We start from the raw sequence: 56324 nt of genomic DNA on the forward strand, positions 1-56324 counted from the left end.
GTCACCGCTAGGGTGGCCACGAGGTCTCCGGTGTTGTTCTTCTTGGTCGATGAACGCTCTACCGGAGACCTCACCGCGTCCGGCGCACGACACGCCGCCACTCATCTCACTTCGAAACAGGCCCTAGGCGGGTAGCGCGTAGGAGACGCCCGTGAGGGTCTCGGAGACGTCCCAGAGGCGCTCGCCGTGCCGGTTCGCCTGCGGGGGCGCGGGCACCTTGGCGGGGGCGCCGCGGTACTGGAGGAGGCGGGGGCCGTAGCAGGCGCCGCCCTCGACGTCCGCGGTGGCGGCGTACAGGGACGGCAGCGCGCCCGCGGCGGCGGACTGGGCGATCACCGCGTTGCCGATGCCGGTGGCCTTCTCCATGAACGCGTTGCCCTGCATCTTCGGGCCGGTCTGCTGGAGGTTCGTCGCGGCGTAGCCGGGGTGGGCGGCGACGCTGGTCAGCTCGGGGACGCGCCGGTCCAGCTCCTTGGCGAAGACCAGGTTCGCGAGCTTGGCCCGGCTGTAGGCGGCCCACTTGCGGTAGCGGCGCTCGCCCTGCAGGTCGCCGAAGTCGAGGCGGCCCGTCCACGCGAAGCCCGACGTCACCGTGACGACGCGGGCGGACGCGGCGCGCAGCGCCGGCAGCAGCAGGCCGGTGAGCGCGAAGTGGCCGAGGTGGTTGGTGCCGAACTGCATCTCGAAGCCGTCGGCGGTGGAGCGGTGCGGGATGGCCATGACGCCCGCGTTGTTGACCAGGATGTCGAGCGGGTCGCCGCCGTACCGGGCCGCGAACGCCCGGACGGACGACAGGTCGGCGAGGTCCAGCGAGCCGAGCGCGATGTCAGCGCCCGGCGCGGCGGCGCTCATCCGGTCGAAGGCGGCCTGGCCGCGTTCGGCGCTGCGGCAGGCCAGCACGACGGACGCGCCGTGCCGGGCCAGCTGGAGGGCGGTGTGGTAGCCGATGCCGCTGTTGGCCCCGGTGACGACCGCGCGCCGGCCGGAAAGGTCCGGGATGTCGTTCGCCGTCCAGCCCCGCATGGGCACCTCCACGTCCGGTCGGACCTCACAAGCTAGACGGGCCATCGAATAGCCCGCAACGCGCCCCGCTGTGACGCGATTCACAACCGCGCCGCAGCGGAGGGCGGCCGCTTCCGGGCAGGCGGGGTCAGGCGGGCAGGTTCTTCTCGATGGCGCCGACGACCTCGGCGGACTCCGGTTCGGTCTGCGGCGCGAACCGGGCCGTGACCGCGCCGTCGGGGGCGATGAGGAACTTCTCGAAGTTCCACCGGATGTCACCGGTGTGGCCCTCGGCGTCCGGGACGCCGACGAGGCCCTGGTAGAGCGGATGCCGGCCGGGCCCGTTGACCTCGACCTTCTCCGTCATCGGGAAGGTGACGCCGTACGTCGCCGAGCAGAACTCGGCGATCTCGTCGCCGGTGCCGGGCTCCTGGCCCATGAACTGGTTGCAGGGGACGCCGAGGACGGTGAAGCCGCGTTCCGCGAACCGCTCCTGCAGCCGCTCCAGGCCGGAGTACTGCGGGGTGAGGCCGCACTTGGAGGCGACGTTGACGACGAGCACGGCCTTGCCCCGGTACTGCGCGAGGTCCGCGGAACCGCCCCGCAGACCCTCGATCTCTACGTCGAAGACAGACATGAGGCCGATCCTAGGAGATCACCCCCCGCGATCGGCCCCGGCCGGTCACTTGCCCAAGGCGTTCACGAAGGCGGCGAGCTGGTTGCCCGCGTTGCCGAGCTGGTCGAAGGCGTTGTTGACCACTCCGGCCGCGTCCGTCGGTGAACTCAGCAGGTAGAAGATGACGAAGGCGATCGCCACATAGCGAATGTTCTTTTTCATCCGTACGCCCGTCCCTGGTTGTAGCGCGCGACACAGTTGACCCGATCCAATTGTGCCCAGCGGCGTCTGCCCGCAAAGCGGGATTTTACTGTGACGCGCGCGCCACCGCTTGGTGCCCCGGGCGCGTAGAAGCCCCGTACCGCAGGGGGTACGGGGCCGGCGGCCGTCCGTCAGCTCGGGATGGCGCTCATGAACTGCGACAACGACTCCGCCGCGGTGCCGAGCCCGCTCAGGGCGTTGTTGACCAGATGCGCCGCCCCGTCGGGCTTGCTGATGACGTACCACGCCACGAAGGCGATGGCGGCGATCTTGATCTGCTTCTTGTTCACTCAAACCACCCTCTGCGGTCGCTTGCCTACGCAGAGTGATTCCCAGGGGCGGTCGGACGGAGATCAAGACCGGGTAAAGAGACCGTCAGGTCCGCTTGGCGTGCTCGGTGAGGTACTCGATGTACATCGGCCTGAGCGCGTCGCCGACCTCGCCCTCGCCCGCGTGGGTGAACTCCTCCAGCAGCGACAGGCCGTGGAAGAGGTCGAACTCGGCGCGGTCGACCTCGCCCGCGGCCGCCGCGGCGGCCGGGATGGCGCGCAGCAGCTCCCAAAGGAAGCCGACGTCCCGCCGCTCCCTGGCGAGGTCCATCGCCCGCCGGTGCAGTTCGGTCGAGGGCAGCTCGTCCAGCTTCACGCCGTCCGGCGTCACATCGGACATGATCCGACTGTAACCGGACCGGTCACTTGGTGATGGCGTCCGGCGGGATCGGCTGGTCCTGCTTGAGGGCGTCGAAGAGCCTGGACGCCTTGGCCTTGTCCCAGGTGATGTAGGACCCGGCCGCCACCGAGCTGCCGCCGCCGCCGATCGGCACGGTCGTCGTCACGCCGTTGTCGCCGCTCACGCCCTTCATCGCCCACATCATGCGGACGAGGTCGTACAGGTGGTCGTTCTCGTCCACCAGGAAGTTGCTGGTGGCGTTCATCGCCAGGGGCACGCTGCGGAACGGGTTGAGCATCGTGCCGGGGCTCGTCGACTTCTTCATCAGCGCGGCGAAGAACTGGCGCTGGTGCTCCACGCGCTCGAGGTCGGCGCGGGCGAACGCGCGGGTCCGCACGTAGCCGAGCGCCTGGCCGCCGTCCAGCGTCTGGCAGCCCGCCTTGAGGTTCAGCCCCGCCTTGGGGTCCTTGATGTTCTCCTTGACGCAGATGTCCACGCCGCCGACCGCGTCCACGACGCCCACGAAGCCGCCGAAGCCGATCTCGGCGTAGTGGTCGATGTGGATGCCGGTCGTCTTCTCCACGGTCTCCACGAGCAGCTTGGGGCCGCCGAAGGAGAACGCCGCGTTCAGCTTGTTCGACCCGTGCCCCCGGATCGGGACGTAGGAGTCGCGCGGCAGGCTGATGAGGGACGTCCCGCCGGAGCCGTAGTGCAGCAGCATCATCGAGTCGGTGCGGCGGCCGGGCGCGAACCCGGTGCGGAGCCGCTTCTGGTCGGCCTTCGACAGGCCCTCGCGGCTGTCGGACCCGACGATCAGCCAGTTCGTGCCGGGCGTGTCGGCGACGCGGCCGGGGTAGTCCACGAGGACCGACTCCCGCTTCAGCCGCGAGTCGAGGTAGAAGTAGCCGCCCACGACGACCAGCAGCAGCACGACGAAGACCGCGCCGAGCACCCGCGGCCAGCGGCGCCGCCGGCGGCGCCGGACCGGCGCCCCGCCGCGCGGGCCGCCCTCGCCGAAGCGCGCCCCGGCGAGCTGGTCGCCCGCGTACGGGTCGTCGTAGGGGTCCCCGTACGGATCGCGTCCGTAGCTGGCGTGCTGGTGCGCCCGGCCGTCGTTCATGCGTCGACCTTAGACAACCCGGAGGGGGTCGCGCGTCCATCCGCCGCATGATTCTCCACTGGAACAAATCACCGCGCTATGTGACACATGAAGCGGACACCGTCCCCCGTACGGCGCACACTGCCCCCTGGCGGGGTGTACGCAGGGAGGGTGGCGCATGGCTGGACGACGGCGTCGTTCGAGGTGGATCCGCCGCCGCGGCGGCGGCCGGCGGGCGGAGACCGGCACCGGGCCGGAGCTTCCGGAGCTGTCGGCGCACCGGTGGCACGAGAAGGACAGGGAACTCGCCGAGACGGGGCTCGGCACCGTCGCGCGGCGGCTGCCGGCGGTGATCGCGCAGGCCGCCGGGCTGGCCTGGCGGGCGAGCCGGGCCGACACGGTCGCGACGATCTCCCTCAACCTCGCGGCCGGGTTCTTCACGGCGTTCTGGCTGCTGGCGACGACCGGCGTGCTCACCGCGCTGTTCAGCGCGGCGCCGACGCCGTCCCGGGTCCGGGACGCGCTGCCCTCGCTGGCGCTGGTCGCGGGCGCGGTGGCGCTGCGGGCCGCGCTGCAGGCGTGCGCGGGCTGGTCCCAGTCGCGGCTGGACCCGCAGGTGCAGCGGCTCGCCGAGCTGCGGCTGTACGAGGCGGCGACCGCGGTGGACCTGACCGCGCTCGACGACTCCGACTTCCTGGACGAGCTGCAGCGCGCGCAGACCCGGGGCATGATGTCGGCCCCGCGGGTCGTCCAGCAGGCGGTGGACGTCCTCACCGGGCTGGTGGGGATGGTCGCGGCGGCGGGCACCCTCGGCGTGCTGCACCCGCTGCTGCTGCCGCTGCTCCTGCTGACCGCCGTCCCGGAGGGGTGGGCTGCCGTGCGCAGCGCCCGGATGCGGTACCTGACGATGCTCTCCCTGGTCGAGGTCGCGCGCCGCAAGTGGATCCTGTCCGACCTGATGGTCGAGCGGAAGCACGCGGCCGAGGTGCGCTCGTTCACCATGCGGCCGTTCCTGCTGGACCAGTACGACCGGTCGGCCGCCTACCAGCGGAGCGTCGAACTGGACCTGGCGCGCCGGCAGACCATCGCGCGCGTCACCGGCGACATGCTGAAGGGCCTCGCCACGGCGCTGGTCTACATCGCGCTCGGGGTCATGCTGTGGAAGGGCGCGGTGCCGCTGGCGGTGGCGGGCACCGCCGTGCTGGCGATCCGCTCCGGGCAGTCGTCCCTGGCCAACCTCGTGTTCGCGGTCAACCAGTGCTACGAGGAGGGCCTCTACTTCGGGGACTACCTCGGCTTCTGCGACGCCGCCGAGAAGCGCATCCCGCACCGCGCCCTGGCCCCGGCGGAGGACCGGCGGCGGCTGCCGGACGACTTCGCGCGCATCCGCGTCCGCGACGTCGTGTTCACCTACCCGGGGGCGGACGCGCCGTCCCTCAACGGCGTCTCGCTGGACCTGCGCAAGGGCGAGGTCGTCGCGCTCGTCGGCGAGAACGGCTCCGGCAAGACGACCCTCGCCAAGATCATGGCGGGCCTGTACGACCCGGACGCCGGCGAGGTCCGGTGGGACGAGGTGCCGCTCGCCGCCGTCCCGCCGCAGGACGTGTGGGAGCGCATCGCCGTCATCGCGCAGGAGTACACGCACTGGCCGATGACCGCCCGGCAGAACATCACGATGGGGCGCGGCGGCGACGGCCCCGGCGGCCTGGCCGCGGGCGGCGAGGAGGACCCGGCGATGCTCGCCGCCGCCCGCGCGGCCGGCGCCGACGAGGTCGTCGCGGAGCTCTCCCGCGGCTACGGGACGCTGCTGGACCGCCGGTTCAAGGGCGGCGCCGACCTGTCCGGCGGCCAGTGGCAGCGGCTCGCGGTGGCGCGCGGCTTCTTCCGGGACGCGCCGCTGCTGATCTGCGACGAGCCGACCGCCGCGCTGGACGCGCGGGCCGAGCACCAGCTGTTCGAGCGGATCCGCACGCACGCCGACGGCCGGACCGTGCTGCTGATCACGCACCGGCTCGCCAGCGTCCGCTACGCCGACCGGATCTACGTCCTGGAGCGCGGCGAGGTGATCGAGGAGGGCGACCACGCGGCGCTGATGGCCCGCGGCGGCCTCTACGCCGACCTGTACTCGCTGCAGGCCGCCGCGTACGCCGCCGACGGCCCGCAGGCACAGGCCGGCTAGCGGCGTGCGGGCTAGATGTAGAGGCCGTAGGCGCGGTCGTCCTCGCGGGCCGGGGCGTCCGGGACGTCCTCGGGCCGCAGCAGGCCCACCTCCGCCGCGCCGACCTCGCGGCCCGCGTCGTGCCCGGCGGTGATCCGCTGCGCCTGCCGGGAGATCGACGCCTCCAGCAGGTTGCGGACGAGCCGGGCGTTGCCGAACGAGGCGCCGCGCGGGTGCGCGGCGACGCGCTCGCGCAGCGCGTCCAGCACCCCGGGCGCGAGCGCGAACCCGGCCTCGGCCGCCATGTACTCGAAGATCGTGACCAGCTCGTCGTCGGTGTAGTCGGGGAACCGCAGCCGCTTCGGGAACCGGGACTTCAGCCCCGGGTTGGCGTCCAGGAACCGCTCCATCTCGGCGTCGTAGCCGGCGACGATGACGACCAGGTCGCCGCGGTGCTCCTCCATCAGCCGCAGCAGCTCGGCGATCGCCTCGTGGCCGAAGTCGCGCCGGTCGCCGCCGGAGGACGACAGCGCGTACGCCTCGTCGACGAACAGCACGCCGCCGAGGGCGCGCTCGACCGCGGCCCGCACCCGCGGCGCGGTCTGCCCGACGAACTCGGCGACGAGGTCGGCGCGGGTGACCTCCACCAGGTGCCCGGACGACAGCAGCCCCAGCCGGGCGAACACGGCCGCGATCAGCCGCGCGATCGTCGTCTTGGCGGTGCCCGGGTTGCCCATGAACACCATGTGCCGGGCCGGCGGCGCCGGGGACACCTTCGCGTCGCGCCGCAGCTGCTCGGCGCGGACCTCGGCGACCAGCGCGGCCACCTCGCGCTTGATGTCGGCCAGCCCGATCAGCCGGTCGACCTCGGCGAGCGGGTCGCCCGGCACGTCGTCGCGGCCGCGGGTGAGGGTGTCGGGGACGTCCTCCACGAGGATCACGTCGAGGGACTCGGTCTCGTCGACGATCCCGTCGGCGAGGACGCGGCGGCCCTGCATCGCGACCGCCCGGTCCAGCAGGTTCGCCATGATGCGGACGTTGCCGAGCCCGCGCTCGCGCGGCGCCGCCTCCACCAGCGCGCGGACCTCGTCCAGCACGCCGGGGGCCAGCTCGAACCCCGAGGCGGCGGCCTTGGCCGCGAACACCTGCACCAGCTCGTCGTCGGTGAGGTCGGCGAAGCGGATCGTCCGGGGGAAGAACTCGGCCAGGTCGGGGTGCGCCTTCAGCAGCCCGTTCATCTCCGCGTGCGGGCCGGTCAGCACGACGACGAGGTCCTCGGTGTGCGCCTGGACGCTGGTCAGCAGGACGTCCAGGACCTCGCGGCCGCGCGCGGCGTCCGCCGACACCGACACCAGGGCGTGCGCGTCCCGCACCATCAGGACGCCGCCGTGCGCCTCCTCGACCGCCCGCCGCACCCGCAGCACGCTCTCGCTGGCGTACTCGCCGAGCAGGTCGGCGCGCTCCACCTCGACGAGGTGGCCGGACGACAGCACGCCGAGGTCGGCGTAGACGCGGCCGAGGATGCGCGCGACCCGGCCCTTGCCCGTCCCGGGGTTGCCGGTGAAGACCAGGTGCCGGGGCCGCGGCCGCGCCGTCATGCCCGCCTCGCGGCGCAGCCGCGCGGCCCTGGCCTCGGCGATCAGGGCGTCGACCTCCCGCTTCACGGGCTCGATGCCGACGACGGCGGCCAGCTCGGCGAGCGGGTCGCCGTCGGCGGGGCGGCCCGCGATGAGGCGCTGCGGCAGGTCGGCGCCGGTGACCTCGGCGGCGCCGCCGGCGGCCGCGTCCCGGCGGGCGCGGGCGGCGGCGACGGCCTCGGCGGCCATGTGCTCGGCGAGCCGCGCGCCGCGCAGGTTCAGCAGCGGCGGGGTGCGGCGCAGCATCCCGCCCGCGGCCGCCGCGACGTCCGCCGCGACGTGCGCGCCGCGCCGCGCGACCGCGAGGGCGAACAGCTCGGCGAAGTCGTCCTCGGCGAAGTCGCGGGTGCGGGCGACGTCGAACGCCCGGACCAGCGCCGGGTTGGCGTCGAACAGCCGCCGGTCGCCGCCGGGCCGGCACAGCGCGACGACGCTCAGGGACGGCGCGCGGGCCATCAGCCGGCGCAGCTCCTCCGCGGCGGCGGCGCCGCAGCGCTCGTGGGCGGCGAGCTTCTCCAGGTCGTCGACGACGAGGAGCATCCGCCCCTCCAGGCATTCGCGGACGCGGGCCTGCAGCCACAGGACGGCGTCGCTCACGCCCAGCGACGCGAACACCTGGTCGGAGACCCACAGCGCCTCCCGGACGGCGCCGCCCTCGGCGAGCATCGCCTCGGCGAGCTCGGCGGCGGTGCCCTTGCCGGTGCCCTCCGGGCCGGCGATGAGCAGCCGGACGGCCCGCTCCCCCGCCAGCCGCGCCGCGACCGCGTCCCGCAGCGCGCGCGACAGCTCGGGCTGGCCGACGAGCCCCGGCTCCGGCACGGCCACCCGCCGCGGACGCGCCTCCTCCGCGGGCTCCTCCGCCGGCGCCCCGCTGCCGAACGCCAGGGTGTTGAAGACGCGCCGGACGGTGAACAGCCGCCGCAGATCGGCCTGGAACGCGCGCACCGGCACCCGGCATTTCGGGCTGACCGCCGCCTCGGGCAGCCCCTGCGCCGCGCCGGTGACGCGGACGGCCATGTCCAGCCAGGCGCGGGCGGCGTCGGCCTCCCCGGCGACCAGGCCCCGCGCCAGCCATGCGCGCACGTCCTGCTGCCACGCCTCGGCGGAGAAGCCCTCGCGCGCCGCGCGGAACCGCTCCTCCACGTTCTCGTACCGCACCGTGCCGAGCACGACCGCCAGCTCGGCCGGGACGACCGGCGCGCCGGCCGCCAGCAGCAGCCGGGCCAGCGCGGCGTCGGGCTCGTCCCCGTCGGCCACGGCGCCCGACAGCCGCCGGTGCGCGGCGTCCAGGCCCTCGCAGGCCCACCCGAGGTAGCCGACCGGGCCGGCGAGCTCCGGCAGGACGGCCAGCTCCTCCTCGGTCAGCGCGGAGGTCCAGGCGTCCTCCAGGCGCCCGTTCGGGACGGACATGTCCACCTCGCGGAGCGCCGGGTCCGCCGCCCGCCGGTCGAACAGCCCGATCAGCGCCCGCCGGCGGCGCTCCACCGGCTCCAGCCCCTCGAAGACGTCCAGCCCGGCCCGCGCCAGCTCGAACATCACCGCGCGCCGCTCCGGGTCGTCGCCCGCCGGCTCGGGCAGCCACAGGCCCGGCGGGCGCCACCGCCCGCCCTGGCTGAAGAACGCCGACGGGTCCCGCACCGCCGACTCCGGCGTCGCGAGGAAGTCCGACAGGAGCTCGTAGTCGACGTCGCCGCGCGACCCGCCGCGCACCGCCGACGCCCCCAGCAGGAACGTCAGCAGCGACCACTGCTCGGCGCCGGCCGCGCTGGTGCGGTCGCCGTAGAAGTCGCTGAGCCGGCGGGTCAGCACGACCGCGCGCTCGTCGGTGTTGTAGGCGACCGCCCGTTCGCGGATCTCCTCGTACAGGCCGTCGGGCACTCGCCAGGGGCCGTGCGCGTACACGTCCAGCACGGGCTCCTCGGTGAGGAGCACTTCGAGATGGTCCGGCAGCCGGGGGGCACTCACGGAGTCGGTCTCCTAGACAGGGAGGGGCACGTCCGACAGCACCCTACGACCCGGCACGATCCGGCACACCCCCGTCGCGCCGGGTTGGCAGGCGGCCCGTCGTCGGCGATAGTTGTCACATGGAAAGCATTTCCCGGACGGCCCTCCGGGAGGCGCTGTGCTCACAGGAGGGGAACCCCCCGTGCCACCTTTGGAAGTGACCACGCGGTCGGACGGCGGACGGACCGTCGTCCGGCTGCGCGGAGAACTCGATATCGCCTGCTCGGAAGACCTGCGCAGGTCCCTCGACGAGGCGCGCCGCGAACACGGCGAGCACCTCGTCCTCGACCTGGCCGACCTCGAGTTCATGGACTCGGGCGGCCTGTCGGTCATCGTCGCCTGCTACAAGGCGGCGACCGCCGCGGGCGGCAGCCTCACGCTCGCCGGCCCGCGCCCGATCGTCCGCCGCACCCTGGAGATCACCGGGCTCCACCGCCGCATCCCCGTGACCGCCACCCTCGCGGAGGCGCTGCCCTGACCCGGCTACAGCGGGAGGGGGGTGGGGCGCTTCGGGCTGCGGCCGTCGCCGGAGGAGCGTCCGGTGGCCCGGCGGCCGATCCACGGGACCAGGTACGTGCGGGCCCAGCGGACGTCCTCGCGGCGCAGCGTGAGCCAGTCGGCCCGGTCGAGGGGCGGCCACGGCTCGCGCCAGTCGCCCTCGGCGGGGACGCCGATGACGCCCGCGACGAGCAGGGCCATCCGGCGGTGCCCCTCCGGGGACAGGTGCAGGCGGTCCTCGTGCCAGGCGCGGGGGTCGTTGAAGGCGCGCAGCGGCCACAGGTCGACGACGTCGCAGCCGCGGCGGTCGGCGATGGCGCGCAGGTGCATGTTGTACGTCGCCGCCTTGCCGCGGATGCGCGAGCCGGAGCGCAGGCCGCGGGTGTCGAAGCCGGTGAAGACCACCACCCGGGCGCCGGTGCCGCGCAGCCTGCGGACGGCGTCGTCGAACACGACCGCGAGCGCGTCCGGGTCGGCGCCGGGGCGGATCATGTCGTTGCCGCCCGCGCAGAGCGTGACGAGGTCGGGCTCCAGCTCGACGGCGCGCGGCACCTGGTCGTCCACGATCTGGCGGACGAGCTTGCCGCGGACCGCGAGGTTGGCGTAGCGCAGGCCAGGGCTTCCGGCGGCGATGTGCTCGGCCAGCCGGTCCGCCCAGCCGCGGAACACGTCGTCCTCGCCCGGGTAGGGGTCGTTGAGGCCCTCGGTGAAGCTGTCGCCGATGGCCACGTACGTCCGGATCTGCTCCATTTCGCTCATCGCGACCCCCAACACTGATTCATGGTCAATCACGAGGATTAATCATGCATCGTGCACACGACTTACGCGACCGTAACCGCGGCCGTGCCCGCGACGGTGCCCCGAGACGGCGCCCGCGACCGGCCCCCCGGCCGGGCGCGTCTCAGGTCCAGCTCGGCGACGTGCTGCCGGGCTGCGCGGGCGCGGCGGCGGGCGACCCGCCCGAGTGCACCGACATCGCGTGCTTGACCAGCGTGATCAGCACCTGCTTGGTGGACTCGCGGCTGCGCGCGTCGCACTGGACGATCGGCACGTGCGAGCTGATCGACAGGGCGTCGCGGATGTCCTCGACCGCGTACTGGAACTCGCCGTGGAACCCGTTGACGCCCACCACGAACGGCAGGCCGAGCTCCTCGAAGTAGTCCACCGCGGCGAAGCAGTCCTCCAGCCGGCGGGTGTCGACCAGCACGACGGCGCCGATCGCGCCGCGCACCAGGTCGTCCCACATGAACCAGAACCGGTGCTGCCCGGGGGTGCCGAACAGGTACAGGATCAGCTCGCTGTCGAGCGACACGCGCCCGAAGTCCATCGCGACCGTGGTGGTCGTCTTGTCCGGAACGGCCGACAGGTCGTCCACGTCGGCGCTGGCGGCGGTCATCACCGCCTCCGTGGTGAGCGGCATGATCTCCGAGACCGAGCCGACGAAGGTGGTCTTCCCGACGCCGAAGCCGCCGCCGACGACGATCTTGACCGAGGTCAGCTCGGCCTCTCCGCCGTGCGGCCCCGGGGGCGGAACCTGGTCAGAGCTTCCGAAGGCCACTGAGCACCCTTTCTAGCAAGCGGAGGTCCGGCTGTCCGCCGGCGGTGGTGGAGGACTGCGACTGGTGCAGGCGCAGCAGTCCCTCGACGGCCATGTCGGCGACGAGCACGCGCGCCACGCCGAGCGGCAGGCGCAGCAGCGCCGACACCTCGGCCACCGAGCGGGCGGAGCGGCACAGGTCCATGATCGCCCGGTACTCCGGGGTCAGCACGGCCACGTCCCGCGGCGGATACGGCGCCGCGGTGACCAGTGCCTCGATGGCCAGGTCGTAGCGCGGCTTCGTGCGCCCGCCGGTCACCGCGTAGGGGCGCACCAGCGAGCTGGACTCGCTCTCCTCGCGTTCGGGGGGACGCCCCGGCGCCGGTACGCGGCCCTGGTCACCGGGCCAGCGTCCGGGGCCGCCAGGACCGCCCGGACCGCCTCCGTAGTGACTGCCTCGATCCATGTCGCCGACCTCCGTCAGAGTCAGTCACGGTCAATAGCGGGCGGGGCCGGCGCCCATCTCGGTGACGGGCGGCCCCGAGTACGGGGGCTGCTCCTGGGCGCGCAGCGCGGGGGTCAGCACCCGGCCCACCCGCTCCACCAGCAGCGTCATCTCGTAGGCGACGAGCCCGAGGTCGCAGTCGGGCGCCGCCAGCACCGCGAACACCGAGCCGTTCGTGATGGACATGACGAACAGCAGCCCGCGGTCCATCTCGACGACGGTCTGGTTCACCCCGCCCGCGTCGAAGATCTTCGCCGCGCCCTGCGTCAGGCTCATCAGCCCCGAGGCGATCGCCGAGAGCTGGTCCGCCCGCTCGGGCGGGAAGCCCGAGGAGTAGGCCATCGGCAGGCCGTCCGAGGAGACCACGACGGCGTGCGCGACCTTCGCGACACGGTCCGCGAAGTTCGTCACCAACCAGTTGAGATCCTGCCCGCTCACCGGGTGCCTCCTGTCTCGCCGTCACCCTGTGACGGCGCCTCACCTGACGTGCTTCCGCCGCGCGCCTCGTTGCGCCCCCTGTGGACGCCGCGCTGCAGGCTCGCGAAACGGTTGCGTACGAAGTCGGCCGACTGGCCGTATCCCTGCTGGCCCTGCACCTGCTGGCCGGGCGCCTGCCGGCCCTCGGGCTGCTGCCCCTGCACAGACTGCCCCTGACCGGGCCCGCCCGGCAACGGCCCGCCCGCGGGCGGCGCCGCCGGCGGCTGCGCCGGGGCGGCCGTCTGGGCGCGGCCGACCGCGCCGGGAACGCGGTTCTTGCCCGGCACCCGCTTGGGCAGCCCCACGCTCGTGCGGGACGCCGCCACCGGCTTGCGAGCGGCCTCGGCGGCGCGGAAACCCGCGTCGGCGGGCGACTCCCAACCCTTCACCGGATCCTCCCCGGATGTGCTTCCGGACCTGCGCTGGAACCATTCGGACTGCATCGCGTCGAAGATGGGCGACCGCTCCGGGCCCCGCGGCGGCACCTTCGGCTCGGGCCGCGCGGGCGGCGGGGCCGCGGCCCGCATGGCCGGCTCGGGCGCGGGCGGTTCCGGAGCGTACTCCTCCGCGCGGGCGGGCGGCGCGCCGTCGGTGTAGCCGTCGGTGTAGGCGCCTGCCTGCCCCGGACCGGAGTCGCCGACCGGGATCGGCCCGGTCTCCCACGGGATCTGCCGCGCCGCGCCGGGCTCGGGCACCATCGGCTGCGCCTCCGGCACGACCGACTGCGGTCCGGTGCGGCCGCTCGGCCGGTAGACGCCGTTGCTCCCGGAGCCGTGCTCGGCGGGCTCCTGCGCGCGCTCGGCGCGCGGCTGGAAGAGCCCGTTCGGCGCGCCGTCGTCGGACGGGCGGCCCGGCAGGTGCGCGCCCGGCTCGCGGACGGGCAGCTCGCCCGGCCGGCGCGGCGGCTGCCGGTCGCCGGGCTGGTAGGGGTCCTCGGCCTGGCGGCGGCGCTCGCGCGGCGGGCGCCGCTCGATGGGCGGCACCGCCGACTGCGGGCCGGTGCCGGAGAACCCGCCGCCGACCGGGATCGGGCCCGTCTCGCCGATGACCGGCTGGGCGTCGGTGCCGCCGCGCACGGGCCGCAGCGGGCCGGTGCCGCCGACCCCGCCGACCATGGGGTGCCCGCCGGTGCCGGCGCCCGCCGGGGCGCCCATCGGCTGCCCGGCGGGGCCGTAGCCGTCCTGGCGGAACGCGCCGCCGGGCGCGGCCGGCGGCTCGGCGGCCGTCGTGGTGAGCGCGGCGAGCTGGCCGGCCGAGCCGGACTCGCGGGGCCCGAGGCCGCGGGCGGCGAGGCCGCCGGAGTCGCCGGGCGTGACGGCCGCGTCCGGCAGCACCACGAACGCGGTGAGCCCGCCGCCCTGCGCGGCGCGCAGCTCCACCCGGATGCCGTGCCGGACGGCCAGGCGGCCGACCACGAACAGGCCCATGCGGCGCGCCGCGGAGAAGTCGATCACGGGCGGGTTCGCGAGCCGCCAGTTGGCCTGCTCCAGCTCCTCGGTCGACATGCCCACGCCGTTGTCGGTGATCTGCAGCATGCAGCCGCCGCCGCTCAGCATCTGACCGGACACGGTGACCTTGGTGTGCTCGGAGGAGAACGCGGTGGCGTTCTCCACCAGCTCGGCCAGCAGGTGGACGAGGTCGTTGACGACGGGGCCGGCGACCGCCATGTCGCCTTGAACCCGCAGCGCGACGCGCTCGTACTGCTCAACCTCGGACAGCGACGCGCGGACCACGTCGATGAGCGGGACCGGCTTGTTCCAGCGCCGCACCTGCTCCTGGCCGCCGAGGACGAGGAGGTTCTCCGAGTTGCGCCGCATACGGGTCGCCAGGTGGTCCAGCCGGAACAGGTTGGCGAGCTGCTCCTCGTCGCGCTCGCTCTGCTCCAGCTCCTCGATCAGCCGCAGCTGGCGCTCGATGAGCGACTGGCTGCGCCGGGAGAGGTTGACGAACATCGCGTTGATGTTGCCGCGCAGGACCGCCTCGTCGGCCGCCAGCCGGACCGCCTCGCGGTGGACCTCGTCGAAGGCCCGCGCGACCTGGCCGATCTCGTCGGTGGAGTCGATCTCGATCGGCTCCACCTCGATGCCGCCGGCCGCGGCCTCCGGGTCGCGCAGCCGGTCGACCAGGCCGGGCAGCCGGGTGCTGGCGACGTCGAGCGCGCCGGACTGCAGCCGGCGCAGCGGCCGCACCAGCGAGCGGGCCACGACGATGACGGTCGCCAGCACGATCGCGAGGACGAGGAACAGCAGGATCCCGTCCCGGATGGCGGCGGTCTGCGCGTCGGACTCGGCGTCGTGCGCGGACACCGACAGGTCGGCGGCGATGCTCTGCTCCACCGCGCGGAGCTTGTCGACGCGCGACCCGGAGTCGGAGGTCCAGCCGCGCGCGACCTTCGCGCCGAGCTTGGCCTGCAGCTGCGGCGACTTGTCGGCGATGGTGAGGGCGCGCAGCCGGGTGAACTCCGCGCGGTCCAGCTCGGGGCCGGTGACGGTGTCCTCGAACAGCTGCAGCTGGGCCGCCGTGGCGGAGCTGCGGAACGCGGCGATGCTCGTGTTCATGTCCGCGCGGGCGTCGTCGACGGAGTCGCGTTCGAGCGGCTCGAACCGGCCCTGCCAGAGCGCGGCGGAGATCAGCGCGCGCTCGCGGGACGCCGCGTCCTTGGCGTTGGCGAGGTCGGCGAGGGCCAGCGCGGTCTGCGCCAGCTCGGGCGTCGGCGCGTCCTGCGAGACCAGCAGGTGGAAGCTCGTGAAGTCGTCGATGAACTCGCTGTACTTGTCGATGATCGGGCCGGGCGCGAGGCGCGCGGCCAGCTGGCGCAGCGAGGGGAGCTCGGTGACGCGGTTCACGACGTTGCCGAGCACCAGCTTCATCGCGGGCGAGTCGGCCTGGACGTCCGCGGCGGCGTCGCGCACCTTCCGCGCGGCGGAGTCCACCGATTCCTGGCGCGACTTCAGCGCCTCCGGGCTGACGGCGCGGGAGCCGCCGGCGGCCCTTTCCGCCATCGCGTCGCGCTCGTTCTCGACCTCGTGCGCGAGAGCGGTCAACTGATTACCGAGCGTGGCCAGTTGACCCGTCCGCGCATAGGCGTCGGCGTTGTCCATCGACACCGATACGCGGTAGCCCGCGAGCAGCGCGGCCACGATCGTGGGCACCGCGATGAGGGCGAACAGGCGCGTGCGCACGCGCCAGTTGCGCAGCTTGAACCGACCTGCCAGCGAGCCCCGCTTCGGGGCGTCCTCGCTGGCAGGCGGGGCTGGCTGAGGGGACTGCGGGGCCGACTCGGCCCCTTCGGCTTTGCGCACTGCCCTCCGCTACCTCTCCATGGATCGACCGCTCGCGGCGCGCGGTTCCCGGTCACGGACCTGAACGGGATTCGGGTCGCGGCACCTGTCCGCACCACTGCGGGCAAGCGCCGAACATTGCAACACAGAGCCACCAACATGGCCAACCCGAATGATCACACAGGTCTGGACTTGTGATGCAGAGGATACGAATGTCACTGCCTGTTGACGTCTGTTCACATTTATGCATGTAAAGCTCGCATCTCGCCCATGACGCCCCCACGGTGCGCTACGCTCCCCGCTCGTTGAAAGATCAGCTTTCAGCCAGCTTCCCCCGCAAAATGGAGCGTTGCTCATGTCTGCTTCCCACCGCCGCGCAACCGTCAGTGGCGCGCTCGCCATCGCGGTAGCGCTCACGGCGGTCGCCTGTGGCGACTCCGATGACAAGAAATCGGCGAACGGGCTGGAGAAGTCCAACATCACCCTGGGCACCATGACCGTGGCCGACACCGCGCCGGTCCAGCTCGCGATCAGCAAGGGCTACTTCAAGGCCGAGGGCCTGAGCGTGAAGACGCAGGTCATCCCGGGTGGCGCCGCCGGCATCCCGCTCCTGAAGAGCGGCCGCCTCGACTTCAGCTTCGGCAACTACGTCTCGCTGCTCACCGCCGCGACCAAGGACCCCGGCTTCAAGCCGATGATCGTCGCCGAGGGCTTCCAGAGCGCGTCCAAGACCCACACGCTGATGGTGCGCAAGGACTCCCCGTACCACACGGTCAAGGACCTGGCCGGCAAGAAGATCGGCGTCAACACGAAGCGGAACATCAGCACGCTGCTGGTCCGCGCCGCCGCCCAGCCCGAGGGCGTGGAGTTCGACGAGGACAAGAACTTCGTCGAGGTCGCCCCGCCCGCCATGGAGCAGGCCCTGAAGTCCAAGAGCGTCGAGGCCGTCCAGGCCATCGAGCCGTTCGGCACCCAGATGCAGGAGTCCATGGGCGCCCGCATGGTCGCCGACCTGTCCAGCGGCCCCACCGCCGACTTCCCGATCGCGGGCTACGCCTCCACGGAGAAGTTCGCCAAGGAGAACCCGAAGACGGTCGCCGCCTTCCAGCGCGCGCTGACCAAGGCGCAGGGCGAGTGCGCCGACCGCAAGGTCGTCCAGGACATCCTGCCCACCTACGCCAAGGGCATCGACGCCAAGGTCGCGTCCACGATGAGCTACGGCACCTACCCGACCTCGCTGAACGCCACCCGCCTGCAGCGCGTCGCGGACTTCATGCAGCAGTTCGGCTACGTTGACAAGCGCATCGACGTCAAGCAGTACATCGCAACGCCGTCGTCTTCATGAACCTTCGCCGTATCGCTTTCGGTGCCGCCGGGGCTGCCGGGGTGGTCGCCGTCCTCGAGGTCATCAGCCGTACCGGCCTCGTGGACGCGGCCGCCCTGCCCCCGGCGTCGGTCGTTCTCCGGGCGGCCGCCGAACTCGCCGTCGACCAGGAGTTCCTCGTCGACGTCGGGGCCACGCTCAAGGCCTGGTTCGGCGGACTCGCACTGTCGGTCCTCGTGGCCGTCCCACTGGGCGTCCTGCTCGGCTCGGTGCCGTTCCTCGGCACCGCCGCGCGCGCCCTGGTCGAGCTGCTGCGCCCCATCCCCTCGGTCGCGCTGATCCCGCTCGCCATCATCCTGTTCGCCAGCCCCACGCAGATGAAGATGTCCTTGATCTTCTACGCCTGCCTGTGGCCGATCCTCATCAACACCCTGTACGCGCTCCGGGACGTCGACCCGGTCGCCAAGGAGAGCCTGCGCAGCTTCGGGTTCGGGACGCCGGCCGTGCTGTGGCGGGTGTCGCTGCCGAGCGCCGCGCCGTTCATCGCCACCGGCATCCGCATCGCCGCCTCCGTCGCCCTCATCGTCGTGATCAGCACCGAGCTGATCGCCGGCGGGTTCGACGGCGTGGGCATCTACCTCGCCGACACCCAGTCGGGCGGCGGCCAGACCGACCTCATGCTGGCGGGAGCCGTGTGGGCCGGGGCCCTCGGCCTGCTGGCCAACGTCGCGCTGCTCGGCGTCGAGCGGGTCGCGTTCCGCTGGCAGTCCGCCCGCGTGGAGGGGGTCGCATGAGCGCCGTGCACGAGGGGACGCCGGTCACCGCGGCACCCGGGCGGGGAGCCGGTGTGAAGGTCCTGAAGGGGGTGCGCGGCCTCGCCGAGCGGGTGTGGCTGGTCGCCGTCTTCCTGGTCCTGTGGGAGGTCATCACCCGCGCGGTGAACGAGACCTACTTCCCGCCGCCGACCACGATCGTCAAGACGCTGCACGAACTCTGGTTCTCCGGGCCCGCGTCCCACCTGTTCCTCACCGAGGACGCGGTGGACGACTTCTCCACCAGCCTGGCGCACCTGTTCATCGGCTGGGCCGCCGCCGGCGCGGTCGGCGTCGTGATCGGCGCGGCCATCGGCCGGTCGCGGACGATGAACGACCTGTTCGACCCGGTGCTGCAGTTCCTGCGCGCCGTGCCGCCGCCGACCCTGGTGCCGTTCTTCATCATGGTGTTCCAGCTCGGCGCGACCATGCAGATCGTCACGATCGCGTTCGGCGTGGTGTGGCCGGTCCTGCTCAACACCGCCGACGGCGTCCGCACCGCGGACCCGCTGCAGTTGGAGACGGCCCGCGTGTTCGGCATCGGCCCGATGCGCAGGCTGCTGACCATCGTGCTGCCCGCGGCGGCGCCGAAGATCTTCGCCGGGCTGCGGGTCGCGCTGTCGTTCGCGCTGATCCTGATGGTGATCTCCGAGCTGTTCGGCAGCACGGCGGGCATCGGCTCCGAGCTCATCGGCGCGCAGCGCACCTTCGAACTGCCGCGGATGTGGGCCGGGATCGTGATGCTGGGCATCCTCGGCTTCCTGTTCAACGCCGTGTTCATGCTGCTGGAACGGCGCCTGCTGGCGTGGCACGCGGGTGCGCAGAGGCTCGCGAGTTGACGATGACCGCCACGCAGACGAACCTCAAGACGAACACACGAGAAAAGGCGGCCGCGATGCTCCAGATAACCGGCCTCACCCACTCCTACGCCGACGGGCACCTGGCCCTCGACGGACTCGACCTCACCGTCCCGGACGGCGAGATGGTCAGCATCGTCGGCCCATCCGGCTGCGGCAAGTCCACGCTGCTGCGCTGCATCGCCGGGCTGATCCGCCCCACCGGCGGCACCCTCACCCTGAACGGCAAGCCGATCGACGGGGTGCCCGACGACCTCGCCGTGGTCTTCCAGGACTACAGCCGCTCGCTGTTCCCCTGGCTGACCGTCCGCGACAACGTGGCGCTGCCGCTGCGCCGGCGCGGGAAGTCCCGCGCGGAGCGGCGCGCCGCCGCGGAGGAGGCGCTGGAGTCGGTGGGCCTCCCGGACGCCGGGCGCAAGTACCCGTGGCAGCTGTCGGGCGGCATGCAGCAGCGCGTCTCGATCGCGCGGGCGCTGGCCTACCGCCCGTCGCTCATGCTGATGGACGAGCCGTTCGGGTCCGTGGACGCGCAGACCCGGGAGGACTTGGAGGACCTCGTCCTCCAGGTGCACCGCAAGGAGGGGATGACGATCCTCCTCGTCACGCACGACATCGACGAGAGCGTCTACGTCGGCGACCGGGTGGTGGTGCTGAACCGCTCCCCCGCCCGGGTGCACGCCGACCTGCCGGTCACCCTGCCGTCCACCCGCGACCAGATCGAGACGCGGGGGCTGCCGGAGTTCGTCCGGCTGCGCGCCGAGGTCGGCCGGCTCGTCCGCGGCGGCGCCAAGGTGCCGGGCGCGGCGCCCGCCGCGCCGCAGGCCGGTGCCGAGGCCGGTGCTGAGGCCGGCGCCGAGGCCGCGCTGGGGAGCAAGCCGGCGAAGTGACGCCGGCCGCCTGGAGCGGCGCACGACCGACACCGGGGCGGACCGGGCACGCTGGGTGCCGGGTCCGCCCCTACGAACGAAGGGGCGTTCACATGGGCGTACGCGACATGCGCGTACTCATCGTCGGAGCCGGCATCGGCGGGCTCACCACGGCGTTAAGCCTGCACGAGGCGGGGATCGAGGCGCTCGTCGTCGACTCCGCCGCGCGGCTGCGGCCGCTCGGCGTCGGCATCAACCTGCTCCCGCACGCGGTCCGCGAGCTGACCGAGCTCGGCCTCGGCGGCGACCTGGCCGACCTCGGCATCCCCACCGCCGAGATGGTGCACTTCGACCGGTACGGGGGCCGGATCTGGGGCGAGCCGCGCGGCCGCGCGCTCGGCTACCGCTGGCCGCAGTACTCGATCCACCGCGGCGAGCTGCAGATGGCGCTGCTGGACGCGGTGCTCGGCCGGCTCGGCAAGGAGTCCGTCCGCACCGGCACCGTCTTCGAGGGCTTCGAGCAGGACGGCGCGACGGTGCGGGCCCGGCTGCTCGACCGCGCGTCCGGGACCGCCGAGACCGTCGAGGCCGACGTGCTGGTCGGCGCCGACGGCCTGCACTCGTCCGTCCGCGCGCAGCTGCACCCCGGCGAGCCGGTGCCGCTGTGGAACGGCATCCGGATGTGGCGCGGCCTCACCGAGGGCGAGCCGTTCCTCACCGGGCGGACGCTGGCCGTGGCGGGCAGCAACACCGCGTCCAAGATCGTCGTCTACCCGATCTCGATGCGCGCCGAGCGGCGCGGGAAGGCCCTGCTCAACTGGGTCGCCGAGGTCAAGCTCCCGGCCGACCGGCTGACCGGCTCCGCCGACTGGAACCGCACCGGCCGGCTCGGCGACGTGCTCCCCTACTTCGCGGACTGGACGTTCGACTGGCTGGACGTCCCCGCGCTGCTCTCCGGCTCCGCGGAGATCCTGGAGTACCCGATGGTCGACCGTGACCCGCTCGACCGGTGGACGTCCGGCCGCGTCACCCTGCTCGGCGACGCCGCCCACCCGATGTACCCGATCGGGTCGAACGGCGGCTCCCAGGCCGTCCTGGACGCGCGGGTCCTCGCGCACCGGCTGGCCGCGGCGGACGACCCCGCCGACGGGCTGCTCGCCTACGAGGCGGAGCGCCGCGAACCGGTCAACGCGATCGTCCTGGCCTGCCGGGACATGCCCGCGGACCGCATCCTGCACACCGTGAGCGAACGCGCGCCGCAGGGGTTCGAGCGCATCGAGGACGTCCTGTCCCCCGACGAGCTGACCACCATCACCGGCGCCTACCGCAAGACGTCGTTCGACGACGTCGAGGCGCTCAATACGCGGCCCTCGTACACGACCGCGAGCTGACGGGACGGCGTCCGGGCCGGGGCCCGCCACGGGCGCGGTGAGGTCCGCCTCACCGCGCCCGTGATCTCTTCGTCACGTGACCGATCCATGATCCGGAGTTATCCTCCGGGCCTACGCGCGTTCACGGTCATCGTCCTCCGCCGTCCCGCCAGGCCGAGAGGAAGCCCCATGAGGCTCTCCGGACGTCGTCCACGTCTCCCCGCCGCCCTCCTCCCCACCGCCCTCGTCCTCGCCGCCTCGCTCGCCGCGGGCTGCGGCGGCTCCGGCTCGTCCGGCTCCGGGTCGGAGAAGACGACGCTGACGGTCGCCGCGCTCCCGCTCGTGGACGACGCCGGCCTCTACATCGCCCAGAAGCGCGGCCTGTTCGAGGCCGAGGGCGTCAAGGTGCGGATCAAGCCCGTCCAGCAGAGCATCCAGGCGCTGCCCGCGCTCGCCAAGGGCGACGTGGACGTGATCGCGGCTGCCAACTACGTGACGTTCCTGCAGGCGCAGGACAAGGGCACGCTCAAGCTGCGCGTCCTCGCCGGGGCCGCCACCGTCACGTCTCACATGATGGACGTCGTCGTCCTGCCGGACTCGCCGATCAGGACGGCGAAGGACCTGGAGGGCAAGCGCGTCGCCGTCAACATCCTCAACAACGTCCAGTCGCTGACGCTCGACGAGATCCTGAGGGCCGGCGGCGCCGACGCGTCCGAGATCGAGTACGTGGCGGTCCCGTTCCCGCAGATGGCGGCGACGCTGCAGAAGAAGCAGGTGGACGCCGTCCACATCGTGGAACCGTTCCTGACGGACGCAAAGAGGAAGCTCGGCGCCCGCGTGGTCGTGGACGGCGGCGGACCCCCGGTGACGGACCTGCCGATCAGCGGCTATGTCGGCACCGAGGAGTTCGCCGCGAAGAACCCGAAGGCGGCGGCGGCGTTCCAGCGCGCCATCGCCACGGCGCAGAGCCTCGCCGCCGGCGACCGCGCGCAGGTGGAGGCGGTCGTGCCGGGCTACGCGCGCATCGACGCGAAGACCGCCGCGGCGATCACGCTGCCGGGGTATCCGGCCTCGGCCGACGCGGCGGGCCTGCAGAAGGTCGCCGACATGATGCGGAGTGCCGGGCTGCTGCAACGGCCTCTCGACGTGAAGACCGTGCTGTTCCAGCCGTCGCCGTGATCTCGCGGCGGGGGCGGTGGGCGCGGGGCGCCGCCGGTGTGGCGGTGCTGTTCCTGGCGAGCGAGGCGCTCGGCCGGGCCGGGATCGTCGACCGGTCGTACCTGCCGCCCGCGTCCGCCGTCGCCGCCCGCGCGCTCGAACTGGCCGGCGACCGGGAGTTCCTGCTGAACGTGCGCGCGACGCTGCTGGCGTGGGCGCTCGGGCTGCTGATCGCGGTGCTGGCCGCGGTGCCGCTGGGGCTGCTGCTCGGCAGCGTCCCGGCGGTGAACACCGGCGCCCGGGCCGTCGTGGAGTTCCTGCGCCCGATCCCGTCGGTCGCGCTGATCCCGCTGGCCGGGCTGGTGCTCGGGTCCGGCCTGCGCATGGAGGTGCCGCTGATCGTCTACGCGTCCGCGTGGCCGATCCTGTTCAACACCATGTACGGGCTGGAGGAGGCCGACCCGGTCGCGAAGGACACGCTGCGCGCCTTCGGGTTCGGCCGGGCCCAGATCCTGCTGCGCGTGTCGCTGCGCGGCGCCGCCCCGTTCATCGCCACCGGGGTGCGGCTCGCCGCCGCGATCGCGCTGATCCTGGCGGTCGGCACCGAGATCCTGTCCGGGTTCGGGGAGGGGCTCGGCATCTTCATCGCGCAGGCCGGGAACGTGCCGGGCGGTACCCGCGACGTCCTCGCCGGGACGGTGTGGGCGGGCTGCCTCGGGCTGCTGATCGACACGGTGCTCGTCCGGGCGGAGAACCGCGCCTTCGCCTGGCACCGGGCGACCCGGAGCGGTGCCGGATGACCGCCGCGCCGTCCCCCGCCCGACGCGCCGCGGCCCCGCGGCTCGGCGGCCTGCCGGCCGCGCTGGCCCGCCGCTGGCTGCCGCTCGCGGTCCTGGCGGGCTGCTGGGAGGCGGCCGCGCGGGCGGCCGGCAGCGCGTTCTTCCCGCCCCCGTCGCAGATCGCCGGCAGGATGCGGGAGCTGTGGTTCTCCGGCCCCGCCGGTCACCTGTTCCTCACCGGCGAGGTGACCGGGGACGTCCTGCCGAGCCTCGGCCGGATGGCGCTCGGGCTGTCGCTGTCGGCGGCGGCCGGGATCGCCCTCGGGCTCGCGCTCGGCCGGTCCGAGCGGGCGCTGGCCTACCTGAACCCGATCCTGCAGTTCGCGCGGGTGATCCCGCCGCCGGCCCTCGTCCCGGTGTTCATCGTGCTGTTCGACCTCGGCACCCAGATGCAGGTGGCGTCGATCGTGTTCAGCGCCGTCTGGCCGGTGCTGCTCAACACCGCGGACGGGGCGCGCTCGGTCGACCCGACGCAGATGGACACGGCCGGGGCGTTCCGGCTGTCCGGCCCGGACCGGCTGCGGTTCGTCATCGTCCCGGCCGCGCTGCCCAAGATCTTCGCCGGGCTGCGGCTCGCGCTGTCGCTGTCGCTGATCCTGATGGTCTTCTCCGAACTGCTCCCCGGCACGTCCAACGGGCTGGGCTTCGAGCTGACCAACGCGCAGAGCCGGTCGGACCTGCCGACGCTGTGGTCGGTGATCGTCCTGCTCGGCGTCCTGGGCTACCTGCTCAACGCGCTGCTGCTCGCGGTGGAGCGCCGGGCCCTCCGCTGGCACCGGGCGGCTCACTTGGCGTCGGCGTAGCGGTCGACCACGGCGACCTCCATCGGGAACACGACCGGGGTGTCGCCGAACAGCAGGCGGCGCGCCTCGTCGGCGGCGGCGTGGACGGCGGCGGTGACGTCCTCGGCGAGTGCGGCGGGAGCGTGCACGATGACCTCGTCATGCTGGAAGAACACCAGTTGGGGCGTGCTCAGAGCTGTAAGGCGGCGGCGCAGGGAGCCGAGGAGGGCGAGGGCCCAGTCGGCGGCGGTCGCCTGGACGACGAAGTTGCGGGTGAAGCGGCCCCGGCTGCGCAGCGCCTGCGCCGCCGTCGGGGCGGCGGGCGCGTCGTCGTCGCCCGCCGCGGTCAGCTCGCGCCACCCGGCGGACGGCGGCGGGCAGGTGCGGCCGAGCCGGGACCGGACGAGGTGCCCCCGCTCCCCCGCCCGCGCGGCGGCCTCCACGTACTCGAACGCGTCGGGGAACCGGTTCTTCAGGACGGCGAGCAGCTGCACGGCCTCGCCCGTCCCGCCCCCGTACATGGCCGACAGCAGCGCGAGCTTGGCCTTGTCGCGGGCGCTGCGGCCGCCGTCGCCGTCGTCGTGGAAGGCGTCGGAGAGGGCGGCGTAGAGGTCGCCGTGGGCGGCGGCCTCGGTGAACGCGCGGTCGCCGGCGAGGGCGGCGAGGACGCGCGGTTCGAGCTGGGCGGCGTCCGCGACGACGAGCACCCAGCCGGGGTCGGCGACGACCGCCCGGCGCAGCACGCGCGGGATCTGCAGCGCCCCGCCGCCATGGGTCGCCCAGCGCCCCGACACCACGCCGCCGACCACGTACTCGGGGCGGAACCGCCCGCCGCGCACCCACGTGTCGAGCCACGCCCAGCCGTGCGCGGTGTGCAGCCGCGACAGCTCCTTGTACTCCAGCAGCAGCGGGACGGCCGGATGGTCGAGCCGCTTGAGGACGTGCGCCCGCGTGGACGGGATCGGCAGCCCGGCGGACGCGAACGCCTTGAGGATCTGCGCGGGCGAATCGGGATTGACGTGCACCCGGGCGCCGAAGGCGGCGCCGATGCGGTCGGCGAGGTCTTGCAGCCTGCGGGGGCGGAGGCCGCCGGTGGGGCGCGGGCCGAGCAGTTCGGTGAGCAGCGCGTCGTGCTCGTGCGCCGACCAGGGCAGCCCGTCGTGCCCCATCTCGGCGGCGACCAGCGCGCCCGCGGACTCGGCCGCGGCGAGCAGCGCGAAGCCGTCCAGCCCGGCGACGGCCCGCTGCTGGGCGGCGTGCACCGCGACGACCTGCGCGATGTCGTCGGCGGGCTCGGCGCGTCCGGTGCCGTCGTCGAACAGCGGTGCCTGGGCGGGCTCGTCCTCGGGCGGCGGGCGGTCGGGCGGCACCGGTTCGCCGCGCAGCCGCGCCCAGGCCGCGCGCACCGAGCGGGGCTCCCCGTACCGTCCGGCGTGGCCGAGCAGCAGGCTCTCCACGAGTTCGAGGTCGTGGCAGCGGGCCACCCGGACGCCCGCGCCGAGCAGCCGCGGGTAGAGCCGCGCGGTGGACGGCCACACCCAGCGCGGCGCGGCGGCGCGCTCCTGCTCGGCGATCGCGGCGACCAGGTCGGGGACGGGGCGCGCGGGGGCGGCGGGCGTGCCGTCCTCGGCGAGCGTCCGCAGCGCTCCCCCGCCGCCGGGCCCGGCGGCCACCGCGATCCTCACCCGTCCATTCTGGCGGTGCCCACCGACAGAACGCCCGGCACGCCGGAACCCCTCCGCGGCGGGTGATCCGCGAAGGGGTTCCGGTGTGATCTCTCAGCGGGGGCCAGGGCCGTAGCCCCGATGCGATCGGTGGATCAGGCGACCAGCGAGACCTGCTGGCCGGCCGGGGTGTCGCCGTAGCGGTCGACGACCTTGTTCAGCTGGATCTGGTAGTACAGCACGCCGAAGCCGAAGATGCCGAGCAGGAAGGCGATGCCGCCGCTGCAGCTCGGCTGGAGGCCGGCGGCGCGCTGGGCCTGGGCGATGCGGCCGCCGAGCTTGACGTACATGACCAGGGGCCAGATGCCGAGCGTGATGGCGCCGAACAGCATGGACAGCAGCGCGTTCGTGGCGGCGTTGTCGATGCGGCGGTCGTACTGGTGCAGCTCGTCGTGGACCTTGAAGAACCAGACGAGCCCGTAGATGCCGAAGGTGATGAGGGGGAGGCCGAGCCAGGCTCCGACCGGGTTGCGGCGCTTCATGTTGTGGCCCGCGCCGACGGCGGCGGGGGCGCCCTGCTGTGCAGGGGCGGGGGCGTAGCCGCCCTGGTAAGGCTGCTGGGCTTGGCCCTGACCCTGCTGGGGGTAACTCATCGAGTCTCGCTCTTCCTGTGGGACGCGGTCGTTTTCCGGCCGACCGTCCGTAACCGTTCACCCGTGGGGTTTGTGGCATGACTGTAACGGCATGCGGCCACGTCGAGCGCACAAAACGCCGATTGTGGACACTTTCCCGGCATGTTCGCCGGGTCGACGGGCTACCGCAGCGGAATCGTCACCTCGTCCTCGCACGGCGGCGCCGCCTCGTGGTCGCCGCAGCCGGTCGCGGCGTAGCAGCGGATCCGCAGCCGCTCCTCCGTCACGTCCAGGCGCAGGAAGCTCTTGAAGAACGGCGGCCTGTCCCAGTCGGCCAGCTCCGAGCGGAAGCGCTGCGGGAGCCGGTGCACCGGCAGCCGCAGGAACCGGGGGCGGCGGCGGCCGTCGCGCGGGACGCCGAGGACGGACGCGACGAAGCGCGCGCGGCGGGAGGGCCGGTCGTCCCGGGCCGCCCTGTAGCCGCGCCCCGGCCGGATGCCGAGCCGGTACCGGACGGCGGCGGTGGCCTCCTCCGGGGTCAGCTCGAACAGCTTCGGCAGCCGCAGCCAGCGCCCGTACAGCTTGCTGTAGCGGGACAGGGAGTCGCCGCGCAGCGGGTAGCAGCGGAACTGGTTCTCCTCCACCACGTGCGTCCGGGGGATCGTGTGGGTGGCGTGCATGAAGGCGCCGCCGCCGCCCGACACGATGTACTGGATCGTCCGGCCGTCGTCCGTCCGCACCGGGTAGCGCTGGTAGTTGTGGATGTCGCCGCCGATGGCGGCCACGTAGTGGTGGGCCGGGTCGCGGACGATCTCGTCGACCGTGCCGCCGCCCTCGATCGGCCCCGGCCGGTGCTCGTCGTCCACGTACAGGGGTTTTCCGGTCACCAGCAGCTTGGGTTTGGGGCCACCGGACACCGCGCGCAGCCACCGGCCCTGGTCGCGGTCGAGTCCGCCGGTGATCCCGGTGTCGATGCCGATGATGCGCAGCGACGGCGTGTCGATCGCCCAGTACGGCCCCGGCTGGACGGCCTGCTGCCCGGGCGCGCCGCGGAACGTGCGGCGGGCCTCGGCGAGGACCTCCGGCTCGATCGTGCCGGAGTGGCGCCACAGCAGCCGCGGCAGGAACGCGAACGGGCCCCGCCAGGGCGGCGGCGAGCAGTCGGCGTCCAGGCCGCAGAACACGTGCAGGAAGCCGCGCAGCCCGTCGTACCAGTCGTGGTTGCCGGGGACGGCGTAGATGGGCGCCGGGTAGTCCTTGTAGGGGCGGAAGAACTTCTCCGGGTACTGGCTCCCGTCCCCCGTCGGGTAGATCACGTCGCTGGCGACGATCATGAAGTCGGTGCCGGCGGCGGCGTGCAGCAGCGGCGGCACCACCGCGTACTGCGACCGGTCGCCCTCACCGGTGTCGCCGAGCAGCGCGAACGAGAACTCCGGCGCCGAGCGGTGCACGGTGAACGCGGCCGGGGTGCCGCGCTCGCGCAGCGCGGCGACGCAGCGCCGCCGGATCGCGTCGGACGGGTCGCCGAACAGCCGCGCGATCACGTCGTTGCGGGACCGCCACAGCACCGACGGGCGCCGCCACGAGAAGTCGGGGACGCGCGGGGGCAGCAGCTCGTTGAACGTGCCGGGTCTTCCGCAGCTCCAGCCCGCGCCCTCCTCGGACGTCCGCGAGTTGTCGGGCGCGGGTGGAACCTCGGACACGGAACGCCTCCGGCTGCGGTGAGGGAATCCTCACAGACTGTCCGGAGGCGATCTCCGCGTCAAGCCGGGCGCGGGCCCCGCTCGCGGGCCCGCGCAGACGTGCGCGTGGTGGACGCCGGCGCCACCCCCAAGGACGCCGGCGCCACCACGTCCGGGGCGGCCGCGGGCATCATGAGTCCCCCCAGAACGGCGAGCGTGCAGTCGCCTCTCATGATGCCTCCGCAGACGGCCCCAAGGTCCCGAAAGCGGGACGTAACTGACGCTATACGGAGGGCCGTAATGGTGGCGTAAACCGCCCCAAACGGCGGGCCAAAACCTCAGGGGGCGAGCACCCGCAGCGCGCCCGGCATGATCTTCGCCGTGACCGGCAGGACGCCGGGCAGCTCGCCGTCCGCCCCGTAGGGGAGCGTCCGGCCGGGCGGCCCGGCCAGCTCGATCCGCACCTCCCGGCCGCGCAGGACCTCCACCTCGGGGCGCCGGACGTGCGACCCGTCCGCCAGCTCGCGCATCACGGCGAAGAACAGCGTCCGCGGCGCCTTGCGGACGATGACGACGTCGAGCAGGCCGTCGTCCACGCGCGCGTCCGGGGCGATGTGCTTGCCGAACCCGTAGTAGCCGGAGTTCGCCGCGACGACGGTGTAGCCCTCGCGCCGGTGCGGCTCGCCGTCCACGGTGATCACGTAGTCGGCGTGCCGCCAGGAGAGGACCGCCCGCAGCGCGCCCACGTAGTAGGCGGCGGAGCCGCGCAGCAGCCGCGTCTTGTTGGCGTTGTCGTTGGCGATCGCGTCGATGCCGGCGTAGACGCTGCCGAGGACGGGCGTCCCGTTGGCCTCGATGGCGTCCACCGCGCGCGGCTCCCCTTCGAGCAGCAGCGGCGCGAGCTCCGCCGGGTCGGACGGGACGCCGAGCTGCCGCGCGAAGTCGTTGCCGCGCCCGGCGGGGACGATGCCGAAGACGGCGTCGGTCCCCGCGAGGACGCCGCCGACGCAGCCGACCATGCCGTCGCCGCCGACGCCGAGCACGACGCGCCCGGCCCCGGCCGCGGCGCGGGCCACCCCGGCGGCGTGCTCCATGCTGCGGCTGTACTCGACGTCGAGCTCGGCGCCCGCCTCGCGCAGCAGCCGCCCGAGCGGCATCAGGCAGGACGCGGAACCGCCCGCCGCCGGGTTGACGATCGCGGTGAACGCGCGCATGCGGCTACTCCTCCGGGGCCGGCGGGACGAGGACGCCCGGGTTGAGGATCCCGGCCGGATCGACCCGGTCCTTGATGGCACGCAGCACGGCGGCGCCCAGCGGCCCGATCTCCCTGGCATACCAGTCGCGGTGGTCGGTGCCGACGCCGTGGTGGTGGCTGATGGTCCCGCCGGCCCCGATGATCGCGTCGTTGGCGGCGCGCTTCGCGTGCGCCCAGTGCTCGACCGGGTCCTCGCCCTGCGCCGACACCACGGTGAAGTACAGGGACGCGCCGGTCTCGTAGACGTGCGAGATGTGGCACATGACCAGCGGCGGCCTCCCCGCTCCGGAGAGCGTCCCGATCAGCGCGTGCCGCACGGCCTCGTACAGCTTCGGGACGTCCGACCAGAACGCGGCGGTCTCCAGCGTCTCGACGAACGCGCCGACGTCCAGCAGGGAGTCGCGCAGGTAGGGGGCGTTGAAGCGGCCGTGCTCCCACTTCTCGCCCGGCGCGGTGCCGAGCGGCTCGCCCCCGGCGGCGCCGAGCACGTCCGCCGCCCTGGCCCGGCGGGCGGCCACGTCGTCCGGCGCGCCCTCGAACCCCACCACGGCCAGGCACCCCGCCGACGAGGTCTTCGCACCGTCCTCCAGCCCCCGCCCACCGTCCTCCAGCCCCCGCCCACCACCATCCAGAGGACGAGCCCCGCCCGACGACTCGCCATCCAGAGGACGAGCCCCGCTCGACGTTCCGATGGCCGAGGGGTCGGCGAGCCCGACCATGGTCTCGGTCTCGTCCGAGAGGCGCAGCACCGTGGGGAGCGGGCCGTCCTGGGCGAGCCTGCGGAGCGCGGCGGCGCCCTCGCCGAACGAGGCGAACCGCCAGCCCTCGTACTCCCGCGCCTGCGGGACGGGCCGGATCCGCACGGTGACCGACGTGATCACGCCGAACGCGCCCTCCGAGCCGAGGACGAGCTGCCGCAGATCGGGCCCCGCGGCGGACTTCGGCGCGCGGCCGACCTCCAGCGCCCCCGTCGGCGTCGCCACGGTCAGGCCGACGACCATGTCGTCGAACCGCCCGTACCCGGCGGACGCCTGCCCGCTGGACCGCGCGGCGGCGAACCCGCCGATCGACGCCCACTCGAACGACTGCGGGAAGTGCCCGAGGGTGAAGCCGCGCTCGGCCAGCAGCGCCTCCGCCGCCGGGGCGCGCAGGCCCGGCTGCAGGACGGCGGTCCGGGAGACCTCGTCGACCGAGACGAGGCGGTCCATGCGCCGCAGGTCGAGGGCGACGAAGCCGTCCACGCCCTCCGGGGCGAGGCCGCCGACCACCGACGTTCCGCCGCCGAACGGCACCACCGCGATCCGCTTGGCGGCGCACACCTCCAGCACCGCGAGGACCTCGCCGTGCGAGCCGGGGAGCACCACCGCGTCCGGCGCGTCGGAGGTCTCGCCGGCGCGGGCGCGCAGCAGGTCGGGCGTCGACTTGCCCCGCATGTGCCGGATCCGCGTCTCCGCGTCGGCGCGGACGTTGCCGTCCCCGACGATCGCGGCGAGCGCGGTCAGGTCCTCGCCCGCGAGCCGGGGCGCGTCGACCTTCACCGCCGCCAGCCCGACCGGCGGCGCCGCGGCGGGCCGCACCCCGAGCAGATCGCGCAGCAGCCCGGCCGTCGGGCCGGGCAGCGGCTCGGCCCGGGCCGGGTCCCCCCAGCCGCTCCACAGCATGTCCCGCGTCTCCACGCCGCCTCCCTCTCCGCCCGTCCCATCGCTTGGGCTTACACTGTGACACATGACGTCGAATCGTCACAACAGGACGGCGGCGCGGACCGCCGACGACACCGTGCTCGACGCCGCGCGCGACTGCGTGCTGGCCGTCGGGGTGCGCCGGACCACGCTGACCGACATCGCCCGCCGCGCGGGCGTCTCCCGGATGACGCTGTACCGCCGCTGGCCGGACGTCCGCACGATCGTCGCGGACCTGATGACCCGCGAGTGGACCGGCATCGGCGCGGCGCTGCAGCCGCCCGACGACGGCCGCCCCGTCCGGCCCCGGATGGTGGACGGCCTGGTCGCCGGCGTCCGCACGTTCCGCGACCACCCCCTGCTCCGCAAGATCATCGAGGTGGACCCGGAGCTGCTGCTCCCCTACGTCCTGGACCGCTGCGGCGCCAGCCAGCTGGCGTTCCTGGCGTGGTTCGAGGAGGCCCTCGCGGCCGGGCACGCCGACGGGACGATCCGCCCCGGCCATCCCGCCCGGCAGGCGCGGGCGCTGCTGCTGGTCGTCCAGTCCTACGCGCTGTCGGCGCCGACGATGATCGACGACGCCGACCCCGGCCTCGATTCCGACGCCTTCGACGCCGAGCTGCGCCACGTCCTCGACCGGATGCTCGCGCCCTGAGCCCGCCCGACCCATCGCCTCCGCCGGACGGCGGCGGCGCGTACGGAGGAACCCTGATGACCGGACCGGACCCGCGGACGTCGCTGAACGCGGCGCGCCGCGAACGCGAGCTCGCCGCCCTGCCCGACGAGGTGGTGGACGTGCTGGTCGTCGGCCTCGGCGCGACCGGGGCCGGCGCCGCGCTGGAGGCCGCGTCGCGGGGGCTGTCGGTCGCCGCGGTCGACGCGCACGACCTGGCGTTCGGCACCTCCCGGTGGAGCTCCAAGCTGATCCACGGCGGGCTGCGCTACCTGGCGTCCGGGCAGGTGGACGTGGCGCACGAGAGCGCGGTCGAGCGCGGCGTGCTGATGCGCCGCACGGCCCCGCACCTGGTGCGCGCGCTCCCGTTCGTGCTGCCGCTGACCCCGCTGGTGTCGCGGGCGCAGGCGGCCGTCTCGCGCAGCGGGATGCGCGCCGGCGACCTGCTGCGGCTCGCCGCGCGCACCCCGCGCTCGGTGCTGCCCGGCCCGCGCCGGCTGTCGGCGGTCGAGACGCTGCGGCTCGCGCCCGCGCTGCGCCCGCTCGGGCTGCGCGGCGGGCTGCTGTCCTGGGACGGGCAGCTCTGCGACGACGCGCGCCTGGTCACCGCGCTCGCCCGGACGGCCGCCGGGCACGGCGCCCGGATCCTCACCCGGTGCCGGGCGGTGGAGCTGACCGGCGACGGCGCCCTCGTCCGGGACGAACTGACCGGGCGGGAGTTCACCGTCCGGGCGCGGGCGGTGCTGAACGCGGCCGGCGTCTGGGCGGGCGGCCTGGTGGACGGGGTGCGGCTGCGCCCGTCGCGGGGCACCCACCTGGTGCTGCGGGCGGAGACGCTGCGCGGGCTGTCCGCCGGCCTGCACGTGCCGATCCCGGGCGGCGGCGCCCGGTTCATGCTGGTCCTCCCCCAGGGCGACGGCCGCGTCTACGTGGGCCTCACCGACGAGCCGGCGGACGGGCCGATCCCGGACGTGCCCGAGCCGACCGAGGGCGAGATCGGGTTCCTGCTCGACGTGCTCGGCTCCGCCGTCGACGTCCCGGTGCGCCGCGCGGACGTGGTCGGCGCGTACGCCGGGCTGCGCCCCCTGCTGGACGTGGGCAACGGCCGCGACACGGCCGACATCTCCCGCCGCCACGCGGTGCTGACCTCGCGCGACGGCGTCGTCACGATCGTCGGCGGCAAGCTCACCACCTACCGGCGGATGGCGCAGGACGCCGTGGACGCGGCCGTGCGCGCCCGCGGCCTCACCGCCGGGCCGAGCCGCACCGCCCGCCTCCCGCTCGTCGGGGCGGCTCCACGGGCCCGGCTGGACGCGCTGGACGCGCCGGCCCGCCTCGTCCACCGGTACGGGACCGAGGCGCCGCTGCTGACCGCGCTGGGCCGGGACGACCCGGCCCTGCTGGAGCCGGTGCTCCCGAACCTGCCGGTGACCGGGGCGGAGCTGGCCTGGGCCGTGCGGCACGAGGGCGCCCTCGACGCGGGCGACCTCCTGGACCGCCGCACCCGGATCGGCCTCGTCGCCGCCGACCGGAAGGCCGCGCTGCCCGCCGCCGAGGCGCTGCTGCCCGACGCCGCCCTGCACTGAGCCCGAGCGGCCGGACCCCGGTCACTGAGACCTCTGTCACCCCTGCCGTCTCCCCCCACCTGGCTTGACGACGACCCGTTAGGTTACCCTTACCTAATCGATTGAAGATCGACCGGGGGGATCATTTGACGCGCGGCAAGGGCTGCGGGCACTGCCCTGGCAGCCACACGGGCGAGCGGCCGTGCCTGGCGAGCGCGACCACGAAGGCGCGCGCCTGGCTGCTCGTCGAGCACCCCGGCCCCTGGCCGGAGGACGTCACCGACTTGCCCAGCCCCGATCCGGTGGGCGACGCGGTGCGCGCCGCGAAGAGGGCCGGCGTCCGGCCGCAGCTGATCCGGCGGCCCGGGCGCCGCCGCGCCACCCCGCCGATCCAGGTCTACGCCGCGTTCTCGAGCGGCGGCGAGGTCTGGATGGAGGGGCGCGAGCTGGCCGACCCGGCGGAGCTGGCGTCGCTCGACCTGGCCGCGCTCGCCAAGGGCCGCTCGCCGGGGCTCGGCGGGCCGGTGGCCGAGCCGCTGCTGCTGGCCTGCACGCACGGCCGGCACAACGCCTGCTGCGCGCGTACGGGGGCCCCGCTGGCCCGCGCGCTCGCCACGCGTTTCGATCGCCTCGTCTGGGAGACCACCCATGTAGGCGGCGACCGATTTGCGGCGAATTTGGTGTGTCTTCCCCACGGGCTCTACTACGGCGACCTCGGCGAGACCGAGGCCGTGCGGGCCGTGGACGCCTATCTGCGGGGCGAGGTCGTCCTCGACCGGTTCCGCGGCCGGGCCGGGACGCCCGAGCCGGCGCAGGCGGCCGAGCATTTCGTCCGGGCGCACACCGGATTCCTCGGGGTGGACGAGGTGACCGTCGAATCGCTCACCGGGACATCGCGGTACGAAGCGGTCGTTGTCGCGCGGCAGAGCCGTTACCGGGTGGCCCTGGAGGCCGTCCAGCAGGCCGATCCGTGCGGGCCGGACTGCGGGGAGAACCTGCGAACCCATGTTGTTAGGGAACTCACCCTTCTCAACGAGGCGGCCCTCGTGTAATCTCCTTGAGGCCCCATTCGAGGGCCTCCGTGTCGCACGTCCCCAGGTTTCCGGAGTAACCGGACGGGGAACAGAGCGGCAACTCCAGACGTTGGAACATTCGGCGCTTCTGACTCATGTCACCCGAAGCACGTCGAGCGTCCATGTCCCGATTTTGTTCGAAACCAATCAAGGTGGGTGTTCCATGGCTCAGGTACGTCGGCAGGCAAACCTCCCTCGTCCCAGCTGGGGCTGGCAGGACGCCGCGGCGTGCCGGGGGGAAGACCTCGTCCTCTTCTTCGGTCCCGACGGCGAGCGCCAGCCCGAGCGCGAGATCCGCGAGCGCAAGGCCAAGCAGATCTGCATGGGCTGCCCGGTCCGCACGGAGTGCCTGGACTACGCGGTGTCCAGGCCCGAGAAGTACGGCACGTGGGGCGGTCTGAACGAGGACGAGCGCGCGTCCGAGCGCCGTCGCCGGATGCGTCGCGCCAACGCCGCCTGACCGAGCGCGAAGGCCGCCGAAACGCTCCCATCGCAATCCCCGGCACGCCACCTGAAAAACGACACGGCCCCGCACTGCGGGGCCGTTTGCGTTGCCCCGGCCCGGCCTCTCCCGGCCGGGCCGGGCCGCGCCGTCACATCTGCATCACGACACGGTCACATCGGACCACGAGAATCCCGCGGACGCCTTTTACCGCAAAGGGCTCCGCGATGTAGCCCTTTCACGAAAATCCGCCGCGCACCATTCCACCCGCGCCGGCGCGGCCGCTCGGGTCCCCCGCCGGGCGGGCTCATCCGGGTCCGCCGCCCCCGTCGCGCCAGGCCCGCTCCAGCCAGGCCGTCACGTCCTCGTCGGTGAGCTGGTCGAAGTCGCGGTACCACTGGCCGACGGCGCGGAACTCCCACGGCGCCGCCGGGACGACCGCGTCGTCCACCTCGGCCGCCAGCGCGCGGACGGTCTCCGCGGCGCCCACCGGCACCGCCAGCACCAGCCGGGACGGCCTCCGCTCGCGCATCGCCCGCACCGCCGCGCGGGCGGTGCCGCCGGTCGCGAGCCCGTCGTCCACCACGATCACCGGGCGCCCGGCGACCTCGGGCAGCCCGCGGCCGCCCCGGTAGGCCGCGACGCGGCGGTCCAGCTCGGCGCGCTCGGTGGCCACCGTGGCGGCCAGGTCGTCCTCGCCGAGCCCGAGCCGGGCCAGCAGCTCGCCGTCGAAGACCGGGGAGCCGCCCTCGGCGATGGCCCCGACGCCGAGCTCGGGCTGCGGCGGGTACCCGATCTTGCGGGTCACCAGGACGTCGAGCGGGGAGCCGAGCCGCCGCGCGATCTCGTAGCCCACGGGGACGCCGCCGCGCGGCAGCGCGAGGACGGCCGCCCCTTCCAGCCCCAGGGGGACGAGGCGTTCGGCGAGCACGCGGCCCGCCTCGGCGCGGTCGGTGTAGGGGAGCCGGACGGTCTCCGCCCGCTGGAGGTCCTCCCGCGCGGATCTGTTCCGGGACATGGGGTGCACCCCCTTCCGAGGGCACCCCTACCCAGTCACGAACCCGTGAGCCACCTCAGCGGGTTGTCGTGCAGGACCGCGTCCAGGGTGGCGTCGTCGGCGCCCGCGGCCCGCAGCGCGGGCAGGAACGTCTCGAAGAGGTAGCCGAAGCCGGCGCCGCCGTAGCGGCCGATCTGCGCCATCCGGGAGACGCCGGTGCTCAGCAGCACCCGGTCGGCGTGCCCGGCCTCCAGCAGGTCCATCACGCAGCGGACGCGGCGGCCGACGGCGGCGTGGTCCTCGCCGGCGAGGCCGAGCGTGCCGAACGACACGTAGCCGCCCGTCTCGGCGATCTTGCGGTGCTGGCCGGGGTCGTCCACCCGGTCCTGCTGGCCGACCGCGACCCGGTCCGGGGACAGCCCGGCGGCGGTGAGGATCTCCAGCTGCGCGAGGCCCGCGCGGCCGTAGGTCGCCACCGACAGCCCGGAGTAGCGGGCGGCCCGCGCGGCGGCGCGCAGGCACAGCTCCTCGGCCTCGGACGGGGCCTCGCCCCAGGTGCCGATCTCGCCGATGACGCCCGGCAGGCAGTTGGTGCCGTCCATGCCGAAGCCGACCTCGGCGAGCAGCCGCTCCGCGAGCCGCTCGACGCCGGTCGCGCCGTCCGGGCCGGTGCCCGCCTGGCCTCCGGCGGCCAGGGCCTCGCGGACGAACGCCGGGTGGAACGGCTCGGTGAACACGCCCGTCCCGGCGACCACGGCCACCCGGGCGCCGGCGCTGATCCGGGCGAGCGCGGCGGCGTTGCGGCCCATGCCCGAGCACGTCAGGTCGACGACCAGGCCGAGGCCGCGCTCCTTGCGCAGCGCGGACAGCTCCCGCTGGACGCCCTTCTCCTCGTCCAGCCAGCGTCCGGGGTCGGAGCCGACCAGCTGGGGGCGCGCCGGCCAGCGCAGGTCCATCTGCAGGTGCTCGTGGGAGAGCACCGGCCCGGTGATGTCCGACGTGGCGATCGTGCCGGTCACGGTCCGCAGCCGGCGAGTCTCCTCACTGGGGGTCATGACACGCGAGGTTACGACATGTTTGGCCTATTCAGAGCCGGATTCGGGTTTGTTTTTACCCGTGGTCCCCTGGTCGCGGGGCACCTGGGTGGCCTGCGCTTCGCGCACGGCGCGCGCACGGGCGGTGTCACCGCTCGGCCACAGCCGGTCGATCTCGGCGTTCAGCGCGGCCCCGATCAGCACCGCGAGCGCCGCCACGTACAGCCAGGCGAGCACCGCGATCGCGGCCGCGAGCGACCCGTACACCGACACGCCGCTCAGCGACCCGGCCAGGTAGAGCCGCAGGCCCGCGCTGCCCAGGATCCAGATCAGCAGCGCCAGGACGGCGCCGGGCACCTCGCGCCACCAGGACGTCCGCACCGGGACGCTCATGTGGTACAGCAGCGCGAGGAAGAGGATCGACAGGATCACCACCACCGGCCAGTACAGCAGCTGGACCGCCTCGGCGCTCTCCGGCAGCGCCTGCCGCACCAGCGCCGGCCCCGCCACCAGCATCGGGATGACGATCAGCATGACCAGCAGCCCGATGAGGTACAGCACGAACGCGCGCGTGCGGGTGCGGATCACGCCGCGCACGCCGGACAGCCCGTAGGAGATCGTGATCGTGTCGACGTAGACGTTCGTCGCCCGCGACCCGGCCCACAGCGAGATCAGGAAGCTGACGGACACGATGTCGGGGCTGCCGCCGCGGATCACGTCGTCGATCAGCGGGACGACGACCGTGTCGACCGCGGGGCCGGTCAGCACGGTCCGCGCCTGCTCGATCACCCAGGAGCGGATCTCGGCCACGGTGTCGGTGCCGAACAGGCCGCGCAGGTGGCCCATCGTGCCGATCAGCCCGATCACGAGGGGCGGCAGCGACAGCAGCGCGAAGAACGCCGCCTCGGCCGCGAGGCCGGTCACCCGGTACCGGAACGCGCCGACCGCGGTGCCCTTGACCAGCAGCCAGCAGAACCGGCCCGCGGTGCGCGCCGCCGACCGGGCGCCCGCGGACAGCCGGCCGCGCAGGTTCGGGCGGGGGCCGCGCGGGCCCCGTTCGGAGTCGGAGTCCCCGGCCGAGGGGACGCCCTCGGCGTCGGAGACGGTCGTCACACCGCCCCACCGTAGAGCGTTACGCGCCCGGAACATGCCGCATCGCCCATTTCAGTGGTCCGCTCCGCGCGTCGCGTGCATATCGCCTCCCCCGCCCGGCCGTTCCGCCGCGGGCCCGCTCCCCCGTCCATCGCCTTGCCCATACCCGGTCAGACGGCCCGGAACGTCGTCCGGACCATGATCAACGAGTGCATCCGCCGCGATGGGGGACAATGGGGGCATGATCTGCCCGCCCTGCCGGGAGCGCCGCCACGAGGAGTGCCGCGGCGGGTCGTGGTGCGACTGCCAGCACCGGCCGCCGCCCGCGACCCCGGAGGAGCGGCGCCGCGCCGGGCGCCGGGCGGGCGCGGACGGCGAGCCCGGGGTGAACTGGCGGCGGCAGGGATGACGCATCTCACGTGTCCGTATCCCAGACGCAACTGGACATGCCGCGAGACCTCGTGTCAGAGTTCGAGTATGACTGCCGCGGACCCGTTGCTGGCCAAGCGCCGCCACGTGGATTTCCAGCGCGTCCGCAGCGCGATCTGTCGGTGACGCCCCGACCACGCCCCCTGCTCAGCGGGCGCGTGGTGCATCGGCGACACCTTTGACCTGATCCTGCTCAGCGTTGAGCCGGCCGTCCGAGACTGCCGGTGCGCTACGCGTCCCCTCACGACCAACAGACGAGGACGCGCGCCGTGCCACCAGCGATCAAGCAAAAGAAGGGCGAGGGCCAGTGGGCCCTCGGCTACCGGGAACCCCTCAACGCCACCGAGGAGAACAAGAAGAACGACGACGGGCTGAACGTCCGCCGCCGCATCATCGACATCTACTCCAAGCAGGGCTTCGACTCGATCGACCCGTCCGACATGCGCGGCCGGTTCCGCTGGATGGGCCTGTACACCCAGCGGCGCCCGGGCATCGACGGCGGCAAGACCGGCGCGCTCACCGACGAGGAGCTCGAGGACCGCTACTTCATGATGCGGATCCGCATCGACGGCGGCCAGCTCAGCGGGCCGCAGCTGCGGACGATCGCCGACATCTCCACCAGGTACGCGCGCGGCACCGCCGACATCACCAACCGGCACAACATCCAGCTGCACTGGGTCGGCATCGAGGACGTCCCCGCGATCTGGGAGGCGCTCGCCGCCGTCGGGCTGCACACCACCGAGGCGTGCGGCGACGTGCCGCGCACGATCATCGGCTGCCCGCTGGCCGGGATCGCCGCCGACGAGGTGATCGACGCGACACCGCAGCTCCGCGAGATCCACGACCGCTACATCGGCTCCCCCGAGTTCTCCAACCTGCCGCGCAAGTACAAGACGGCGCTGTCGGGCTGCACGTCGCACTGCACCGTCCACGAGATCAACGACATCGCGTTCGTCGGCGTGGTGAACGAGCAGGGCGAGACCGGCTACCAGCTGTTCGTCGGCGGCGGGCTGTCCACCAACCCGATGTTCTCCCAGAGCCTCGGCGTGTTCGTGAAGCCCGAGCAGGCCCACGAGGTGTGGCACGGCGTCACCTCGATCTTCCGCGACTACGGCTACCGGCGGCTGCGCAGCCGCGCCCGGATGAAGTTCCTGGTCAAGGACTGGGGCACCGAGAAGTTCCGCGAGGTGCTGGAGAAGGAGTACCTCGGGTACGCGCTGCCGGACGGCCCCGAGCCGGCCGCCCCGGACGTCCACCGCGACCACCTGGGCGTCCACCCGCAGAAGGGCGGGAACTTCTACGTCGGGTTCGCGCCCCGGGTGGGCCGGCTGAACGGCGAGCTGCTCGGCGTCATCGGCGAGCTGGCCGACCGCTACGGCTCGGGCCGGGTCCGCACCACGCTCGAACAGAAGATGATCATCCTGGACGTGCCGGAGGAGAACACCGAGGCGCTCGTCGAGGCGCTCGCCGAGCACGACCTGCACGCCCGCCCGTCCACGTTCCGGCGGCACATGATGGCGTGCACCGGCATCGAGTACTGCAAGCTCGCGATCGTCGACACCAAGCAGCGCGCCATGGACCTGATGGACGAGCTGGAGAAGCGGCTCCCCGACTTCGAGCAGCCGCTGACCATCAACATCAACGGCTGCCCGAACTCCTGCGCCCGCGTCCAGGTCGCCGACATCGGCCTCAAGGGCCAGCTGGTCGTGGACGAGAACGGCGACCAGGTGGAGGGCTTCCAGGTCCACCTGGGCGGGCGGCTCGGCCGGTCGTTCGGCAAGAAGGTCCGCGGGCTGAAGACCACCTCGTCCGGGCTGACCGACTACGTCGAGCGGGTCGTGCGCAGGTTCGACGAGCAGCGCGCCGAGGGCGAGACCTTCGCCGACTGGGCGAACCGCGCCGACGACGCCGACCTCAAGTGAGCGGGGCGGTCCTCGCATGAGCGAGCGCATGGCGCCGTTCTACTGCCCGTACTGCGGCGAAGAGAATCTGGAGCCGCGCGAAGAGCACGGTTCCTGGTTCTGCCCCGACTGCCTTCGATCCTTCACGCTGAAGTTCCTCGGTGTCGGGGCCCCCCGCACCGCGAGCAAGGAGATCCCTCGGTGACTCTTCTGGAGACCGACCGGCCGACCCTTGATCTGGAAGATATCGTCGAATCGGCCGCCGCCGCGCTGGAGGGCGCGCCCACGCTGGAGGTCATCCGGTGGGCCGTCGCCACGTTCGGCGACCGCATCTGCCTCACCTCGTCCATGTCGGACGCGGCGCTGATCCACCTGGTGTCGAAGGTGAAGCCCGGCATCGACGTCCTGTTCGTCGACACCGGCTACCACTTCGCCGAGACGATCGGCACGCGGGACGCGGTCGAGGCCGTCTACCCGGTGAACGTCATCAACGTCACCCCGTCCCGGACCGTCGAGGAGCAGGAGGCCGCGCTCGGCCCGCGGCTGTTCGGCCGCAACCCCGACCTGTGCTGCCACCTGCGCAAGGTGGAGCCGCTCGGCCGGGCGCTGGAGGGCTACATGGCCTGGTTCAGCGGCATCCGCCGGGACGAGACCGCGAGCCGCCGCGACCGGAAGGTCGTCGAGTGGGACCGCAAGCGCGGCATGGTCAAGGTCAACCCGATCCTGGACTGGTCCCAGGAGGACATGGACAACTACATCGAGGACAACGGGGTGCTGGTCAACCCGCTCCACTACGACGGCTACCCGTCGATCGGCTGCGCGCCGTGCACCCGTCCGGTGGCGCCCGGCGAGGACCCGCGCAGCGGCCGGTGGGCCGGGATGGGCAAGACCGAGTGCGGTATCCACCTGTGAGCGCTCCCCCGATGGTCGCGGTCGCGCACGGGAGCAGGGACCCCCGCGCCGCCGCGACCGTCACCGCGCTGCTCGACGCCGTCCGGGCGCTCCGCCCGGACGTGCCCGTGCACGCCGCCTTCCTCGACCACGCCGCGCCGACCCCGGACCGGCTCCTGGACGGCCTGGCCCGGGACGGCCACGGTGAGGCGGTCGTGCTGCCGCTCCTGCTCACCGCCGCCTACCACAGCAAGACCGACCTTCCGGGCGTCCTGAACCGGGTGCGCTCCCGGCACCCCCGGCTGCGCCTGCGGACGGCGGCCACGCTGGGGCCTCACCCGCTGCTCGTCCGGGCGCTGGAGCGCCGCCTGTCGGACGCGGGCGTCGAGCCCGGCGACCCGGACACGGCGGTCGTCCTGGTGTCGGCGGGCTCCAGCGACGCGTCCGCCAACGCCACGGTCGCCCGGATCGCCCGCGAGTGGCGCCCGCGCGGCTGGCGGGACGTCGTCCCGGCGTACGCGTCGGCGACCGGCCCGAAGCCGGGCGAGGCCGTGGCCGCGCTGCTGGAGGCGGGCGCCCCGCGCGTCGCGGTCGCGTCGTACTTCCTCGCGCCCGGATATTTCACCGACAAGGTCCGCGACGAGGCCCTGGCCGCCGGCGCCGCCGCGGTCTCCCCCGCCCTGGGCGCCGCCCCGGAGCTGGCGCACCTGATCGTCCACCGCCACGAAGAGGCGCGCGCGACGCCCCGCACCGCCACCGCCGTCTAGCTCCGTTCACCTGCGGCGTGTTGTTGTTATGCGGTTGCGGATAACAACAACACGCCGCAGTTCAACGAGTCGCCGATTCGCGTCCCGGCGGCCGGGTATGCGGGGTGCCATGAAGCGCGAGGATCTCGGGCATGAACCCGAGGAGACGCACGACCGCGAGTTCGCCCCGGTGAACAGGCGCTCCGACGCCCGCGGCCGCACGGTGCCGGACGGGGAGGAGACCAGCGGGACGGGGACGCCCGGCGTGCGGTACGAGCATCCCGACACGCTGCCGCCGGACGAGGCGGGGGTCGAGGAGGCCGAGCGGGGCGACGCCAGCCGCTGAGGCCTACCTGCCGTCCTTCCACCACTCGGCGATGGCGCGGCGGACGGGCGCGTGGTGCTCGTCGTCGACGATCTTGATGTCGCCCATCACGGCGGTCGCGGTGACCCGGACGACGGGCACGCGGGCGCCGGGGTGCGGGTCGCGGACGTTGACCTTCCGGACGCCGAGGAAGTTGTGGCCGGTCAGCTCGACGCTCACGCCGTCCGGGACAATGATCTTGACGTCGCCCATCACGGCGGTCGCGGAGATGCTGACCTCGCCGGTCGTGACCTGCGCGCCGCGCAGGTCGAGCACGACGTCGCCCATCACCGACACCGCCTCCAGCGGCCCGTCGATGCGGCCGACGATGCGCTCCTTGCAGTCGCCCATGACGGCGCTGAACCGGCGCTTCACCTGGGCGGGCGCGGGGTTCGCGCCGGGGGCGCCCATGCCGGGCAGGTCGGCGGTGATGCGCTCCAGGTCGCCGCGGCTCACGGCCGCGTAGGCGGCCTCGGTGCGCTCGGTCAGCTCCTCGAAGGTGAGCCGTCCCTCGACCGAGGCGATCCGCAGCCGCTCGACCACCGCCTCGCGCTCGGCGTCGGAGGCCCGGACGGCGCCGGGCGCGGTCCGGGCGTCGCGGGGTCCGGGGACCGGCCGGTCGGGCCGCGCGTCCTGCCGCCGGGCCGGCGGGCGGCCGGGGCAGGGCCGCTCGGGCTGCGGGCTGGACTGACTCATACCTCGAAGGTATGCCCCCGCCGCCGCGCGACAATCCGCCGGGGGAACGAGATCGTCCCACCACTTCAGGAGGATGGACCTCCGGCCCCGGTCCAGGCATGATCATCTGCCGTCCGAACGTTGTTCTGTATCCTGCACGGCAACGGCGTGAACGTTCGCGGACGGATTGTGGAGGGCGGCACGGTGACGCACGAGGTGGTCAATCAGGTTCCCCCGCTCACCGGGCACGACGTGGCCGACGAGGCCGTCCTGCTGGACGGGCTGGCGCGCGAGGGCGCGGGCTGGGCCGAGCCGGAGGTGCGCGAGCTGGGCCGCCTGGCGGGCACCGAGGAGGCCCGGGAATGGGGGCGGCTCGCGAACGAGAACCCGCCCGTCCTGCGCACGCACGACCGCTACGGGCACCGGATCGACGAGGTCGAGTTCCACCCGTCCTGGCACGAGCTGATGACGGTCGCCGTGACGCACGGCCTGCACGGCTCGGCCTGGGCCGACGCCCGCGAGGGCGCCCACGTCGCCCGCGCCGCAAAGTTCTACACCTGGCGCGTCGACGCCGGCCACGGCTGCCCCGTCTCGATGACGTACGCGGCCGTCCCCGCGCTGCGGCAGTCCCCCGGCCTCGCCGCCCAGTACGAGCCGCTCCTCGCCAAGCGCGAGTACGACTTCGGGCTCCGCGCGCCGCTCACCAAGAACGCGCTCCTCGCCGGCATGTCGATGACGGAGAAGCAGGGCGGCTCTGACGTCCGCGCCAACACCACGCAGGCCGCGCCGCAGCCGGACGGCAGCTACCTCCTCGTCGGCCACAAGTGGTTCACCAGCGCCCCGATGTGCGACGTGTTCCTCACCCTGGCCCAGGCGCCGGAAGGCCTGACCTGCTTCCTCGTCCCCCGCGTCCTGCCGGACGGCACCCTGAACCCCCTCCGCCTGATGCGCCTGAAGGACAAGCTCGGCAACAGGTCGAACGCCTCCTCCGAGGTGGAGTACGAGAACGCGGTCGCCTGGCGGGTCGGGGACGAGGGCCGCGGAGTCCGCACCATCATCGAGATGGTCAACATGACCCGGCTCGACTGCGTGATCGGCGCGGCGGCCGGGATGCGGCTCGGCGTCACGACCGCCGCCCACCACGCCGCGCACCGGCGGGCGTTCGGGAAGTACCTGATCGACCAGCCGCTGATGCGCAACGTCCTCGCCGACCTGGCGGTCGAGTCCGAGGCGGCCACGATCACGATGCTGCGCCTCGCCGGCGCCACCGACCGCTCGGTCCGCGGCGACGCGTCCGAGACGGCCTTCAAGCGCCTCGCCCTCGCCGTGAGCAAGTACTGGATCTGCAAGCGCTGGCCGGCGCACGCCGCCGAGTCCCTCGAATGCCTGGGCGGCAACGGCTACGTCGAAGACTCCGGCATGCCCCGCCTGTTCCGCGAGTCCCCCCTCAACTCCATCTGGGAGGGCTCAGGCAACGTCGCGGCGCTCGATCTCCTGCGTGCAATCCTACGCGACCCGCAGACGCTGGAGGCCTTCTTCGAGGAAGTCGAGCTCGCCCGCGGCGTCGACCCGCGCCTGGACGCAGCCGTGAAGGAGGCCAAGGACGCCTTCGCCGACACCGCGACGATCGAGTTCCGCGCCCGCCGCGTAGCCGAGCGCCTAGCCCTCGTCCTGCAGGCATCGCTGCTGGTCAGGCATGGTCACCCGACCATCGCCGACGCCTTCTGCGCCACCCGCCTGTCCGGCGACTGGGGCGCCGCCTACGGCACCCTTCCCCCAGGCCTGGACCTCGCCCCGATCATCGACCGAGCTACTCCCAAACTCGGCTGACCCCGCCCCCAAGATCGCCAACCAGACCCACCAAGCCATCCCACCGACCCACTCACAGTCACCCCCGAGCAAGATCATCCGCTAGTGAACTCGCTAGCAGCAACTGCGCATCGTGCCAACGGCATCCAATGCACCTTTGCGCCACCATTACTCGATTGCATTGTGTAACCACAAGGCCGCGCTTGCCGAAGTCGACGTCTGCTCAGATCAAGCAGCATGTGTGCTCATGGGGATCCCTCACTGCGGCTGCGTTGTTCGGATCAGGTCGTAGTCGGTGACGCCGTGGCGACGTGGTCGGGCACGTCGGCGGTCTTGCCCGAGACCAGGGGCCCGGTCACCTCGTGCAGGGCCACGGCTCATGTCCAGACGGCCTGCCTGTCGACCCACGCCATGACCTGTTCAAGTGCCCGCTCGGCTCGAAAACCGGCCCGACGGTTGATCTACACGTCCCAACCACAAGCGCGTTCCTTTTCTTACGCAGGACGGCGCCACCCTTACCCCAGGCCTCAGACCTTGGATAACGTCTGGGGTAGGTGGAGCCCATCTTCTCTACCGCCAGGGCGCGTTGATGGCCGCACCGGTCACGGGCTCAGATGGTCCCCCACATGACACAGCCGCCCGGGTCGGCGTCCCGGCGACCGGGATAGCCGGACCGATCGGCATTGAAGAACTCCTCATCAGCGCTGACCGCCCACCAGAGCGCCTCGACCAAAGGCAGGAGGCCTGCTCGCGGGTCGCCTGATCGTCCTTAGCGAGCGCAACGTAGCGGCCCTTGGCCCGCCGAAAGCCGGTGCAGGCAAGGCCAGCGCGCTACTTCGCTGCATCTGGATTCACCGGGCCATTGCCGCCCCGCCGCAGCGTCGGTGCTTAGCCCTTTTAGCGGTCTCGCGAGCCTTGCACGGGCCGGGCTAGGGGCGGTCGCCCTACGCTCATTGCAGCACTAGTGTTCTGCGCCTCAAATCCGTTGTGCAAATCTATGCTGAGCCAATGGCGAGGACTGGACGGCCGAAGGCACCGTTCTCGGTGACCACGGCCGGGCGGGCGGAACTCAGGGCGTGGGGCGCGGGCGGCGACTTCGACGCAGGCGTATGCATTGCGGTGCCGGATGGTGCTGCCACGCGGTGTCCGGGGGCGTTCCGGCCACATGTGGCCGCCGAGTTGGGCGTCTCGCCGCCGACAGTGGCCAAGTGGCACCGCCGGTTCATTGAGCACGGGCCGGCCGATGAGCCCCGCTGGTCATCCGCCCTCGAGCCTCTGGACAAGGTCCAGGAGGTGGTCACGCTCACTTTGGAGCAGAACCCGCCGGGCGCCACGCACTAGTCGAGGGCCTCGATGGCCGAACGCACCGGGCTGAGCAAGTCCACCACCGGGCGGATCTGGCGCCAATTCAATCTCAAGCCGCACCGGGCCGACACCTTCAAGGTCTCCACCGCCCCGCTCTTTGTGGAGGAGGTCGTGGACGTGGTCGGGCTCTACCATCATCCGCCCGAGCGAGCCGTTGTGCTGTGCGTGGACGAGAAGTCGCAGATGCAGGCCCTCGCCAGATCAACCAGTGCTGCCGATGATGCCGGGCATGCCCAAGCGGCGCACCCACGACTACGTCCGGCACGGACCACTAGCCTGTTCGCCGCCTTCAACATCGCCGACGGCACCGGCATCACCGAACTGCACCGCCGCCACCGCGCGACCGAGTTCAAAGGTCCCTGGTCACGATCGACAAATCCGTGCCCGCCGGGTTGGAGGTGCGCCCGCTGATCGACTGCCGCCCGGTGCGGAACCATCCCCGCAAGCGCGGGGCCAAGTCCTGGCCTCGCCACACCGGCGTGGCCGTGCACGAACCATCCCCACGGGCGCGGAGCCGAGTGGACTGCCGGGAAGCGGCTCTCCGCTGATGCGGAACCATCCCCGCGCGGGGATGGTTCCCCCGCCACCAGGTCATGGCCCGGCCAGCCCGCGTCGGCCCCGCGCCCGCGGGGATGGTTCCATGTCCCGCTGCGCAGTGGTGACGGCCAAGCCGTCGGCCCCCGCGCCCGCGGGAGTGGCGGCCGGGATCTGGTGGCGCTCAGGTGCTCTTTCTTGCGATGAGCGCTACCGCGATGAGTGACTTGCGGTGTTGCTGGAAGACCTGGCGCATGTCGAGGACGCGTCGGCGGGCGTCTGCTTGCACGAGCAGGTTCTTGCCGAAACGCAGCGCTCCGACCAGTCCTTCGTCTGAGACGAGGCGCCGTGACTGCAGCAGCGCCATGGGGGCCGTCTCGACCCACTCGACTACAAGGCCGTGCTCCTGGAGAACGGTCTTCCACTCTCGGGTCGTCTGCGGGCGTGCGTTGACCTTGATGCTGCGGGCCAGCGCCTGCCGCACCTGCGTTTTGACCTCGTCGCCGATCGCCTCCGGGGTGAGCCCGAGTTCGTGGATGGCGTACCGTCCGCCGGGGCGCAGGACCCGGGCGGCCTCGGCGACGATCGCGTGCTTGGCCTTGTCGCCCTGCATCGTGAGCATCGCCTCGCCGACCACGACGTCAGCGCTGGCATCGGGCAGTCCGGTCGCCGAGGCGTCCGCGACCTCCACCGTTCCGCGCGCACCGACCACGTCCTGGACGCCGGCGGCAGCATCCGGATCACGGTCGACACCGACATACCCCGCCGGGCCCCGGTCAAGGATCTCCTGTGCGGTGCGTCCGAGCCCGGGCGCCAGTTCCACGACGTCGCAGCCGCGGATGTCCGCCTGATCGAGCATGCGCCGGGTCAGCGCGATGCCTCCCGGGCGGAGCACCTTCTTGCCCAGCCGTGCGAGGAGCCAGTGCCCCTGAACCTGTTCACTGGAACGCCCCGAGGCGGGAACGGTGTGCGGTCGCTGGTCCACCGTGACTCCTTCGACTCAGCGGTTATTAGGCAAGCCTAACCTAATTAGTTCGGGTCGCGCCGGGATATCGGGACGCACCGTTCGGGTGGTCGACAGGCGCCACCTGCGGCCGCGCGCCCGTGTGGGCAAGGTCTCTCGACCCACGGCTTCCAGTGACTTGTTTTTCTTACACCTTCATCTGTAAAAACTAGCACCAGCCGTAAAAATCCCCCCACTGGAGGTTCCGTGACAGCGTCACCGGCACCGCCCCTCAAGCGACGCGACCCGCTCATCGGCCGCGGCTGGGTTCAGGCCGCCGCTCTCATCACCGCTTTCGGCTTCTTCGTCCTGGTGCTGATGGGGTTCCAGAGCTACCGGTCGACTCCCCCGATTCCCGAACGCACCGTCGCGGCCGGCGGCGGGACCGTGTTCACCCATGCCGACGTCATGGCCGGCCAGGACGTCTTCCTCAAGAACGGGCTGATGGAGTACGGCTCGATCTTCGGGCACGGCGGCTATCTCGGACCCGACTTCACCGCCGACTACCTGCACCGCGCGGCCCTGCTGGTCAACCGCTCCTACGGCGGGACCGACACACCGCTGGAGCAGACGATCAGAGACTTCCGGACCAACTCCTACGACGAGAAGTCCGGCACCCTCACCATCTCCGCCGCGCAGGCCGCCGCCTTCACTGAGCTGACCCGGCACTACAGCGAGTTCTTCGCCCAGCCGGAGGGCAAGACCGGGCTGCGCCCCGAGGCGATCACCGACCCGGCCCAGGTCAGGCAGCTGACCGCCTACTTCGCCTGGAGCGCCTGGGCGTCGTCGGTGGAGCGTCCCAGCAAGCAGTACAGCTACACCAACAACTGGCCCGCCGAGCCGCTGGTCGGCAACTCGCCGACCGGGTCCACCGTGGTGTGGAGCGTGATCAGCCTCATCGCGCTGATCGGCGGCACCGGTGCGCTGTTCGCCGCGTTCGGGCGCTGGAACTGGCTCGGCTGGCACGGCCGCGACCAGCGCGAGCTGCGGTTCAAGGAGCCCAGGTCGGTGCCGCTGACGCCCAGCCAGCGGGCGATGGCCTGGTTCTTCTTCGCGATGGCCGGGATGTTCCTCCTTCAGACGTTCGCCGGGGCCGCCGCGCAGCACTACCGGGCCGACCTGGAGAGCTTCTTCGGCATCCCGCTGGACCGCTGGCTGCCCTACAACGTGATGCGGTCCTGGCACGTCCAGCTGTCGCTGCTGTGGGTGTCGACCAGCTTCCTGGCCGCCGGGATCTTCCTCATCCCGATGATCACCCGCCGCCGGGACCCCGAGGGCCAGGCGAAGCTGTCGTACCTGCTGCTCGGCGCGCTGGTCATCGTGGTGGTCGGCTCGCTGCTGGGCGAACTCGCCGGCATCCACGGCGCCTTCGGCGACCTGTGGAAGTGGATCGGCATGCAGGGATGGGAGTACCTCGACCTCGGCAAGTTCTGGCAGATCCTCCTCACCATCGGCATGGCGTTCTGGGTGGTCATCCTGTGGCGCGGCATGCGGCACCGGCTCACCGGAGAGCACCGCAGCAACCTGCCCTGGCTGTTCTTCTTCGCCGCGCTGGCGCTCCCGATCGTCTACTCGGCCGGGCTGATGACCAGCAACGACACCAACTACGCCATCTCCGACTTCTGGCGTTTCATGGTCGTCCACCTGTGGGTCGAGGACTTCCTGGAACTGTTCACCACGGTGATGGTCGCCTACATCTTCGTGCTGCTCGGGGTGGTCAGGGAGAAGATCGCACTGCGCGTGGTCTTCCTCGACATCATCCTCTACAGCGTCGGCGGCGTCATCGGGACCGCGCACCACTGGTACTTCAACGGCGAACCGGCCGAAGTGCTGGCACTGGGCGCGTTCTTCTCCGCCTTCGAGGTCATCCCGCTGACCTTCCTCACCGTCGAGGCGTGGACGTTCATCCGGCTCGGCGCCCGGCAGGAGTCCAAGAGCTCGACGCCCTTCCCGCACCGCTGGGCGGTCATGTTCCTCGTCGCGGTCGGCTTCTGGAACTTCCTCGGCGCCGGCGTGTTCGGGTTCCTGATCAATCTGCCGATCGTCTCCTACTACGAGATCGGCACGATGCTGACCGCCAACCACAGCCATGCCGCGATGATGGGCGTCTACGGGATGCTCGCCGTCGGCTTCGCGGTCTTCGCGCTCCGCTACCTGGTGCCGGAGAAGTACTGGTCGGACCGGTTGGCCTCCATCAGCTTCTGGTCGCTGAACGCCGGCCTGGCCTGGATGTCCTTCGCCACGCTGATGCCGCTCGGCTTCTTGCAGCTCTACCACTCGGTGGACATCGGCTACTACGACGCCCGCAGCCTGGAGTTCATCAGCAACTCCACCAACGCCCTGTTCGAATGGCTACGGCTGCCCGGCGACGTGCTGTTCATGACCGGCGGAGTCCTCCCCCTGCTCTGGCTGACCTGGCAGGCCGTCCGGCACCGCGGACGGCACGTGCCCGGCGAGAGCGGCGGCAGCGCCACGCAACCCGCGGCCGTCCCCACCGGCCCCGACGCGGACGGAGTCCCGCAGGAAGCGGAACTGGCCCTGTTCACCGAGGTCATCGACCACCCCCAGGCCACCAGTGGGCAGAGCTGAGCAGCCCGGAAGGAATCGGAAGGAGTCGGCCATGCGGTCCGAAGCCGTCTTCATCACCTGCTACGCGCTGCTACTGGTCGGCGTGGCCGGCGGCCTCCACCGGCTCGGGAAGATCGACACCTCGCCCTGGCGGAGCCGGGCCCTGGCCGCCCACCGGCGGCAGGCACCCGAACCACCACCCACCGGCCGGGCGGACTGGCCACATTCGGAAGCGGGCCGGCTCAACACCCTCATCGGGCTGATCACAGCCCTGTCCGCGGTCACCCTGGTGATCGCCGAACTGGCCCGCCATCACCGCCCCGCCGAGATCGCACTGCTGAGCACCGCCGGCCTGGCCGCGGCCACGACCACCACCCTCCTGCTACGCGCCTTCACGCACAAACCCCACACCCACCCGTGAAACCCGCCCCGAGGGCCCACCGGCCCTCGGGGCCCCCTTTGGCAGACGCACCACCCAGCACCCGACACAAGACCGCCCAGCAGACCTCCGCGGCATCCAGAACAGAGATCGTTCGGTGCGACGGACCCGCTAGCGACAGCTGCCCTGCTGCTGCCAGGCCGGCAGTTCGGCAGAGAACATCCAGGTCCAGCGTCCCAGGTGCGCAAACACCCAGGTTCTACCAGCCAGACGCACCACCCCCCGGATGTCTCCAGCACACCCAGCTCCTCACCTGCGGCGGGCTGCTCGATACCTCCTCCCACAGACCAGTGCCGGGTGGCGGCGACTGATAGGCAAGCCTCGTCCTCCCCTGGCCACCGCAGACCCCCACTCCCAGGCGACGCCCAGAGGCAGGCTCCTTACTTGGATTCGAGTCGTCCCATGGGATGGGACGCGGTGTCGGCGAGGGCTGCCTGCGCCGCGGTCCAGGTGGAGCTGTCAACACCCAGGGCATGGCGTAGGTAGGCGAGGGTGACCTGCTGGACGAGGGCGACGCGTTCGGGGTTCTCGTCGGTGGTCTCGGCGGCGTCGTAGCCGGAGATGCCGCCGAGGAGGTGCTCGCCGCCGAAGACGGTGAGCAGGCTCTTGTCGCCGGGGCTGAAGGTGTAGGGCTCGGTGGTCCATTCTGGTCCCCGGGTGGTCACCGGGAGGTGGTCCTTGTCGCCGGCGACCACGAGGGCCGGTGCGGTGAGGTGGGAGAAGTCCACCTCTCGCAGCCAGGGCAGGTTCTGCGCGGCGTAAGGGGTCAGATGGTCGCCGCCCCTCCCGGCCGTGGCGAGCAGGACGCCCGCCGTGACCCGCGGGTCGGACAGGTCGTCGGCGACCCCGGTCCGCGGGTCGGTGACGCGCAGGCCCAGGAGGACCGCGGCGGTGGCGCCGCCGAAGGAATGCCCGGCCGCGGCGATGCGGCGGCGGTCCATGCGTCCGGCCAGGCCGGGGACGGCGGCCTCCAGCACGTCGAGGTCGTCGAGGATGCGTTTCATGTCGGCGACGCGGGTCCGCCACAGTTGGGGCTTGCGGGGGTCGTCCGCGGCGAGGTTCACCCTTCTGGAGTCCAGGTGGGTGGCCTGGACCACCACGAAGCCGTGGGCGGCCCAGTAGTCGGTCAGGGGTGCGTAGCCGTCCAGATCGGAGCCGAAGCCGTGCGCGAACAGGACGATGGGAAGGTCACGACCGGTGATCGGCGCGGACACGCGCACGTGCAGGTCCTGGCCGCGCTCGGGGGCGGGCAGCACGATCGGTTTGACCGAGACGATCGGGGTGGCGGCGAGGGCGCCGGTGATGCCAGTCACTGCGGTAGCGGACGTCGTCATGGGTGTTTCCATCCTCGGGGTTCATACCGTGGCCGGACCGTGGCGGTTCGCGGCCGGACGAGGGGGTGGGCGATCAACTCGCCCCAGGTACGCTAAAACCTGACATTGATGTCAGAGGCAAAGGTGTGTGCCGCACATCACGGAGGGGCCGGATGCGCATCGGGGATCTCGCCGCCAGGACGGGAGTCAGCGTGCGCTCCCTGCGGTACTACGAGCAGCAGGGCCTGCTCGCCGCCGAACGCAGCTCCAGCGGTCAGCGCCAATTCCCTGATGGCGCGGTCGACCGGGTCCGGCTGATCCAGCAGTTGTACGGAGCCGGGCTGTCCAGCAAGACGATTGCCGAGCTCATCCCGTGCGTCGTCGACGGCCGTGCCACGCCCGAACTGCTCGCCCGGCTGGCCGTCCAACGCGATGACATCGACCGGCAGATCGCCGACCTGACCGACACCCGCGACCGGCTCGACTCAGTCATCACCGGCGCCAGCACCAATATGCTCACCGGCCGGTCCTGCCGTGGTGGTCAGGAAGCCCCGCAAACCCCAAGGTAGGACGAAGGGCCTCAGCGGCACCCCGAGACCAGGAAGAAGACTGCAGCCGGGCACCCGGCCGTCCAGACCCCGGGGTGAGTGCCCCACCAGAGTGTTGCGTCAGTACGGCCCGGTTCTGGGCATCGTCCGACGGTTACCCGCCCCACGCGGTTGGATACGGGGTATGTCAAATGCGGGCGAGTGGTACAACTCCGGGACGTTCTGGTCTGCGGCGGCCGTCGTAGTCGCGCTCCTCGTCGGGATTGCCACAGTGGCCGTCACTTATCTGACCCGGTTCACACGCCAGCAGTTGGCGTATGGACTACGCACCGTCGTACCCTTGCTCACCGCACCTGACGGCGTCCGCGATGACCTGGAACTCCGGCACCGCGGCATCAGCCTGGAACATCCCCATCTGGTCGAGGTCGTACTGGCCGGCCGGGGCCGCCGTGACATACCGCGGGCAGCGTTCGACAACGATGAGCCGATCCGCCTGGACTTGAGAGTGCAGATAGTGGAACTCCTGCAGGTGACCGCCACTGACTCGGCCTCGGCGACTCCGATCCCACCGGCACGTGTCGACGCCACCGCACTGCTGATCGGTCCGGCACTGATCGGTCGACGGCAGCGCCTCGTCCTGAGCTGCTTGGTGGAGGGAAGGCCAAGCCTGCACTGTTCGGCCCCCTTGCCCAACGCCCGCGTTCGGCGCCACGCGTATGACGATGACCTGCCTGGCCTTAGCAGTACGCAGATTGCCTTCGCGGCGGGGATGTTGGCCGCGATGGTCCTCACTTCCGGGACGCTCTTCATCTTCATGTGGTGAGCAGACATCTGCTCATCGGTTCGAAGCGCAGGAGCGAGATGTGGCGGCACGGGAAAATCTGGAATTCAGACAACCGTCCGATGTGACATGGCTATTAATCCAGAGATTGTGAGTTGGAACCGGCGCAACCCACCAGCTCTAATAGACGAACGCGAGTTTGCCCAGGTTCTCACCGCTAGGTTCTCCCCTCCTTCCTTCTTCTGTTGCTTCCAGCCGACTTGCGGGCTCAATTCGGTGCATCACCGGCCATGTCTGCGGTGGCCACGAGCCGGATCGGTTCGGGGTCGGGAAGGGGCTGGTGCGTTTTGCGCACGCGCCGGCCACACTGATCGCGGCGCGGCGCGGCGCTGACGGCGGCGGCCACCCAGACTGCGACTCGCAGCCCGCCTGGATCAACTGGTAAGGCTCTTCTACGCAAATGAAGATGCTCGGCCCGCCAACACTCTTCGTTTGAGTCACCTGGCAGGACCGGCAGGTCATACGGTGACGTGGATTCCGTTGAACGACAGGTCAAGTAGTAGCGCCAGGTGTTCGGCCACGTCGGACGTCCGTTCCTCGGCCCAGTCGCGCATGGCGGCCTCGTAGGTGCGGGCGATCTGGGCGGTGACGAGGGTCGGTGGGATGTCGGTCCGTACGGCACCGGCGGCGGCGCCGCGTTCGATGAGCCATTCCACCTGTTCCATGACGGGCGGGCGGGCGCCCTCGCCGAGCAGTGCGGCGTGCCGGATCGGGAGCGTGTAGACGAACTTGGCGAGTTGCTCGTCGGCCGCCATCCGGGTGGCCGCGGTGGTGAGGAGTTCACGGATGCGGGGCAGTGCCTCGGTGTCCTCGCCGGGCGGCGTGGGAACGGGCCGGTCCTTGACGAGGCGGGCGAACAGTTCGGCGAGGATCTCCTCGCGTTCGGCGAAGTGCTTGTAGAAGGTCGCGCGGGAGACACCGGCCTCCTTGGCGATGTCCTCGACCCGCACACCGATGTAGCCGTGCTCGGCGAACAGACGCAGCGCTGTGTCGAGCAGCTGCGTGCGGACGCGCTCGCGGCTGTCTTGGCGGGTGCGGCCGAAGCCGGGTGACCGAATGGTCATCTAGGTCCTCCGGCGGTCGCGAGTCGGTGCGCATCCGCGCACGTGGGCTGAGATGAATCTACCGCCACCTCGGCATACCGGCCGCCCGACCATGAGGTGGAACACGTGTCTACACATGTGTATAACATGCGTCTATACACACGTTCCTTCAAGGAGGTGGCGCCGTGCTCGCGACTCTTGGTCGCTTCTCGGCCCGGCACCGGTGGTGGGTGCTGGCCGTATGGGTTCTACTGGTCCTCGGCGTGGTGGCGGCCGGCCGCGCGTTCGGGGGCTCGTTCAGCAATGACCTGACGCTCTCGGGGGCCGATTCGCAGGCCGCCTACGACACGCTGCGGGCGCGGTTCCCGGATCTGTCCGGGGACGGCATGCAGGTCGTGATCCGCAGCGGCACGGGGGCGATCTCCCCGGAGGTGCAGAGGAAGGTCGAGGCCGGGGTCGCGGAGGTCCGGCATCAGTCGGACGTGGCGGCGGCTCGGTCACCCTTCGGGCAGCCCCCGAGCATGGTGTCCGATGACGGCCGCACGGCCATCGCGACCGTCCAGTTCACCGGGCGGGCCAAGGACATTCCCGAGGACTCCGTCCGGCGGGCGCAGGAGGCATTCGCTCCGGTACGCGAGCCCGGGGTCGAGGTCGCTTTCGGCGGGCCGGTGGTCCAGGCGGAGTCCGGGCCGTCCGGTCAGGAGATCTACGGCCTGATCGCGGCGGTTCTGGTGCTGTTGATCGCCTTCGGGTCGCTGGCGGCGATGCTGGTGCCGATTCTCACCGCGTTGGCGGGCGTGGGCGTCGGGCTGTCAGTGATCACGCTGCTGTCCGGTCCGATGACGATCGGGACGTCCGGGCCGGTGGTGGCCGCCATGATCGGTCTCGGGGTGGGGATCGACTACGCGCTGCTGGTGGTGACGCGTCATCGTGAGGAGATGGCGCGCGGCCTCGCCCCGCACGAGGCGATCGCCGCGGCGATGGCCACGGCAGGACGGTCGGTGCTGGTGGCGGGCACGACGGTGATCGTGGCCATCCTCAGCCTGTACGCGATCGGGGTGCCGTTCGTATCCGCCCTCGGGCTGGCGAGCGCGGTGACCGTGGCGGCCACGCTGCTGGCCTCGGTGACGCTGCTGCCGGCGCTGCTCGCCGTGTTCGGACGCGGCCTGGACCGGCTGCGGATCGGCCGGCGACGGGCCGCGCACGGGTTCGGCGCCGGCTGGGTCCGCACCGTGGCCCGGTTCCGCTGGGCCGCGATCGTCCTCGCGGTCGGCGCGTTCGCGCTGCTCGCTTTGCCGCTGGGTTCGCTGCGGCTCGGCACCGCCGACGGCGGCTCGCAGCAGCCCGGCAGCACCCAGCGGCAGGCGTACGACCTGGTCGACGAGGCGTTCGGGCCCGGCTGGACGGGCCCGCTGCTGATCACCGTGGACTACAGGCAGGATGGCCTGGCGCCACGAGAGGCGGCCGGTCTGCGCGCCACGATCGCCCGGACGGACGGAGTGGAGCGGGTGCTGCCGCCGCGGCCCGATGCCCAGGGGCGCACCGCGGTGCTGACCGTCGTCCCGACCGGGTCGCCCGATGCCGAAGGCACTGAGCGGCTGGTGCACACTCTGCGGAACGTCGTGCTGCCGGACGCCGCGCCCCGCGCCGAAGCGCATGTCGGCGGCGCGACCGCGACGAGCATCGACCTGGCCGACCGGCTAGGCGCCAGGATGGGCTGGTTCATGCTCCTGGTCGTGGGGCTGGCCTTCCTGTTGCTGCTGGTGGAGTTCAGGTCGCTGGCGGTGCCCGCCGTCGCGGTGCTGATGAACCTGCTCGCCGTCGGCGCGGCGTACGGGCCGGTCGTCGCGGTCTTCCAGTGGGGCTGGTGGCCGGCCGGCCTGATCGGCGCGCAACCCGGTCCCGTGGAGTCGTTCGCACCGGTGATGCTGTTCGCGGTCCTGTTCGGCCTGTCCACCGACTACGCGGTGTTCCTGCTCAGCCGGATCCACGAGGACTACCTGCGAACCGCGGACGCGCGGGGCGCGGTCGTCAGCGGGGTGGCCTCGACCGCGAGGGTGATCCTGGCGGCGGCCTCGGTGATGGTCGCCGTCTTCGCCGGCTTCGTCCTCAACGACCAGCGGGTGGTGAATCTGTTCGGCTTCGGACTGGCGACCGCCATCGCCCTGTACGCCCTGCTGGCAATGCTGGTGCTGGTCCCCGCGGTGCTCACCGTACTGGGCCGGTCCGCCTGGTGGCTGCCGGGCAGGGCGGCCGCACGGCGGTCTGCGGGCACCGGTGACCGGGAGCATGCGGCGCTGGGGTGAGGGTTTCCG

Annotated in this window: 52 protein-coding genes; 28 read left to right on the forward strand and 24 right to left on the reverse strand. The window is 72.6% G+C overall.

Annotation, left to right across the window (positions count from 1 at the left end):
• Positions 1-123: 123 nt before the first annotated feature.
• The 6 genes from ABFX46_RS36635 to ABFX46_RS36660 form a co-directional block, all read right to left on the reverse strand.
• On the reverse strand, positions 124-1023 hold the full coding sequence (locus tag ABFX46_RS36635) for an oxidoreductase (protein ID WP_346048578.1): 900 nt from the start codon (positions 1021-1023) through the stop codon (positions 124-126).
• A 127-nt stretch (positions 1024-1150) separates the two neighbouring features.
• Positions 1151-1639 carry a glutathione peroxidase gene (locus ABFX46_RS36640; protein WP_346048579.1) on the reverse strand — a complete coding sequence of 163 codons (489 nt, stop codon included), beginning with the start codon at positions 1637-1639 and terminating at the stop codon, positions 1151-1153.
• A 45-nt stretch (positions 1640-1684) separates the two neighbouring features.
• Complete coding sequence (locus ABFX46_RS36645) at positions 1685-1840, reverse strand: hypothetical protein (protein ID WP_165965280.1); 156 nt, start codon at positions 1838-1840, stop codon at positions 1685-1687.
• Between the two features lie 170 nt (positions 1841-2010).
• Positions 2011-2169 carry a hypothetical protein gene (locus ABFX46_RS36650; protein WP_346048580.1) on the reverse strand — a complete coding sequence of 53 codons (159 nt, stop codon included), beginning with the start codon at positions 2167-2169 and terminating at the stop codon, positions 2011-2013.
• Between the two features lie 85 nt (positions 2170-2254).
• A complete protein-coding gene (locus tag ABFX46_RS36655; RefSeq protein WP_346048581.1) occupies positions 2255-2548 on the reverse strand; it encodes a hypothetical protein in 294 nt (97 codons plus the stop codon).
• 22 nt (positions 2549-2570) lie between these two features.
• Positions 2571-3668 carry an LCP family protein gene (locus tag ABFX46_RS36660; RefSeq protein WP_346048582.1) on the reverse strand — a complete coding sequence of 366 codons (1098 nt, stop codon included), beginning with the start codon at positions 3666-3668 and terminating at the stop codon, positions 2571-2573.
• Positions 3669-3825: 157 nt separating this feature from the next.
• Here ABFX46_RS36660 and ABFX46_RS36665 point away from each other — a divergent pair, with 157 nt between their 5' ends.
• Positions 3826-5826, forward strand: coding sequence for an ABC transporter ATP-binding protein (locus tag ABFX46_RS36665; protein WP_346048583.1), 2001 nt, complete (start codon positions 3826-3828; stop codon positions 5824-5826).
• Between the two features lie 11 nt (positions 5827-5837).
• On the opposite strand, the gene ABFX46_RS36670 is transcribed toward ABFX46_RS36665, so the two are convergent.
• Positions 5838-9407 (reverse strand): AAA family ATPase, encoded by a 3570-nt coding sequence (locus ABFX46_RS36670; RefSeq protein ID WP_346048585.1) that lies wholly within the window; start codon positions 9405-9407, stop codon positions 5838-5840.
• A 196-nt stretch (positions 9408-9603) separates the two neighbouring features.
• Between ABFX46_RS36670 and ABFX46_RS36675 the strand changes: the two genes are divergently transcribed.
• Entirely contained in the window at positions 9604-9924 is a 321-nt protein-coding gene (locus ABFX46_RS36675) for an STAS domain-containing protein (RefSeq protein WP_346048586.1), read from the forward strand.
• Between the two features lie 5 nt (positions 9925-9929).
• On the opposite strand, the gene ABFX46_RS36680 is transcribed toward ABFX46_RS36675, so the two are convergent.
• The 5 genes from ABFX46_RS36680 to ABFX46_RS36700 all read right to left on the reverse strand — a co-directional run bounded on the left by ABFX46_RS36680 (position 9930) and on the right by ABFX46_RS36700 (position 15645).
• Entirely contained in the window at positions 9930-10703 is a 774-nt protein-coding gene (locus ABFX46_RS36680) for an SGNH/GDSL hydrolase family protein (protein WP_428831352.1), read from the reverse strand.
• A gap of 142 nt (positions 10704-10845) precedes the next feature.
• Positions 10846-11442 (reverse strand): GTP-binding protein, encoded by a 597-nt coding sequence (locus ABFX46_RS36685; RefSeq protein ID WP_346048684.1) that lies wholly within the window; start codon positions 11440-11442, stop codon positions 10846-10848.
• A gap of 40 nt (positions 11443-11482) precedes the next feature.
• On the reverse strand, positions 11483-11947 hold the full coding sequence (locus ABFX46_RS36690; protein WP_131939754.1) for a DUF742 domain-containing protein: 465 nt from the start codon (positions 11945-11947) through the stop codon (positions 11483-11485).
• Between the two features lie 30 nt (positions 11948-11977).
• Positions 11978-12424, reverse strand: coding sequence for a roadblock/LC7 domain-containing protein (locus ABFX46_RS36695; protein ID WP_067635689.1), 447 nt, complete (start codon positions 12422-12424; stop codon positions 11978-11980).
• A complete protein-coding gene (locus tag ABFX46_RS36700; RefSeq protein WP_346048588.1) occupies positions 12421-15645 on the reverse strand; it encodes a sensor histidine kinase in 3225 nt (1074 codons plus the stop codon). Before ABFX46_RS36700 ends, ABFX46_RS36695 begins: the two co-directional genes overlap by 4 nt.
• Before the next feature lie 454 nt (positions 15646-16099).
• On the opposite strand from ABFX46_RS36700, the gene ABFX46_RS36705 reads away from it, so the two are divergent.
• From ABFX46_RS36705 to ABFX46_RS36740, 8 genes are all read left to right on the forward strand, one after another.
• On the forward strand, positions 16100-17089 hold the full coding sequence (locus ABFX46_RS36705; protein ID WP_346048589.1) for an ABC transporter substrate-binding protein: 990 nt from the start codon (positions 16100-16102) through the stop codon (positions 17087-17089).
• Positions 17086-17862 carry an ABC transporter permease gene (locus tag ABFX46_RS36710; RefSeq protein WP_346048590.1) on the forward strand — a complete coding sequence of 259 codons (777 nt, stop codon included), beginning with the start codon at positions 17086-17088 and terminating at the stop codon, positions 17860-17862. Before ABFX46_RS36705 ends, ABFX46_RS36710 begins: the two co-directional genes overlap by 4 nt.
• Positions 17859-18719 (forward strand): ABC transporter permease, encoded by an 861-nt coding sequence (locus ABFX46_RS36715; protein ID WP_346048591.1) that lies wholly within the window; start codon positions 17859-17861, stop codon positions 18717-18719. Before ABFX46_RS36710 ends, ABFX46_RS36715 begins: the two co-directional genes overlap by 4 nt.
• Positions 18720-18721: 2 nt before the next feature.
• Positions 18722-19624, forward strand: coding sequence for an ABC transporter ATP-binding protein (locus ABFX46_RS36720; RefSeq protein WP_346048592.1), 903 nt, complete (start codon positions 18722-18724; stop codon positions 19622-19624).
• A gap of 92 nt (positions 19625-19716) precedes the next feature.
• Positions 19717-20994, forward strand: a complete 1278-nt coding sequence (locus ABFX46_RS36725; protein ID WP_346048593.1) for a flavin-dependent oxidoreductase — start codon at positions 19717-19719, stop codon at positions 20992-20994.
• A gap of 168 nt (positions 20995-21162) precedes the next feature.
• Complete coding sequence (locus ABFX46_RS36730) at positions 21163-22152, forward strand: ABC transporter substrate-binding protein (protein ID WP_346048595.1); 990 nt, start codon at positions 21163-21165, stop codon at positions 22150-22152.
• Positions 22149-22931 carry an ABC transporter permease gene (locus ABFX46_RS36735; RefSeq protein WP_346048596.1) on the forward strand — a complete coding sequence of 261 codons (783 nt, stop codon included), beginning with the start codon at positions 22149-22151 and terminating at the stop codon, positions 22929-22931. The genes ABFX46_RS36730 and ABFX46_RS36735 overlap by 4 nt, the downstream gene beginning before the upstream one ends.
• Positions 22928-23773, forward strand: a complete 846-nt coding sequence (locus tag ABFX46_RS36740; RefSeq protein ID WP_346048597.1) for an ABC transporter permease — start codon at positions 22928-22930, stop codon at positions 23771-23773. Before ABFX46_RS36735 ends, ABFX46_RS36740 begins: the two co-directional genes overlap by 4 nt.
• Here the strand turns inward: ABFX46_RS36740 and ABFX46_RS36745 are convergent.
• From ABFX46_RS36745 to ABFX46_RS36765, 5 genes are all read right to left on the reverse strand, one after another.
• Complete coding sequence (locus ABFX46_RS36745; protein ID WP_346048599.1) at positions 23755-25437, reverse strand: bifunctional 3'-5' exonuclease/DNA polymerase; 1683 nt, start codon at positions 25435-25437, stop codon at positions 23755-23757. The two genes, ABFX46_RS36740 and ABFX46_RS36745, sit on opposite strands and share 19 nt — an antisense overlap.
• Positions 25438-25571: 134 nt before the next feature.
• The gene (locus ABFX46_RS36750) at positions 25572-26069 is read right to left on the reverse strand and encodes a DUF4234 domain-containing protein (RefSeq protein WP_346048600.1); all 498 of its coding nucleotides are present in this window, start codon (positions 26067-26069) and stop codon (positions 25572-25574) included.
• A gap of 161 nt (positions 26070-26230) precedes the next feature.
• Positions 26231-27751: a metallophosphoesterase family protein gene (locus tag ABFX46_RS36755; RefSeq protein ID WP_346048601.1), complete on the reverse strand. Its 1521-nt coding sequence runs from the start codon at positions 27749-27751 to the stop codon at positions 26231-26233.
• Positions 27752-28068: 317 nt separating this feature from the next.
• The gene (locus ABFX46_RS36760; protein WP_346048602.1) at positions 28069-28944 is read right to left on the reverse strand and encodes a diacylglycerol/lipid kinase family protein; all 876 of its coding nucleotides are present in this window, start codon (positions 28942-28944) and stop codon (positions 28069-28071) included.
• Positions 28945-28948: 4 nt separating this feature from the next.
• A complete protein-coding gene (locus ABFX46_RS36765) occupies positions 28949-30646 on the reverse strand; it encodes an FAD-binding oxidoreductase (RefSeq protein ID WP_346048685.1) in 1698 nt (565 codons plus the stop codon).
• Between the two features lie 64 nt (positions 30647-30710).
• Here ABFX46_RS36765 and ABFX46_RS36770 point away from each other — a divergent pair, with 64 nt between their 5' ends.
• The 4 genes from ABFX46_RS36770 to ABFX46_RS36785 all read left to right on the forward strand — a co-directional run bounded on the left by ABFX46_RS36770 (position 30711) and on the right by ABFX46_RS36785 (position 34435).
• Entirely contained in the window at positions 30711-31319 is a 609-nt protein-coding gene (locus tag ABFX46_RS36770) for a TetR/AcrR family transcriptional regulator (RefSeq protein ID WP_346048603.1), read from the forward strand.
• A 56-nt stretch (positions 31320-31375) separates the two neighbouring features.
• Positions 31376-32923: a glycerol-3-phosphate dehydrogenase/oxidase gene (locus ABFX46_RS36775; RefSeq protein ID WP_346048604.1), complete on the forward strand. Its 1548-nt coding sequence runs from the start codon at positions 31376-31378 to the stop codon at positions 32921-32923.
• Positions 32924-33048: 125 nt separating this feature from the next.
• Positions 33049-33954: a ferredoxin family protein gene (locus ABFX46_RS36780; protein ID WP_346048605.1), complete on the forward strand. Its 906-nt coding sequence runs from the start codon at positions 33049-33051 to the stop codon at positions 33952-33954.
• Between the two features lie 184 nt (positions 33955-34138).
• Complete coding sequence (locus tag ABFX46_RS36785; protein WP_021600082.1) at positions 34139-34435, forward strand: WhiB family transcriptional regulator; 297 nt, start codon at positions 34139-34141, stop codon at positions 34433-34435.
• Positions 34436-34724: 289 nt separating this feature from the next.
• Here the strand turns inward: ABFX46_RS36785 and ABFX46_RS36790 are convergent, their stop codons facing one another.
• Genes ABFX46_RS36790 through ABFX46_RS36800 form a run of 3 tightly spaced genes read right to left on the reverse strand, consistent with a single transcriptional unit; the run spans position 34725 to position 37561 of the window.
• Positions 34725-35435 (reverse strand): phosphoribosyltransferase, encoded by a 711-nt coding sequence (locus ABFX46_RS36790; protein ID WP_346048606.1) that lies wholly within the window; start codon positions 35433-35435, stop codon positions 34725-34727.
• 35 nt (positions 35436-35470) lie between these two features.
• Complete coding sequence (locus ABFX46_RS36795; protein ID WP_346048607.1) at positions 35471-36469, reverse strand: phosphotriesterase family protein; 999 nt, start codon at positions 36467-36469, stop codon at positions 35471-35473.
• A 27-nt stretch (positions 36470-36496) separates the two neighbouring features.
• The gene (locus ABFX46_RS36800) at positions 36497-37561 is read right to left on the reverse strand and encodes a YihY/virulence factor BrkB family protein (protein WP_346048609.1); all 1065 of its coding nucleotides are present in this window, start codon (positions 37559-37561) and stop codon (positions 36497-36499) included.
• 220 nt (positions 37562-37781) lie between these two features.
• On the opposite strand from ABFX46_RS36800, the gene ABFX46_RS36805 reads away from it, so the two are divergent.
• The 6 genes from ABFX46_RS36805 to ABFX46_RS36830 all read left to right on the forward strand — a co-directional run bounded on the left by ABFX46_RS36805 (position 37782) and on the right by ABFX46_RS36830 (position 41853).
• Positions 37782-37949, forward strand: coding sequence for a hypothetical protein (locus ABFX46_RS36805; RefSeq protein WP_346048610.1), 168 nt, complete (start codon positions 37782-37784; stop codon positions 37947-37949).
• 289 nt (positions 37950-38238) lie between these two features.
• Positions 38239-39891, forward strand: coding sequence for a nitrite/sulfite reductase (locus ABFX46_RS36810; protein ID WP_346048611.1), 1653 nt, complete (start codon positions 38239-38241; stop codon positions 39889-39891).
• Between the two features lie 16 nt (positions 39892-39907).
• Positions 39908-40075 (forward strand): hypothetical protein, encoded by a 168-nt coding sequence (locus tag ABFX46_RS36815; RefSeq protein WP_021599342.1) that lies wholly within the window; start codon positions 39908-39910, stop codon positions 40073-40075.
• Positions 40072-40782, forward strand: a complete 711-nt coding sequence (locus tag ABFX46_RS36820) for a phosphoadenylyl-sulfate reductase (RefSeq protein ID WP_346048612.1) — start codon at positions 40072-40074, stop codon at positions 40780-40782. The genes ABFX46_RS36815 and ABFX46_RS36820 overlap by 4 nt, the downstream gene beginning before the upstream one ends.
• A gap of 11 nt (positions 40783-40793) precedes the next feature.
• Complete coding sequence (locus ABFX46_RS36825) at positions 40794-41528, forward strand: sirohydrochlorin chelatase (protein ID WP_346048686.1); 735 nt, start codon at positions 40794-40796, stop codon at positions 41526-41528.
• Positions 41529-41637: 109 nt separating this feature from the next.
• Positions 41638-41853 carry a hypothetical protein gene (locus tag ABFX46_RS36830; protein ID WP_346048613.1) on the forward strand — a complete coding sequence of 72 codons (216 nt, stop codon included), beginning with the start codon at positions 41638-41640 and terminating at the stop codon, positions 41851-41853.
• 3 nt (positions 41854-41856) lie between these two features.
• Here the strand turns inward: ABFX46_RS36830 and ABFX46_RS36835 are convergent, their stop codons facing one another.
• Entirely contained in the window at positions 41857-42567 is a 711-nt protein-coding gene (locus tag ABFX46_RS36835) for a DUF1707 domain-containing protein (protein ID WP_346048614.1), read from the reverse strand.
• Between the two features lie 147 nt (positions 42568-42714).
• Here ABFX46_RS36835 and ABFX46_RS36840 point away from each other — a divergent pair, with 147 nt between their 5' ends.
• The 3 genes from ABFX46_RS36840 (at position 42715) to ABFX46_RS36850 (ending at position 46131) form a co-directional block, all read left to right on the forward strand.
• A complete protein-coding gene (locus tag ABFX46_RS36840; protein ID WP_346048615.1) occupies positions 42715-44376 on the forward strand; it encodes an acyl-CoA dehydrogenase family protein in 1662 nt (553 codons plus the stop codon).
• Between the two features lie 987 nt (positions 44377-45363).
• Positions 45364-45696 carry a helix-turn-helix domain-containing protein gene (locus ABFX46_RS36845; protein WP_346048616.1) on the forward strand — a complete coding sequence of 111 codons (333 nt, stop codon included), beginning with the start codon at positions 45364-45366 and terminating at the stop codon, positions 45694-45696.
• Positions 45697-45708: 12 nt separating this feature from the next.
• Entirely contained in the window at positions 45709-46131 is a 423-nt protein-coding gene (locus ABFX46_RS36850) for a hypothetical protein (protein ID WP_346048617.1), read from the forward strand.
• A 307-nt stretch (positions 46132-46438) separates the two neighbouring features.
• Here ABFX46_RS36850 and ABFX46_RS36855 read toward each other — a convergent pair whose 3' ends face one another.
• Positions 46439-47239, reverse strand: coding sequence for a class I SAM-dependent methyltransferase (locus ABFX46_RS36855; RefSeq protein WP_346048618.1), 801 nt, complete (start codon positions 47237-47239; stop codon positions 46439-46441).
• A 225-nt stretch (positions 47240-47464) separates the two neighbouring features.
• On the opposite strand from ABFX46_RS36855, the gene ABFX46_RS36860 reads away from it, so the two are divergent.
• Together ABFX46_RS36860 and ABFX46_RS36865 are read left to right on the forward strand one after the other, a co-directional pair.
• Positions 47465-49846: a nitric-oxide reductase large subunit gene (locus ABFX46_RS36860; RefSeq protein WP_346048619.1), complete on the forward strand. Its 2382-nt coding sequence runs from the start codon at positions 47465-47467 to the stop codon at positions 49844-49846.
• 31 nt (positions 49847-49877) lie between these two features.
• Positions 49878-50246, forward strand: a complete 369-nt coding sequence (locus ABFX46_RS36865; protein WP_346048621.1) for a hypothetical protein — start codon at positions 49878-49880, stop codon at positions 50244-50246.
• Between the two features lie 398 nt (positions 50247-50644).
• On the opposite strand, the gene ABFX46_RS36870 is transcribed toward ABFX46_RS36865, so the two are convergent.
• Positions 50645-51598, reverse strand: coding sequence for an alpha/beta hydrolase family protein (locus ABFX46_RS36870; RefSeq protein ID WP_346048622.1), 954 nt, complete (start codon positions 51596-51598; stop codon positions 50645-50647).
• Between the two features lie 152 nt (positions 51599-51750).
• Between ABFX46_RS36870 and ABFX46_RS36875 the strand changes: the two genes are divergently transcribed.
• Together ABFX46_RS36875 and ABFX46_RS36880 are read left to right on the forward strand one after the other, a co-directional pair.
• The gene (locus tag ABFX46_RS36875; protein WP_346048623.1) at positions 51751-52146 is read left to right on the forward strand and encodes a MerR family transcriptional regulator; all 396 of its coding nucleotides are present in this window, start codon (positions 51751-51753) and stop codon (positions 52144-52146) included.
• Between the two features lie 163 nt (positions 52147-52309).
• The gene (locus ABFX46_RS36880) at positions 52310-52948 is read left to right on the forward strand and encodes a hypothetical protein (protein WP_346048624.1); all 639 of its coding nucleotides are present in this window, start codon (positions 52310-52312) and stop codon (positions 52946-52948) included.
• Positions 52949-53424: 476 nt separating this feature from the next.
• Here ABFX46_RS36880 and ABFX46_RS36885 read toward each other — a convergent pair whose 3' ends face one another.
• Complete coding sequence (locus ABFX46_RS36885) at positions 53425-54030, reverse strand: TetR/AcrR family transcriptional regulator (RefSeq protein ID WP_346048625.1); 606 nt, start codon at positions 54028-54030, stop codon at positions 53425-53427.
• A 164-nt stretch (positions 54031-54194) separates the two neighbouring features.
• Between ABFX46_RS36885 and ABFX46_RS36890 the strand changes: the two genes are divergently transcribed.
• The gene (locus tag ABFX46_RS36890; RefSeq protein ID WP_346048626.1) at positions 54195-56315 is read left to right on the forward strand and encodes an MMPL family transporter; all 2121 of its coding nucleotides are present in this window, start codon (positions 54195-54197) and stop codon (positions 56313-56315) included.
• Positions 56316-56324: the final 9 nt, after the last annotated feature.

It is taken from the genome of Actinomadura chokoriensis (genome assembly GCF_039529475.1).
In the GTDB taxonomy this organism is placed as follows: Bacteria; Actinomycetota; Actinomycetes; order Streptosporangiales; family Streptosporangiaceae; genus Spirillospora; species Spirillospora bangladeshensis.

Excerpts from the sequence above, each read along its gene's own strand:
- ABFX46_RS36775 (WP_346048604.1), top strand. The coding sequence starts at position 31,376 with ATGACCGGACCGGACCCGCGGACGTCGCTGAACGCGGCGCGCCGCGAA.
- ABFX46_RS36655 (WP_346048581.1), bottom strand. The coding sequence starts at position 2,548 with ATGTCCGATGTGACGCCGGACGGCGTGAAGCTGGACGAGCTGCCCTCG.
- ABFX46_RS36760 (WP_346048602.1), bottom strand. The coding sequence starts at position 28,944 with ATGCGCGCGTTCACCGCGATCGTCAACCCGGCGGCGGGCGGTTCCGCG.
- ABFX46_RS36825 (WP_346048686.1), top strand. The coding sequence starts at position 40,794 with ATGGTCGCGGTCGCGCACGGGAGCAGGGACCCCCGCGCCGCCGCGACC.
- ABFX46_RS36660 (WP_346048582.1), bottom strand. The coding sequence starts at position 3,668 with ATGAACGACGGCCGGGCGCACCAGCACGCCAGCTACGGACGCGATCCG.
- ABFX46_RS36865 (WP_346048621.1), top strand. The coding sequence starts at position 49,878 with ATGCGGTCCGAAGCCGTCTTCATCACCTGCTACGCGCTGCTACTGGTC.
- ABFX46_RS36680 (WP_428831352.1), bottom strand. The coding sequence starts at position 10,703 with ATGAGCGAAATGGAGCAGATCCGGACGTACGTGGCCATCGGCGACAGC.
- ABFX46_RS36795 (WP_346048607.1), bottom strand. The coding sequence starts at position 36,469 with ATGACCCCCAGTGAGGAGACTCGCCGGCTGCGGACCGTGACCGGCACG.
- ABFX46_RS36835 (WP_346048614.1), bottom strand. The coding sequence starts at position 42,567 with ATGAGTCAGTCCAGCCCGCAGCCCGAGCGGCCCTGCCCCGGCCGCCCG.
- ABFX46_RS36710 (WP_346048590.1), top strand. The coding sequence starts at position 17,086 with ATGAACCTTCGCCGTATCGCTTTCGGTGCCGCCGGGGCTGCCGGGGTG.
- ABFX46_RS36875 (WP_346048623.1), top strand. The coding sequence starts at position 51,751 with ATGCGCATCGGGGATCTCGCCGCCAGGACGGGAGTCAGCGTGCGCTCC.
- ABFX46_RS36730 (WP_346048595.1), top strand. The coding sequence starts at position 21,163 with ATGAGGCTCTCCGGACGTCGTCCACGTCTCCCCGCCGCCCTCCTCCCC.
- ABFX46_RS36740 (WP_346048597.1), top strand. The coding sequence starts at position 22,928 with ATGACCGCCGCGCCGTCCCCCGCCCGACGCGCCGCGGCCCCGCGGCTC.
- ABFX46_RS36790 (WP_346048606.1), bottom strand. The coding sequence starts at position 35,435 with ATGTCCCGGAACAGATCCGCGCGGGAGGACCTCCAGCGGGCGGAGACC.
- ABFX46_RS36750 (WP_346048600.1), bottom strand. The coding sequence starts at position 26,069 with ATGAGTTACCCCCAGCAGGGTCAGGGCCAAGCCCAGCAGCCTTACCAG.
- ABFX46_RS36850 (WP_346048617.1), top strand. The coding sequence starts at position 45,709 with ATGGCCGAACGCACCGGGCTGAGCAAGTCCACCACCGGGCGGATCTGG.
- ABFX46_RS36870 (WP_346048622.1), bottom strand. The coding sequence starts at position 51,598 with ATGACGACGTCCGCTACCGCAGTGACTGGCATCACCGGCGCCCTCGCC.
- ABFX46_RS36765 (WP_346048685.1), bottom strand. The coding sequence starts at position 30,646 with ATGCTGTGGAGCGGCTGGGGGGACCCGGCCCGGGCCGAGCCGCTGCCC.
- ABFX46_RS36880 (WP_346048624.1), top strand. The coding sequence starts at position 52,310 with ATGTCAAATGCGGGCGAGTGGTACAACTCCGGGACGTTCTGGTCTGCG.
- ABFX46_RS36640 (WP_346048579.1), bottom strand. The coding sequence starts at position 1,639 with ATGTCTGTCTTCGACGTAGAGATCGAGGGTCTGCGGGGCGGTTCCGCG.
- ABFX46_RS36720 (WP_346048592.1), top strand. The coding sequence starts at position 18,722 with ATGACCGCCACGCAGACGAACCTCAAGACGAACACACGAGAAAAGGCG.
- ABFX46_RS36635 (WP_346048578.1), bottom strand. The coding sequence starts at position 1,023 with ATGCGGGGCTGGACGGCGAACGACATCCCGGACCTTTCCGGCCGGCGC.
- ABFX46_RS36705 (WP_346048589.1), top strand. The coding sequence starts at position 16,100 with ATGTCTGCTTCCCACCGCCGCGCAACCGTCAGTGGCGCGCTCGCCATC.
- ABFX46_RS36845 (WP_346048616.1), top strand. The coding sequence starts at position 45,364 with ATGGCGAGGACTGGACGGCCGAAGGCACCGTTCTCGGTGACCACGGCC.
- ABFX46_RS36830 (WP_346048613.1), top strand. The coding sequence starts at position 41,638 with ATGAAGCGCGAGGATCTCGGGCATGAACCCGAGGAGACGCACGACCGC.
- ABFX46_RS36725 (WP_346048593.1), top strand. The coding sequence starts at position 19,717 with ATGGGCGTACGCGACATGCGCGTACTCATCGTCGGAGCCGGCATCGGC.
- ABFX46_RS36815 (WP_021599342.1), top strand. The coding sequence starts at position 39,908 with ATGAGCGAGCGCATGGCGCCGTTCTACTGCCCGTACTGCGGCGAAGAG.
- ABFX46_RS36645 (WP_165965280.1), bottom strand. The coding sequence starts at position 1,840 with ATGAAAAAGAACATTCGCTATGTGGCGATCGCCTTCGTCATCTTCTAC.
- ABFX46_RS36805 (WP_346048610.1), top strand. The coding sequence starts at position 37,782 with ATGATCTGCCCGCCCTGCCGGGAGCGCCGCCACGAGGAGTGCCGCGGC.
- ABFX46_RS36885 (WP_346048625.1), bottom strand. The coding sequence starts at position 54,030 with ATGACCATTCGGTCACCCGGCTTCGGCCGCACCCGCCAAGACAGCCGC.
- ABFX46_RS36690 (WP_131939754.1), bottom strand. The coding sequence starts at position 11,947 with ATGGATCGAGGCAGTCACTACGGAGGCGGTCCGGGCGGTCCTGGCGGC.
- ABFX46_RS36665 (WP_346048583.1), top strand. The coding sequence starts at position 3,826 with ATGGCTGGACGACGGCGTCGTTCGAGGTGGATCCGCCGCCGCGGCGGC.
- ABFX46_RS36715 (WP_346048591.1), top strand. The coding sequence starts at position 17,859 with ATGAGCGCCGTGCACGAGGGGACGCCGGTCACCGCGGCACCCGGGCGG.
- ABFX46_RS36770 (WP_346048603.1), top strand. The coding sequence starts at position 30,711 with ATGACGTCGAATCGTCACAACAGGACGGCGGCGCGGACCGCCGACGAC.
- ABFX46_RS36785 (WP_021600082.1), top strand. The coding sequence starts at position 34,139 with ATGGCTCAGGTACGTCGGCAGGCAAACCTCCCTCGTCCCAGCTGGGGC.